Source organism: Aeromonas sp. QDB63 (assembly GCF_027707425.1).
In the GTDB taxonomy this organism is placed as follows: domain Bacteria; phylum Pseudomonadota; class Gammaproteobacteria; order Enterobacterales; family Aeromonadaceae; genus Aeromonas; species Aeromonas caviae.
The window spans coordinates 1-57,671 of sequence record NZ_JAPCIS010000024.1; the positions used below are offsets into that span (position 1 = coordinate 1).

The window sequence follows — 57,671 nt, forward strand, 5'->3', positions numbered from 1 at the left end:
GAAAAGATCGGCTCAAACTGAAAAAATGAAATGACTGAGTCAGCCGAGAAGAATTTCCCCGCTTATTCGCACCTTCCCTAGCCTGTAGAGATGTAACGCACCTCCATAACGGTGGCGCTTTATTTTTTCGTTCTCCTGAGATGTTCTAACCTATGTCGTAAGCGAGTCTGGATTGCGAGGTGTTTACAAAACCAGTGGCGATTCAATGTGTGTCATGATCAGCTTGGACATATGTAGAGTTGTTTTCGCTGATCATGACATTAAGGTGGCAATGAAAAATCAGAGGGAGCCAGCTCCTGCGGAGGGCTTACAGATATAGATACTCGGGGCCAGACCGCTCACTTGGGGATAACGAATATTAACCTGTTCGCACACTGCTGCTGTCAATGACTGTGGAACCAATGCAACCACACAGCCACCAAACCCGCCACCAGTCATCCTCACACCACCACGACTGCCGATGATCTCTTTGATCATGTCGACCAAGGCGTCGATAGCAGGCACTGTGATGGCAAAATCATCACGCATCGAGGCATGGGACAGCGCCATTAATTCGGCCATCATGACCATGTCTTCATTGGCAAGCGCATCGGCTGCTGCCAGCGTTCGTTCATTCTCGGAGATGACGTGGCGTGCACGGCTCGCGACGACAGGATCCAGTTCGTTGGCTCGCTCGGTGAACTGGGTCATCGTCAGGTCGCGCAGTGCCTTGACCCCAAAATGCCGTGCGGCCTCTTCACACTGTGCCCTGCGGGTATTGTATTCGCTATCCACCAGGCCCCGGCGTACGTTCGAGTTGATGATGACCACATCAATGTCGGCTGGCATGCTCACAGGACGGGTATCCAGACTGCGGCAATCGATCAGCAGAGCATGATCTTGCTGACCCAGAGCCGAGATGAACTGATCCATGATGCCGCAGTTGCAACCGACGAACCTGTTTTCCGCCAGTTGTCCATTCAGGGCGATATCTGCTTGGCTGATGTCGAGGTGATTCATCTCTTTGAAGATCTGTCCTACTGCCACTTCCAGAGAGGCGGAAGAGCTCAGGCCTGCTCCCTGAGGTACATTGCCACTGATTACCAGGTCTGCCCCTGTCAGTTGACAGCCTCGCAATAGCAAATATTTGACGACGCCTCGCACATAGTTGGCCCACAGGTATTCCGGGCGTGCCTCTATGGGGTGGCGTAAGTCAAATTCATCCAGTTGGTTGTGATAGTCGGCAGCGATAACCCTGATCAGACTGTCTTGGCGGGGGGCAGCACTGATCACGGTCTGATAATCGATGGCGCAGGGTAGCACGAAACCATCGTTATAGTCCGTGTGCTCCCCAATGAGGTTAACACGCCCAGGAGCCTGAATGGCGAGGGTCGGGCGATAACCATACTGGGTGTAAAAGGTATGTTCAGTCACGCTGTGTGGCGATTCAATACTCATATCTCAACCTCAAACCTGTTCACGAAAATGGATATCGCTGACGGAACGCAGGCGTTCTGCCGCCTGTTCTGCCGTCAGGTCACGTTGTGTTTCTGCCAGCATTTCATAGCCCACCATAAACTTGCGTACGCTCGCAGAGCGCAGCAGGGGCGGGTAGAAGTGGGCGTGCAACTGCCAGTGATCATTCTCTTCGCCATTGAATGGCGCACCATGCCATCCCATCGAATAGGGGAAGGAGCACTGAAACAGGTTGTCATAGCGGCTGGTCAGTTTTTTGAGCGCCAGTGCGAGGTCTGCACGCTGTTGCGGTGTCAGTGTCGGTAGACGTGTTACCGCAAACTTGGGAAGCAACAGGGTTTCGAAGGGCCAGGCAGCCCAATAAGGCACTACTGCCAGCCAGTGTTCCGTTTCCACTACGGTGCGGCTGCCGTCAGCCTGCTCGCGTTCCGCATAATCGAGCAACATGGCTCGACCATGTTTGGCAAAATACTCCCGTTGGGCGACATCTTCCCGCGCGGCTTCGTTGGGCAAGAAGTCGTTGGCCCATATCTGCCCATGGGGATGGGGATTGGAGCACCCCATCATGGTGCCCTTGTTTTCGAATACTTGGATCCAGCGGTATTCGCGCCCCAGCTCTGCGGTTTGTTCACACCAGGTGTTGACCACGGCAGTGAGGGAGGGGATAGACAACTCGGGCAAGGTCTTGCTGTGATCCGGTGAGAAGCAGATTACCCTGCTGGTGCCGCGTGCACTCTCTAGCCGGAAGAGGAGGTCCTCGCTGGTTGGGGCCATAGGTGTATCAACCATCAGTGCCGCAAAGTCGTTGGTAAAAACGAAGGTCGACGGATAATCCGGATTTTTGTCACCTGTGACGCGAGTATTGCCGGCGCAGAGGAAACAATCCGGATCGTGAGGGGAGCGCTGGGTACGATCGGGTTCATCCTGCTGGCCCTGCCAAGGGCGTTTCGCCCTGTGGGGAGAAACGAGAACCCACTGTTGGATCAATGGGTTGTAACGACGGTGAGGGTGGTCGGTCGGTTCGAATTGCATAGTAAGGTCTGTCTCGTTCTGTATATTCATGGAAGAGGGTAACCGTTTGGATTTTGGGATTGCCAGCGCCAGGTATCAGCCGTCATCTCATCAAGCGTGCGATAAGCCTTCCACCCCAGTTCGTTATAGGCCCGTGTTGGATCTGCCCAACACTGTGCTATGTCCCCGGCGCGGCGCGGCACGATCTCATAAGGCAGTTCGCGGCCACAGGCCTTGGAGAAGGCGGCATGAATGTCCAGGACACTGTAGCCATGCCCAGTGCCCAGGTTGTACATATGGACGCCAGCTTGCCCAAGCGCATGTTTCAAGGCTGCGACGTGGCCATCGGCTAGATCCATGACATGAATGTAATCCCGCACACCGGTACCATCTGGTGTCGGGTAGTCATCACCAAAGATGGCGAGTTTGGCACGGCGGCCCACTGCCACCTGGGCAATATAGGGCATCAGGTTATTGGGAATGCCCTGGGGATCCTCGCCCATCAGGCCGCTGGGATGGGCGCCCACCGGATTGAAATAGCGCAACAGGGTCAATGACCAGTCGGGGGCTGAGTGTGCAAAGTCCTTGATGAGGCGCTCCACCATCAGCTTGCTTTGACCATAAGGATTGGTGGCGTGAAAGGTGGGCGACTCCTCGGTGATGGGCATGATCTCCGGCTCGCCATAGACGGTGGCAGATGAGCTGAACAGCAGGGTCTTGACCCCGGCGCGTCGCATTGCCTGCAGCAACACCAGGGTGCCGCTGACATTGTTGTCATAGTACTCGAGAGGCTTTTGTACCGATTCCCCTACGGCCTTGAGGCCTGCGAAATGGATCACGGCATCTATCTGCTGGTCTGCAAACACACGATCCAGCAGGTCGGCATCCCGCACATCACCGTGATAGTGCTGGGGGCGCAGTCCGCTGAGGCTGTGGATACGTTCGAGGACGCTCTCTTTGCTGTTAACCAGATTGTCCAACAAGATGGGGGTCATCCCGGCAGCGATAAGCTGCAAGCAGGTATGACTACCTATGTAACCAGTTCCACCTGTCACGAGTATATTCAACATGAATCGCTCCTTGGTGCTCGTTTTTATTGGGTTTTATTTAGTGTAATCGCTTTCCCTTATTCTGCGCTTGTGAACAAGCTCCTGGAAGATGTATCTCCATTTGATGTGATTTTTGTCACATTTTTCACCGCGATGAGCATGAGAATGGATAAGGGTGTATGTAAATGGATTACACAGCGAGACGCTCGTATTGATAGAATGCTCTCGCTTTTGATATGAAAGCCGTGTCAGGTATTGGAAATGTCGGTAGTATCTTGACCCAGTACAGCACTGGTTTTTATTTATACCGTTCACCGGAAAAGCTAATTCATGGCAACCATCAAAGATGTAGCACTCCTGTCAGGCGTATCTGTCGCCACCGTCTCACGCGTCATCAATCACTCGCCAAAGGCGAGTCAGGCGTCACGAGACGCAGTCTTCAAGGCGATGCATGAACTCAACTACCATCCCAACGCGAACGCGAGAGCATTGGCCCATCAGAACAATGACACCTTGGGATTGATCGTTGCTGATGTGTCTGATCCCTTCTTTGGCACCATGGTTAAAGCTGTCGAGCAAGTGGCACAAGCTACGGGGAATTTTCTGCTTATAGGAAATGGCTACCACGACGCAGCCAAAGAGAAGCATGTAATAGAGCAGTTGATAGGGCATCGCTGCTCTGGCCTGGTGGTTCATGCTAAAATGCTGCCAGATGAAGAGCTGATCCAGATGATGAGCTATGTTCCTGGAATGGTGCTTATCAACCGTATTGTTCCTGGATTCGAGTCCCGTTGTGTTGCGCTGGATGATCGCTATGGTTCTTGGCTGGCAACGCGTCACCTGATCCAGGAAGGGCACAAGAAGATAGGGTTTCTGTGTTCCAACCATCAAATCTCTGATTCGCAGGATCGCCTGCAGGGGTATCTGGATGCGCTGCAAGAGCACAATATTCCGGTTGATGAACGTCTGATCTCCCGTGGTAGTCCTGATGAATTGGGGGGGGAGGCAGCAATGACGGAGTTGCTGAGTCGGGGGCAACAGATGACAGCCGTCGTTTGCTATAACGACTCAATGGCGGCGGGGGCCTTGTCAGTGCTTAGTGATAACGGGATTGATGTACCTCAAGACCTCTCTTTGGTGGGTTTTGATGATGTGTTGATATCTCGCTACCTGCGCCCTCGTCTGACAACGGTGCGCTATCCCATCATTGCTATGGCCACTCAGGCTGCAGAGCTGGCCATTGCTTTGGCAAAGGGGGGGCCTTTGCCCCAGACGACGCATATGTTTAGCCCGACACTGGTTCGCCGTCACTCGGTTCGCACCATTGATTAGTCCAAGTGCTGGGCTTGTGGGCCTATAGCGATTACGGCAAGGTTACCAGCTCGGGCCTTGCCTTTTTAAAGTCTCATCTTCCTCTTTAATGCCTCAATGTCCTCCTCTTCAAAACCTCTGAACTAGACGCTCTGGCGAAACAAATAGCCTACCTGGTGCCCAGGAGATGCTTCCGCAAGAGAGGCTTCATGTTCTGCACATCACTTTCATCACCCTTAACGTCAACCATGCTTGAGAACTACTGCTCACTCCTCATGTAATCGATAACACCCCATCTGCTTTATTTTATTTATTTAAAATCAATGGTTTATATCATGGCGTGTAATGGCGGTCAGAAGGTTATCTTATTTATTAGTGTAATTATTACAAATGTGTGAGTTTCGTCATGTCATTCAATACGATGTTGTTCTTATAATCCCTCTCGGATAGTGAAAGCGCTTTCCCTTTGGACTGGTAAGCGGTTTATCAGGATAACAATGCAACAGTGGAATAAAGGAATAACTATGAAAGTGAAGCTACTGACGACTTCCGTTGCCCTCGCTCTGTCAATGACAGCATTAAATGTCAATGCTGTTGATTTCACAGGGTATTTTCGCTCTGGCGTAGGTGTGTCCCAGGATGGTGATATGCAAACTGGTCGACAGAACGTTGTCGGCCGCCTGGGTAACGAAAACGATACCTATACCGAAATTGGTATTGGTCAGGAGGTTTACAACAAGGATGGCAAGACTTTCTACGTTGACAGCATGTTTAGCATGCAGAGCGATGGCTCTAATGACTATGAAAGTACCACCACAGTGTGTAACTTCGATCAAAAAGAGTGTAAGGACGATGCAACCTTTGCCCTGCGCCAATTCAATGTGAAGGCCAAGGGATTGCTCTCAGCCGCGCCCGATGCGGTGGTCTGGGCTGGCAAGCGCTTCTACCAGCGTCATGATCTCCACATCATCGATACCAAGTACTGGAATATCTCGGGAGCTGGCGCCGGTATTGAGAATCTCAAGGCCGGCCCAGGCGCCTTCTCACTGGCCTGGATCCGGTCCGATGGCAACGATATCGATAACTCGATTGTCAACAATGACCTCAACGTCAACTTCCTGGACCTGCGCTATGCCGGCTGGGCTCCCTGGGAAGGGGCTTGGACCGAAGCGGGCGTCAGCTATGCGATGCCTAATCCGACCGATGAACAGAAGAAGGTCGGTAATCTCTATGATCCCAAGAATGGTGTCATGCTGACGGCAGAGATGAGTCAATATTTTGCCGATAGCCGCATCTACGAGAAGTTGGTGCTGCAATATGCTGACAAAGGGTTGGCCCAGAACATGATCTCCCAGGGGGGTGGGTGGTATGATGTTTGGCATTTGACCGACGATGCCAAGGGATACCGTGTAATTTTGACGGGTGACATTCCCATGGGTGAGAAATTCAGTGTGAACCATGTCTTCACTTACGGTAAGGGTGAGGAACTTGAAGCATGGCATGACAACACCGAACTGTTCAGCGCCGTCGCGCGGGGTGGTTATGCGTGGACTGACATCATGAAGACGCTGGTTGAAGCCGGTACTTATGAAACTACCAAGACCTGGACAAGCGGTTCTGAAGAGAAATCGAGTGGCCAGAAATATACCTTGGCTCAAGCCTGGTCAGCTGGACCCAGCTTGTTTGCTCGCCCGGAGATCCGTGTGTTCGCCAGCTATTTGAAAGATGGCGAAGGCAAATCCTTCAACGGTGGTGAAGATGACCACACTTGGAACTTTGGTGTTCAGGCCGAAGCCTGGTGGTAAAAAAACGATTCATCAATATCATGGGAGCCCAACCGGGCTCCTTTTTTAATGTCGTCTCGAAATGATTAGTCCGGACCTGCGTGAAATGATGGGGGTTGGGGGGAGGTGAGCATTCCACTGAAGAACCATCAGGCAGTATGTTGAAGGGGAGATCTCCTTTGAAAAAAAGAGGCGCAGCATTGTGGCTGCGCCTTTGCTTTAACGGGTCAATTACTGCAACAGAAAAGCATCCAGTGCGTAGGTGGGTTTGCCACCATTGTCCATCAATCCCAGGCTGTAACCCTGCCAGTTCTTGTAACTCTGCGGTTCCCAATAAAGCACGCCGAGGCCCTTGTTGTTAGGGATCCACTTCATTTTGTTGAGTAGATCGGCGATGGTGTCATAGCTGTTTTTCGGGTCATCCCAAGGCATGCCAACCTCCACGATCATCACCTCTTTGTTATATCGACTCACCATATCGGATAGATTGTCATAGCAGAGGTTGTTGAGGGTAAACCAGTCACCGTTACCGCTCTGTGTTGGGTAGATGGAGGCACCAATTACATCCCACTTGGCGCCGTTGTTCTTGAGACCATCAAACATCCAGCGATAGAGAGTGTTGTTCTCACAGTTGGCCAAGTGGACGATCACCTTGGTACTACTGTTGACCGCCTTGACAGCGTCGTAGCCGCTGTTAATGAGCCAGGCAAAGTTCTTCATGTTGACCGAGGCGCGCCCCTCTTCCCAGAGCATGCCATTGTTGGTCTCGTTGCCCACTTGCACCCACTTGGGGGTAATTCCTGCGTTTTTCAGGGCAACGAGGGAGTTGTAGGTGTGCCACCATACGTTCGACATTAGCTGATCAAAGGTGTAGCTCTGCCAGGCTGCAGGTTTGGTTTGCTTGCCAGGATCAGCCCAGCTGTCGCTGTAGTGGAAGTCAATCAGCAGATCGAAACCGGCCGCCTTGGCCCGCTTGGCCTTGGCGATGACGTCACTGATGTTGTTCCAGCCATCGGCAGGATTGACCCATACCCTGAGCCGGATGGTGTTCATACCGTGCTCTTTCAGGGTCTTGAACAGATCTTGCTGCTGGCCGGCGTCGTTATAGAACTTGTACCCGGCTTTCTCCATCTGGGTCAGCCAGCTGACGTCAGCTCCCTTGACCATGGCCTCTCCCTGGCCATGAAACAGCAGGGCGCCGCCAAGCAGCAGGGTGGTAAGCAGATGTCTCTTCATTGTTGTTATCTCCTGTCTGGATGTGTGTAGGGTGGCGACAGGGAGGCAGTCCCGCGCCGGGATGGCGTCGCCGTGCGGCGCCATCCCGGCGGAGGCTGGGGCCGCCTTGCGGCGGCCCTGGGATCACCCGGCGGGGGAGACGGTGACCTGGATGTGTTGGGGATCGCGGCGATCCAGGGTGATGCGATACTGGCCGTCGCTGGGCGGGGTGAACTTCATGTCGCTCCACTGCCAGCCGGCCTTGACTACCACCGGCTTGTCCGACTCTACCTTGGCGGCGGGGTCGAACTGGCCATAGGTGGTGTCGGCCTTCCACTTCTCATCGGCAATCTTGAACTTGTAGGCGCCGTGACTGGCCTGCAAGGCCACCTGGACCGACAGCAAGTCCCCTTGCTGGGTAACCAGTTGCTGGTCTGCCGGGGCCTCCCAGTTGTTCATCTCGCCGCGCAGGAACAGCGGGCGGGCCAGGGGATCCTCCTCGTTGGCCAGCGCGGGCTGGAGGCAGGCGATCAGGGTAGTCAGCAACAGTGTCTTCTTGAACATGGATGGTCCTCTCTGTGGTGTGTGATCAGGCGCTCTGCAGGGTGAAGCGGCGGGTCAGCGACAGTTGCTGCTGCGATAGCTGCTGCAACTGGTCGCTGGTCTGTGCCACCTTGGCCAGGGCACCCTGGTTGTCGTCGGCAATCCGGGCGATGTTGGTAATGTTGCGGGCGATCTCGGCGCTGGTCTGCTGTTGCTGCAGGGTCGCGCTGGCGATACGGCTGCTCTGCTCGGCCACCTTCTGCAGCGCCTGGGATAGCTCGGCTAGGGTGGCGCAACCCGCGTCGCTGTCGGTGCGACTCTGGGCCATGGCGTCGTGGCAGCGCAGCATGGTGGCGACCGCACCGCGGGTGCTTTGCTGCAGATCGTCGATGATCCCCTGGATGCGGGTGGTGGAGTCTGCTGTGTGGTGCGCCAACTGACGCACCTCGTCGGCCACCACGGAAAAGCCACGCCCCTGTTCGCCGGCGCGGGCCGCCTCGATGGCGGCGTTGAGGGCCAGCAGATTGGTCTGCTCCGTGATGCGCTCGATCAGGGCGAGGATGTCACCGATGCTGACGCTCAATGTCTGCACCTGTTCCACGCTGCGGCGCGACTCCGCCAACTCGTCAGCCAGTTGCTGCAGCCGTTGACCGGTCGCCGCCCCACGCAGGCTGGCGGCGTGGGCCGCCGCGGCTATGTTGCCGAGGGTCTGCTCGGTCTGGCCTATGCTGCCGGCGACCTCGCGCACCGAGTAGTCCATCTCCTCCATGGCGCTGCAGACCCCTGTGGTTTCGTTGCGCTGCTCGCCGATGGCAAGTTGGGCGTGATGCTGGGCGTGCTGGTTCTGGCCGGCCATGCGGCCGAGGGCATCGGCGGCCTGAACTATCTGACCGAGCATGCCGCTCATCTCGTCGGCCAGGGCGTTGATGCCGGTCGCAAGCTGGCCGAACTCGTCGTGGCGCAGTAGCGGCACGCGTTGGCGCATGTCTCCCTGACTCAGGGCCTTGAGGGTGGTGAGGATGTGGTGCAGTGGCTGGCGGATGGCGCGCACCAGGTGCCACAGCACCAGGGCGCCGAGACCGAGGGAGAGCAACAGGCCGGCGCACAGCCCGAGGCGCAGCCAGAGCAGGATGGCGCCGCTGCCGGCGGTGCTGTGGCGAAGCTGAGCGTCGATCGCGGCGTCAAGCTCGCTCAGATCGCCTAGCAGGCTGTCGATAAGGCGGCTGGCCTGCACACTCTGGTTGCGCAACATGATGCTCTGTTCGACCAGCGCCAGGTGGCGTGCCGGCAGGCTCTCGGGGCCGGCCAGCAGGGTGGCGAGGGTATCGAACCTGGCACCCGTACCGCGTTCCAGGCTCAGGGGCACGCCGAAGGCATCCTCCTGGCCGGCGAGCTGGCGTGCCAGCTCCTGGCGCAGTGCCGCCGCCTGTTCGCTGGCGCGTGCATTGGCAGCCAGACGTGCGGCAACGGGGGCCGGATCCTGCTGCTTGAGGATCTCCTGTGTGGCGCTGACCTGCTGTTCCAGGTTTGCCAGCAGGCGGCTCTTGAGCAGCACGGCGGGGTGGCTGCCCAGAGGGGCGAGCAGCACATCGAGGGCGCTGGCAAGCTGGCGCGCCGTGTCGCCAAGGCGGGTGTCGGCCGCCAGCTTGCTCTGTTCGAGGCGGTTGTGGGCATAGTCATCGACCAACTGCTGGGCCAGTTGCCAGTAGGCGGCCTGTTGCTCGCGCAGGCTCTCGACGCGCGCACTCTGTTGCGGCTCCCCCGCTATCTGTCGAGCCAAGGTGGCCAGATCCTGGTCGAAACGGGCCTGCCATTGCTGCATCTGCTCGCGGGCGGCGCCCAGCTCCTCCTCTCCGGTCTGCAACAATGCGTTGCCCAGATGTCGGTCGAGGGTGAAGAGATCGCGGGTCACGGCGCGGCTCTGCACCAGGGTCGGCGCGGTATGGCTGGCGAGCAGCCCCACCTGGTCGGCCAGCCGTTGGCCGGCGTAGAGAGAGAGGGCCACCGAGAGCAGCAGCAGCAACAGGATGACGGCAAAGCCCAGCGCCAGGCGCTGGATGATGGAAAGGTGACGAGTGCGCAAGTTCATGGTATCGATTACATATGGTGTTGAGTCAACCCAGCCTGATGACACAAGTGATAAGTCATGTTTTATCAGTGCCTTACCTCGTTGAAAGATAAGGCCGCGATAAGGGAGGGCACCTGATTCTGATTTTTAGTGTAACGTTTTCATTGTTTTGTGAATCTTTTACACTCTTTCTCGGCACCCTTGTACGGGATTTGTCCAGGGTTGCGAGCCCGCTCTCATTTTGTGTCCCGCGCCCGGGGATAAAAAAAGCCCCCGACTGGCGGGGGCAAAATGGATCGGGGCATGCAGTAGCCGCGTTCAGCGGCTGATCCTGAGCCCTTCGGCATTGAACACAAGGCAATTTTGCGGGGCAAAGAAGACATCCATCTTCTGGTACGGATGAAACTCCCCATCCCCTGCCAGCAGCAGCTTGAAGCCGTCGGTGCCGCAGCACTGACCGAACAGGTAGGTGCTGTTGCCAAGACGTTCCACCACCTCGCAGGTAAAGGCGAGGTGGATCCCCTCTGCGCCCGGCACCACATGCTCGGGACGCAGGCCAAGGGAGATCTCGCTGCCCGGCTCGAGTCGCTCGGTGAGGATGGGCAGGGTGAGCTCCTGCTGGCCGGCTACCTTGACCCGGATCTGCTCCGGGCTCCAGGCCAGTACGCGGGCCGGCAGGAAGTTCATCTTGGGTGAGCCGATAAAACCGGCCACGAAGCGGTTGCAGGGTTTGTAGTAGAGCTCCATCGGCGAACCGACCTGTTCCACCTTGCCATAGTTCATCACCACTATCTTGTCGGCCAGGGTCATGGCCTCCACCTGATCGTGGGTCACGTAGATCATGGTGGTCTTGAGTTCCTGATGCAGCTTGGCGATGTGCAGGCGCATCTCGACACGCAGCTCGGCATCGAGGTTGGAGAGCGGCTCGTCAAACAGGAACACCTTGGGGTTGCGCACGATGGCACGGCCGATGGCTACCCGCTGGCGCTGGCCGCCGGAGAGCTGCTTGGGCTTGCGATCGAGCAGGTGGGAGAGCTGCAGCGTCTTGGCCACCATGCTGACCTGGTGGGTTATCTCCTCTTTCGGCACGCCATTGACCCGCAGGCCATAGCCCATGTTCTCGGCCACCGTCATGTGGGGATAGAGGGCATAGGACTGGAACACCATGGCCACCCCGCGATGAGCCGGGGCTACATCGTTGACCACCTGCTCATCAATCGCAATGTGGCCGTCCGAAATCTCTTCCAGACCGGCGATCATGCGCAGCAGAGTGGATTTACCACAACCGGAAGGACCGACAAAGACGGTGAACTCACCATCTTCTACATCCAGATTCACATTATGTAGGGTCACATTGCTGCCAAAACGCTTGATCACATTGTTCAGCCTGATACTCGCCATGAGCTTTAACTCCTTGATAATAAATGCCTTAGCTGCAAATGCTGGGGGCAGTCATGCCCCTGCTGCGGCTTCTTTGCCCTGGGAGGGAGAAGGCGTTTCACACCGTTTCACTCTGTGGCTTTGGGAGGACTATATCAGTCAGGTGTAAGCGGTTGCACAAAATGCTGTTTCTTTTGTGCATGAGATCACAGCCTTGGTACGTGCTACTGGCAGGCTGGGCAAGCACCGCTTACCGTAGAGCCATTCGGTGTAATCGTTACCTTTTTTGCTGTTCCAGTGCACTCGAAGAGCTGTGTAAAGCAAAAATCAAGTGATAGAGCGTATTGCTCCGGATCTGATGTATGGGATTAAACCATTTATTTTTCATTGCATTAGGTGGTAGTGAGGTTGTGTCATAGAGGCCAGACCAGTCCGGCGTGTAATGTGGTTGTGCTTTGTTTTACACCCGAATTGGTAACAAGCTTCAGAAGTTACACCGACTGGATGGAATCGTAACACTCACTTTGCCTACGTGGTCTGAGAAGACCTGCTTTTACCTGAGTTAGGGACAAGGAAATCATATGAAAATCAACAAATTGACTGCTGCAATGTTGTTGTCTTTGGGCGTTATGGGGTTGGGCCAGGTAGCCCGTGCCGCTGACGGTGAACTTCTGGTGTGGGAAGACATCAAGAAATCAAACGGCATTGAGGAGGCTGTCAAAGCGTTCGAAGCCAAGCACAACGTCAAGGTGAAGATCCTCGAAACTCCCTATGCCCAGCAGATCGAGAAGCTGCGCCTGGATGGCCCGGCCGGTATCGGTCCGGATGTGCTGGTACTGCCGCATGATCAGGTTGGTACTGCCGTGGTGCAGGGGCTGATCAGCGAGATCAAGCCGGGGGCCGACTATCTGGCTGGTTTCACCAAACCTGCGGTGGATGCCCAGACTTATGAAGGCAAGCTCTATGGCCTGCCCAAGGCGGTGGAGACCATCGTCATGGTTTACAACAAGGACCTGTTACCCAAGGCTCCCGAGAGCTTTGACGAGCTGATCAAGGCTTCACAGACCCTGCGCGGGGAGAACAAATACGGCCTGCTCGCCAAGTTTGACGAGATTTATTACTCCTACGGTGTAGTCGCAGCCATGGGGGGTTATATCTTCGGTCAGAACCCCAACGGTTCGCTCAACGTCAAGGATGTGGGCCTGGCCAACCAGGGCTCGGTCGATGCAGTGAGTTTCCTCAAGCGTTTCTACAGTGAAGGACTTTTCCCGGCCGGTATCGTGGGTGAGACCGGTGCCAACGCCATCGATTCCCTGTTCACCGAGAAGAAGGCTGCTGCCGTCATTACTGGACCCTGGTCGTTCCAGCCCTACAAGGATGCGGGGGTGAACTACGGTGTCGCACCGCTGCCGACATTGCCCAATGGCGAGCATATGCGCTCCTTCCTCGGCGTGAAAGGGTACAGCATCTCTACCTATTCCAAGCAGAAAGAGTTGGCGCAGCAGTTCATCGAGTTCATCAACCAGCCTGAGTACGCCAAAGTCCGCTTCGAGAAGACCGGCGAGATCCCGCCGCTCAAGGCGCTGATTGACGATCCGCTCATCAAAGATGACGAGAAATCCCGTGCCGTGGCCATTCAGGCCGGTTTCGCCACTCCGATGCCGAGCGTGCCCGAGATGCAAGAGGTGTGGACCCCTGCCAACAGTGCACTGCAGCTTGGCGTGACTGGCAAGCAGGATGTGAAGGCGGCACTGGAAGGTGCAGTCAAGAACATCAACATGCAGATCGAAGTCAACCACGCGCAGCAATAACACAAGTTGGGCGCAGGCCCAATTCGGGCCGGGCGGCATTCGTGGCCGCCCGGGCTCTTAATGGAAAGGAGGTACATTGTGGTTGTCGATTCCGGATCGCTTACCCAGATCGGTACAAGAACCCATCATGCCAAGGTGGCCGCCCTGCTCTCGCTGATCCCGGGACTCGGTCAGTGGTATAACCGGCAATGGGTCAAGGGCACCCTATTTTTCACCGTCATGGCCTGCTTCTTCGGCGTATTCCATGATTTTCTATCTCAAGGGTTCTGGGGGCTGTTTACCCTCGGCACCGAGTTGCCCCGGGACAACTCCGTCTTCCTCCTGGCCAAGGGGGTTATCAGCGTACTGGTGGCCATCTTTGGTTGCGCCATCTACTACTGGAGCGTCCGCGACGCCTATGTTAACGGCGATCGCCGGGATCGTGGCGTAGCGCTGACCAGTGTGCGCAAGCAATACCAGTTGCTGCTGAGCGAAGGGTTCCCGTATCTGATGATCACCCCGGGCTTCATCCTGCTGGTGTTCGTGGTGGTGTTCCCCATCATCTTTGGTTTCTCCATCGCCTTCACCAACTACGATCTCTACCACACGCCGCCGGCCAAGCTGGTGGACTGGGTGGGGATGAAGAACTTCATCAACATCTTCAAGCTCGATCTGTGGCGTTCGACCTTGCTCGACGTGCTGCAGTGGACCGTGATCTGGACGCTGATCGCCACCACGTTGCAATGCTCGGTCGGGGTGCTGCTGGCGATCCTGGTCAATCAGAAGGATCTGCGCTTCAAGCCGCTCATCCGCACCATCCTGATCCTGCCGTGGGCAGTGCCCGGTTTTGTCACCATTCTGGTGTTCGCCGGCATGTTCAACGAGACCTTTGGCGTCATCAACAACGGTATTCTGGCTTCTCTGGGTATCGACCCCAAGGCATGGATGACAGATCCCTTCTGGACCAAGACGGCCCTCATCCTGATGCAGACCTGGCTTGGCTTCCCGTTCGTCTTCGCCATGACCACTGGGGTGTTGCAGGCTATCCCGGATGATCTCTACGAGGCGGCCACCATCGACGGTGCCAGTACATGGCACAAGCTGACCACCATTACGCTGCCCCTGGTGCTGTATTCGATCGCTCCGATCCTCATCACCCAGTACACCTTCAACTTCAACAACTTCAACATCATTTACCTGTTCAACAACGGGGGACCTGCGGTGGCTGGTTCCAATGCCGGCGGCACCGACATCCTGGTCTCCTGGATCTACAAGCTGACCATGTCGTCATCCCAGTATGCGATTGCAGCGAGCATCACCATTCTGCTCTCCATCTTCGTGGTCGGCATTGCCCTGTGGCAGTTCCGTGCGACCAATTCGTTCAAGCAAGACGACATGGTGTAAGGAGATCCAGCCATGAGTGCCAAACACAGTCTGAAAAAGAGTAATGCCATCCGCCTGACCCTAAGCTATTTGCTGCTGGCTATGGTTGCGGTGATCATCATCTATCCCCTGATCTGGACGGTTGGAGCCTCTCTCAATCCGGGCAGCAGCCTGCTCAACACTTCGATCATCCCGGAAAACTTCTCCTTTATTCATTATCAGGAGCTGTTTGACGGGCGCATCGATTATGCCGCCTGGTACTGGAACTCGATGAAGATCAGTTTCCTGACCATGGTGTTGACCCTCATCAGCGTCAGCTTCACTGCCTATGCCTTCTCGCGCTTTCGTTTCCGTGGGCGGCAAAATGGCCTGATGTTGTTCCTGTTGTTGCAGATGGTGCCCCAGTTCTCGGCCCTCATCGCCATCTTCGTGCTGGCCCAGATGCTGGGTCTGGTCAACAGCCATCTGGCGCTGGTGCTGGTCTATGTGGGCGGCATGATCCCGATGAACACCTATCTGATGAAGGGTTACCTCGATGCCATCCCCAAGGATCTCGACGAGTCGGCGCGCATGGACGGGGCGGGCAACTTCCGCATCTTTATCGAGATCATCATGCCGCTCTCCAAGCCCATCATTGCGGTGGTTGCACTGTTCTCCTTCACCGGCCCGCTTGGCGACTTCATCCTGGCCAGCACCATATTGCGCACCCCGGATCAGTTCACCCTGCCCATTGGTCTCTACAACCTGGTCGCCCAGAAGATGGGGGCCAGCTACACCACCTATGCGGCGGGAGCTGTGCTCATCGCGGTGCCGGTGGCCATCTTGTACCTCTCCTTGCAGAAGTACTTCGTTTCCGGTCTTACCGCAGGTGGGACCAAAGGTTAATCCGTTAAACAGGACGTTCGACATGAAAATCAAGAAGACGCTGGTGATGGCGGCGCTGCTCGCCACCGGCATGTTGGGTATGCATGCCCCTGCCGTGGCTGCCGAAAATGTGGTGGTGCAACCAGTTGTTGTACCGCAGGAGTTCATCAAGGGGGCTGATGTCTCCATGTTGGCCGAAGTAGAGAAATTTGGTGGCAAGTTCTTTGATGCCAGTGGCAAGCAACAGGACGCCATGGCAATCCTCAAGGAGAACGGCTTTAACTACATTCGCCTGCGCCTGTGGGTAGACCCCAAGGATGCGGACGGCAAGCCTTACGGCGGTGGTAACAACGATCTGGCTGCAACGATAGCGCTTGCCAAGCGTGCCAAGGCCCTTGGTATGAAGTTCCTGCTCGATTTCCACTACAGTGATTTCTGGACGGATCCGGGCCGCCAGAACAAGCCCAAGGCGTGGCGTACGATGTCAGTCGAGCAGTTGGCGGATGCCGTTTACGCCCATACCAAGGAAAGCATGGATGCCCTGGCAAAGGCCGGTGTGATGCCTGACATGGTGCAGGTCGGCAACGAGATCAACGGTGGCATGTTATGGCCAGAGGGCAAGAGCTGGGGGCAAAACGGTGGGGAGTTTGATCGCCTGGCCACACTGCTCAAGGCTGGTGTACGTGCTGTGAAAGAGCACGGCAAAGATATCAAGGTGATGCTGCATCTGGCTGAGGGCACCAAAAACGACACCTTCGTCTGGTGGTTTGATGAAGTCGCCAAGCGCGAGGTGCCCTTCGATATCATCGGACTCTCCTTCTACACCTACTGGAATGGCCCCATCAGTGCCCTCAAGGCCAACATGGATGACATCAGCAAGCGCTATGGCAAGGATGTGATCGTGGTTGAGGCCGCCTACGGCTACACCACGGAGAACTGCGACAACGCCGAGAACAACTTCACTGCCAAGGAGGCGAGCGACGGTGGTTACCCGGCCAGCGTACAGGGGCAGGCCGACTTCCTGCGCGATCTGATCAAGAGCGTGGTGGCGGTACCGGACGGGCGTGGCAAGGGTGTCTTCTACTGGGAGCCTGCGTGGCTGCCAACCCCTGGTGCCACTTGGGCCACCAAGGCTGGGATGAAGTACAACAACGACGACTGGAAAGAGGGCAATGCCCGGGAGAACCAGGCGCTGTTTGACTGCTCCGGCCATGTGCTCCCCTCGATCAAGGTATTCAACTGACCCGGTTTCAACCGATAGGGCGACCGGCCATGGCCGGCGCCCCCTCGTTTTAGGAGATGTGTGATGTTCAAGTTTCCCCCGCTCAGTGAACGGGTGCCCGCTCTGCTGCATGGTGCTGATTACAACCCGGATCAGTGGCTGGATGATCCCCAGGTGTTCGAGCGCGATCTCGAGATGATGAAGCAGACCCGCTGCAATGTGATGTCGGTCGGCATCTTCAGTTGGTCTTCCCTGGAGCCACAAGAGGGGCGCTATGAATTCGGCTGGCTCGATACGGTGCTCGATCGCTTGCACGAAAACGGTGTGTCAGTTTTCCTCGCCACACCAAGTGGTGCTCGCCCGGCTTGGCTTTCCCTGCGTTATCCCGAGGTGCTGCGGGTCAGCAAGGAACGTGTGAAGGCACTGCACGGTGGCCGTCACAATCACTGTATGAGTTCGCCTGTCTATCGTGACAAGGTGCGCGCTATCAACGGTGCCCTGGCCGAACGCTACGGCCATCATCCAGGTGTCATCGCCTGGCACATCTCCAACGAGTATGGCGGCGAGTGCCACTGCGAGCTTTGTCAGGAGCGCTTTCGTGACTGGCTCAAGGCTCGTTATGGCAGCATAGAAGCGCTCAATCACGCCTGGTGGAGCAGCTTCTGGAGCCATACCTACACCGACTGGTCACAGATCGAATCCCCGTCTCCCATCGGCGAGAGCTCGATCCACGGCCTAAACCTCGATTGGAAGCGTTTCAATACCGCCCAGGTGAGCGATTTCTGTGCCGAGGAGATCAAGCCCTTGAAGGCGGCCAACCCGAGCCTGCCGGCCACCACCAACTTCATGGAGTACTTCTACGACTATGACTACTGGCAGTTGGCCAAGGAGATCGATTTCATCTCCTGGGACAGCTACCCCCTCTGGCACAACAGTGGCGATGACTCGACCCTGGCGGCGTACACCGCCATGTATCACGACCTGATGCGCACTCTCAAGGGAGGCAAACCTTTCTTCCTGATGGAGTCGACCCCGAGCCTGACCAACTGGCAGCCCATCAGCAAGCTCAAGAAGCCGGGAATGCATATCCTCTCCTCCTTGCAGGCGGTAGCCCACGGCTCCGACTCGGTGCAGTACTTCCAGTGGCGCAAGAGCCGTGGTTCGGTCGAGAAGTTCCACGGCGCCGTGGTCGATCACGTTGGTCACATCGATACCCGGGTGGGCCGCGAGGTGCAGGCGCTAGGCGAGATCCTGGCCAAGTTGCAAGAGGTCGCTGGCAGTCGCGTCGAGGCCAAAGTGGCCATCATTTTCGACTGGGAGAGCCGTTGGGCCATGGACAATGCCCAGGGGCCGCGCAATGCCGGCCTCTTCTACGAGAAGACGGTAGCCGAGCACTACCGCCCATTTTGGGAGGCAGGAGTTGCGGTGGATGTCATCAATGCCGACTGCGCGCTGGATGGTTATGACCTGGTTATCGCCCCGATGCTCTACATGGTGCGCGATGGCTTTGCCGAACGGGTTGACGCCTTTGTCAAACGAGGTGGGCAGTTTGTTACCACTTACTGGAGCGGCATCGTCAACGAGACCGATCTCTGTCACCTGGGGGGATTCCCAGGGCCGCTGCGCCCGGTCCTTGGGATCTGGGCAGAGGAGATAGACGGTCTCTATGACGAGGAACGTAACGCCGTCTCGGGTCTTGCTGGCAACGAAGCCGGACTCTGCGGCCCTTACGAAGTCACTCACCTTTGCGATCTCATCCACCTGGAAGGCGCGAGGGCCCTGGCCAGCTATGACGGTGACTTTTATGCCGGACGTCCGGCGGTGACGGTCAACGAGCACGGGACAGGTCGCGCCTATTATGTCGCCTCGCGAAATGATCTGGCGTTCCAACGCGACTTCTTTGGCCATCTCATCGAGACCCTGGCCCTGCCGCGTGCTTTGCCAGCCTTGCCGGAGGGGGTCACAGCTCAGTGTCGCAGCGATGGTGAGCAGGAGTTCGTGTTCGTGCAAAACTTCGCCAACGCCGAGCGCCTTGTCACTCTGCCGGGTGGTCACAGTGACATGGTGAGCGGTGAGGCGCTGAGCGATTCGCTGGTGCTGCCTCCATTCGGCTGCCGAGTGCTGCGTCGCGCCCGTTGATTGCGGGGCGGAGCCAGTGGCTTCGCCCTCTTTTTTATGTTTAGGAGATTCAAATGGTCAAGATGCAGGACTTCAAGCGGCTGTTCGCCGCCGCCCTCGGCCACAAGGAGGAAAAATCGACCGAGGCGCCGCTCTCCGGGCTGGACGAGGCGGCCATCACCGCGCTCATCGCTGCCTTTGGTGGGCACGACAACATAGTGAGCTTTGACGCCTGCCTGACCCGGCTGCGGGTCAAGGTCAATGCCTTGCAGCAGGTCGACAGCGAGGCGCTGCAAGGTCTCGGTGCCATCGGCGTCATCATCATCGGTGACGAGGTGCAGGCCATCTTCGGCAAGCGCTCGGACAACCTGCGCCGCGAGCTCGGTCAGTGGTTCGAGCTGCACGAGCCGGAGCAACACTAGCATGTACCTCCCGCTGAGCTGGCCACTGTTGGTCATGCTGGGAGCGATCAGTGCAGGGGCTGGAGCCGCTCCTCACAACCTGGCCATCCGAGGGGCGGATGTCTCCACCCTGGCCGAACTCGAGCACTTGGGCGTTCACTATCAGGACGAAACGCGACAGGGGGATTTGCTAACCCTGATGCGCGAGCGTGGCCTCAACCTGGTGCGCCTGAGGCTGTGGGTCGAGCCCCGCTCGGCCAAGGGGGAATCCTTTGGTGGTGGCAACAATGATCTGGAAAAGGTGATTGCACTGGCGCAGCGAAGCCGTGCTCTCAACTTGCCCTGGTTGCTCGATCTTCATTACAGCGACTTCTGGGCCGATCCGGGCAAGCAGTACACGCCACGGACCTGGCGAGGCAAGTCGGAAGCAGAACTGGCGGCGATGTTGCACGATTACAGCGCCGCCGTGATGCAGCGCCTGCGCGAGGCTGGGGTGCCGCCGCAAATGGTACAGGTCGGCAACGAACTCAATAACGGCATGCTGTGGCCGCTGGGGCAACTACACCGGCAGGAAGAAGAGGAGGGGTTCGATCGACTGGCCCAGCTGCTCAAGGCGGCCATCGCCGGGATCCGCGCTGGCAGCGAGGGGGGGATCACCCCACGACTGATGCTGCATCTTGCTGAAGGAGGGGATGAGGCTCAGTGCCTGCGCTGGTTCAAGGCGATGCAGGCGCGCGATGTGCCGTTCGATCTGGTGGGTCTCTCCTTCTACCCCTATTGGCACGGATCCTTGGGTGACCTCTCGCGCACCATGAACAGCCTTGCCACCCAAATCAGACTCCCGCTGCTGGTGGTTGAGACCGCCTATGGGCACGATACCGTCAACCAGGACGCGGTTCGCAATGCCTTCGGTGAGCAGGAGGCCGTGCGCGGCGGGTTTGCTGCGACGCCCGAGGGGCAACTGGCGTTTCTCGATGCCCTGCGTGCCGCTATTGCCGCAGTGCCGGATCGGCTCGGGCTCGGGTTTGTCTACTGGGAGCCGGGCTGGATCCGGGTCACCGGTGACAGCTGGGCCAGTCAGGCTGGCATGGCGTTCCTCGGGATAGACGAACCCCTCGGTAATGGTTGGGAGAACCAGGCCCTGTTTGATCGGGAGGGCAGAGGACTGCCGGCGTTGGCCGCCTTTGCCCCGACCCGCTGACTATTTCACATTGAAGAGATGACAACAGCACCATGAAGACTGACATGAAAAAGACCAAAATCGTCTGCACCATCGGTCCCAAGACCGAATCCAAAGAAATGCTGGCCAAGATGCTGGACGCCGGCATGAACGTCATGCGCCTGAACTTCTCCCACGGCGACTACGCCGAGCACGGTGGTCGCATCAGCAACCTGCGCGCTGTCATGGCCGAAACCGGCAAGCACGCAGCCATCCTGCTGGACACCAAGGGTCCGGAAATCCGCACCATCAAGCTCGAAGGCGGCAACGACGTCTCCCTGGTCGCCGGCCAGACCTTCACCTTCACCACCGACCAGACCGTGGTTGGCAACAAAGACAAAGTCGCCGTGACCTATGCCGGTTTCACCAACGACCTGCGCGTCGGCAACCGCATCCTGGTTGACGATGGCCTGATTGGCCTGGACGTCATCGAGATCACCGAGCGCGAAGTCATCTGTAAAGTACTGAACAACGGCGATCTGGGCGAGAACAAGGGCATCAACCTGCCGGGCGTCTCCATCAAGCTGCCGGCCCTGGCCGAGAAAGACAAGCGCGACCTGATCTTCGGTTGCGAGCAAGGCGTTGATTTCGTTGCAGCCTCCTTCATTCGCAAGAAAGAAGACGTGCTGGAAATCCGTGAGCACCTGAAAGCCCACGGTGGCGAGAACATCCAGATCATCTCCAAGATCGAAAATCAGGAAGGCCTGGACAACTTCGATGAGATCCTGGCTGTCTCCGACGGCATCATGGTTGCTCGTGGCGACATGGGTGTAGAAATTCCGGTTGAAGAAGTGATCTTCGCCCAGAAGATGATCATCGAGAAGTGCAACAAAGCCCGCAAAGTGGTCATCACCGCCACCCAGATGCTGGACTCCATGATCAAGAACCCGCGTCCGACCCGCGCCGAAGCCGGCGACGTGGCCAACGCCATCCTGGACGGTACCGACGCAGTGATGCTGTCCGGTGAGTCCGCCAAGGGCAAGTACCCGCTGGAAGCCGTGACCATCATGGCCACCATCTGCGAGCGTACCGATGCCGTGATGCCGTCCAACCTGTCCGCTGCCAACGACAGCAACAAGCTGCGCATCACCGAAGCAGTCTGCAAAGGCGCGGTAGAGACCTCCGAGAAGCTGGACGCCCCGCTGATCGTGGTTGCCACCGAAGGCGGCAAATCTGCCAAGGCCATCCGCAAGTACTTCCCGAAAGCCTGGATCCTGGCCATCACCACCAACAAGAAGACCGCTGCCCAGCTGGTACTGACCAAGGGTGTGGTTGCTCACGTAGTTGACAGCATCGCCTCCACCGACGATTTCTATCGCATCGGTAAAGAAGCGGCGCTGGCCAGCGGCATGGGTCTGAAGGGTGACGTGGTTGTCATGGTCTCCGGTGCCCTGGTACCGAGCGGTACCACCAACACCGCCTCCGTTCATATGCTCTGAGCATCTTCTAATCACCAAGAGCCTCCGATGTGGTACATCGGGGGTTCTGTATATCGGGGGTAATATGGTCTCCCTAGCTGTGATCTCTCTGCAGGTTGTTCACTCGGGGCATTACCGGAGAATTGGAGGCGCCAACCAAACTAATCGTCGGAGATGTGCGAGTGAACAACCATAAAAATGTCCACTTAACCGTCTTTGGTCGACAGCTTCTTGTCCGGCGCGTCCTTGAACAGGGCCTGCGTGTTGAAGAGGCGGATCACGCTGCCGAGTCACTATCCGAGCAACTGACAAGTGGCTCACTCGATATCGCAAGGAGGGACCTGATGGCTTGCTCGGTCACTCTTCTTGCCCCCATGCCATTGATGACCAGCGCCAACAGGGATTATCGAACTGCGCAAGCATCAACAAACCTATCGACCCATCAGTCATGGGCTGGTGGTGCTAGCCTGCGTGTAAATGTAAACCATCATGCCGCATCAATCGTGCCATCGGGCGTTTCCCACAGGTCTCACCCATCTCTCGCAGCTAAGCGTAAGAACTAGCTAGGCAGGATGTGGCGGAAGCGCCATTTGGTGTTTCTGGCATGGGGTCGACCCGGCAAGCGGCGAGATATTGTTCGGTCTATTGCTGGGCCGGGATGGCCGAATGCGGTTGGTCTATGGGCTGTTGATTGGTGCTTTCTACAGAGATGAGCATTGAGGACTCGTTTGGTTTTGTTTGAATTCTACTGCAATGCATTGAAATATAACTACAAATTGAACTTCTGCTGTTTATGGTCACGAACTTCTGCATGTTGTGTTTCACATATGAAACAGCGGACTGGCTTTACTGGTTTTTTTGCGGCCAAAGCGGATGAAGTCCTGACCCTTCAGTTACTCACACGAACAGCGTTGCTATCTGTAGCAATGCCCTCAAATTTCACCATGTCCCAATTGTGTACCAACCTCACCGGCATTAAAGCCATAAGCCCATGCAAATCAAAGCATTAAAAAAGAGGTATTGCAAAACGTGGAAGTAGAACGTGGGCCCGCTGGCCGGGTGCGCTGATGTGCTCATGTTGCTCGAAAGGAGTATCCGATGACGGCGGCGCCTGGCGCCTGGGTGGGGGTGCCATGCACCGCAATTGCCTGCATGGTAAACCATCGCGCTGGCAGAGCGAAGTCCGGGGCGTTCGCCTGGCGCTTTAATGGGCAGTGGGCGTTGTCCGTGAGCCTGGTCATCCCATCGGTCCGGCTCAGGGCAGGGGAAAGTGAGGAGTCAGGGTATTGAGGTCCAGCAGGGTGAAGTAGCCGCCCTCCTCGGGATACCAGCCGCCGGTGTCGATGTAGTGGACGTTGCCAAGGCGCACCGGCACCCTCACCGGGGTGTGGCCCACCACCAGGGCGGCGAGATCCGCGACCCCGCCCTCGTCCAGCCGTTCGATACGGCGCCTTGACCAGAGGCATACGTTCTTGATGGCCCGAAGCCGTCCGCCGCTCACCCCTGCATCGAGTTGGTCCAGCAGCCCCTGCCAGGTGGAGAAGGGGCAATCGGCGTGAAGCAGCCCGACCGGGCCGGCCGGGGTGGCCACCTCTATGGCCAGGGGCAGGCTGCGGTAGTGGACGGCGAACGCCGCCTGCTCGGCAGGGGTCAGCTGCTGAAACCAGCCGCCGCCGTTTCGGATCCAGTTCTCCCGATCGCAGCTCTCGTAACGGCAGACGTAGTCGTCGTGATTGCCGCAGACCGGGTGAAACCAGGGCCTGGCCAGCCAGTGGATCACCTCGCTGCACTCGGGCCCGCGATCCGCCAGATCCCCGACGCTGAAGAGACGGTCCCGGGCGGGATCAAAATTCAGGGTGTCGAGGGCCTGCTGCAACAGGGCGAAGTGGCCGTGGATGTCGCCGACGGCCAGATCGCGCCCCTGGGCGTTTTGGGGGAAGCGTCTTATCAGGGGGGAGGGTGTCATGGCGTCTCCTGCCTCTATCCCGGACGGGGATGTTTTGTCTGCCTGTACATAAGGTTACAGAAGAAAAGTGGCGAGCGGGCAGGGCCTGGTAAATCATAGGATTGCCCCCGTGAACGTGCGGCGTCACGCGCTGCCTGTGGGGGAGTCACTCCGGGAGGGCGCCTTGTCCGCCCGCTTTCGGAGGCTCTCTTTCTCCACGCTTTTTGACAGGAATCTTGAATGCGGCGTCAGCTGTTGATCTGGATAGGCCCCCTGTGCAGCCTGCTGCTGCTGGGGGCGGCCTTGACCGTCCTCTATCATTTGACCCACCTGTGGCACTGGCACGACATCCGCCAGGCCATCTGGTCACAACCCTTGCCGCAGTTGGGGGGCGCCCTGCTGCTCACCCTGCTCAGCTATGGCTGCCTCTGCTGCTATGATCTGCTGGCCCTGAAGGTGCTGGAAAAACGCCTGCCCTGGCAGCAGGTGGGGATGACCTCCTTCATCGCCTACACCTTCTCCAACACCCTGGGCTTTGCGCTGCTCACCGGCTCCTCGGTACGCTACCGGCTCTACTCCTCCCTGGGGCTTGGCACCGGGGAGGTGGCCAGGGTGATCCTCTTTTGCTCCATCACCTTCTTCCTCGGTCTGCTGGGCTGGGGGGGCAGTGCCCTGCTGCTGGGGCAGGGGGCGGCCCTGCTGATGGACTGGTCCCGCTGGGCGACCGGGTTGTTGCAACTGGCGGGGGGCCTGGCCCTGCTGACGGTGCTGGCATATCTGGTGTGGCCGGGGGCAGCCCTGGTCTGGCGCGGACACCCGCTGTTCCTGCCGCGCATCAGATACCGCCTGCTGCAACTGCTTATCGCCCTGCTTGACTGGATGGCCGCCGCCGCCGTGCTCTATGTGCTGCTGCCATCGGGCAGCGTGCCCTATCCGGTGCTGCTCAGTGCCTTCGTGCTCTCCAGTCTGCTCGGGGTGCTGGCCCATGTGCCGGGGGGCATCGGGGTCTTCGAGGCGAGCATGAGCCTGCTGCTCACCCACTATCTGCCGGTGGACAAGCTGCTCGCCTCCCTGCTTATCTACCGCTGCGTCTACTACTTCCTGCCCTTCCTCTGTGCCCTGCTGCTGTTCGCAGGTCAGGAGCTGCTGCAACAGCGGGCCCGCCTGCACCGGCTGCAGGGGGTGATGATGGCGACCCGGGAGTTTGTGCCCGCCCTGGTGAGCATGGGTACCTTCGCGGCGGGTACCCTGCTGCTCTGCTCCGGGATGATCCCCACCATGAGGGGGCGGATCGAAGCCTTCCTGGAGGTGTTGCCCCTGCACCTGCTGGAGCTCTCCCATGTGCTCGGCAGCGTCAGCGGCGTGTTGCTGCTGTTGCTGGCCCACAGCCTCTACCGCCGTCATGACGGGGCATTCAGGATCACCCAGTGGCTGCTGGGACTTGGCATGCTGTTCTCCCTGTTCAAGGGGTTTGACTGGGAGTCGGCCCTGCTGATCGGGGGCTTCTTGCTCATCATCACCCCCTGCCACTCCCTCTTTTATCGCAAGGGTTCCCTGCTTCACGCCCGGTTTACCCCTTCCTGGCTGATGTCGGTGGGAGCCGTGCTGCTGGGGGCCTTGTGGTTGCTGCTCTTCTCCTACCGCCATGTGGAGTACGACCCCTCCCTCTGGCTGCACGTCTCGGCCCACGGGCCCGGGGCCGCCTCCCGTGCCCTGCGCGCCATGGGGAGTGTCATCGGCGTGCTGGCGGTGGTCGGGGTGGCCCATCTGCTGGCGCCCTTGCGCCTCGCCGCCTGCAAGCCGGATGCCGAGGTGCTCTCCCGTGCCCATGGGCTGGTGATGCGGGCAGGGGGAGGCCACGGCTACCTGGCCCAGCTCGGGGACAAGTCCCTGCTGTTCCACCCCAGCGGCGAGGCCTTCCTCATGTACGGGGCCGAGGGCAGCAGCTGGATAGTGATGGGGGATCCCGTCGGTCAGCCCTCCCTGGTGGAGGAGCTGCTCTGGCAGTTTCGCGAGCGCTGTGACGAGCACGACGTCAGCCCTGTCTTCTACCAGGTGTCGGCCCGCTATCTGCCTGTCTATCTGGATCTCGGGCTCATCCCCTTCAAGCTCGGGGAGGAGGCCATCGTGGATCTGCCGAGCTTCGATCTTGCCGGCAGTCGCCTGCGCAACCTGCGCCAGAGCCACGCCAAGGGCAAGCGGGAAGGGCTGCGCTTCGAGGTGGTGGCCCCCGGTGAGATTGCCCCCCTGCTGCCCGAGTTGAAGGGGATCTCCGACAGCTGGCTGCACAGCAAGCAGGGCAGGGAGAAGGGCTTCTCCGTGGGCAGTTTCGATCCCGCCTACCTCACCCTCAACCCGATGGCGCTGGTACGGCGGGAGGGGCAGATCGTCGGGTTTGCCAACCTCTGGATCAGCGACAACAAGGAGAGCCTCTCCATCGATCTGATGCGCTACAGCCTCGACACAGGGGCGGCGCCGGTCATGGATTTCCTGTTTGTCGAGCTCCTGCTGTGGGGCAAGCAGGAGGGGTATGCCAGCTTCAACCTGGGGATGGCCCCCATGTCGGGCTTCAACGACAACCCCCTCGGCGGTTACTGGGCCCGCCTTGGCAACACCCTGTTCACCCGGGGCAGCCGTTTCTACAACTTCCAGGGATTGCGGCGTTACAAGGAGAAGTTCGGCCCAAGGTGGGAGCCCCGCTACCTGCTCTGTACCGGTCATCTGGTGCTGCCCCGCACCCTGACCCACCTCGTCTCCCTCATCAGTCGCGGCCCCTTCGGGCTCATGAAGAAATAGGAGTTGGCCCATGAGAGCCATGTTGTTGCTGTTGATTTGCTGTTTCGTCTCTTCGTTCACCTTGCCGGCAGTGGCCGCCCAGCCGGGCCGGATCGGCGCGGATCTGGGGCTGGTGGAGTTGCCGGTGGCGCAAGCCTCGTCTTCCCCCATGGTGGTCTTCATGAGCGGGGATGGCGGCTGGGCGGCGCTGGACAAGGGGCTCAGCGCCCAGTTGCAGGCCCACGGCATGCCGGTGGTGGGTTGGAGCTCGCTCTCCTATTACTGGAAGAAGAAGACGCCGGAGCAGGCGACGGCGGATCTGGTGCGCATCCTCACCGAGTACCAGTCCCGTTGGGGGCGCCAGCGCTGGTTGCTGGTGGGTTTCTCCTTTGGTGCCGAGATAGTGCCCTTCGTCATCAATCGTCTGCCGCCAGCCTATCGCGACAGCCTAGCGGGGGCCGTGATGCTCTCCCCCTCGACGGCGTCGGATTTCGAGATCCACGTCAGCGACATGGTGGTGCACGACAAGGGGGGCCGCTATCCCACCCTGCCGGAGGTGACACGGATCCAGACTCTGCCGCTGCTCTGCGTGCAGGGCGCGGAGGACGACTCCCCGGTCAAACTCTGTCCGCGCTTGCAGCAGCCGAACGTGACGACGGTGACCCTGCCGGGCTCCCACCACTTCGACGACAACTACCAGACCCAGTATCAGGAGATTGCCGGGCACCTGGGCCTGGCCCAATAACGGCGAGAGGCCGGGAAAACGACACAGGGCGGCCAATGGCCGCCCTGTTGCCGTGGCCCCTTGCAACTGTCCAGGGGGCTGGCATGCCGGGATCAGAGCAGATCTTCGAGCTGGTACTTCTTGAGCAGGGTGTTGAAGGTGCCGTCGGCCTTGACGCTCTCGATGGCGGCATCGAAGCGGGCCTTGAGCTTGTCATCGTGTTTGCGAAGGGCCACCGCCACCCCTTCTCCCAGGATCTTGTCCTGGGTGCCGTTGAACTGGGGACCGACGAAGGCGAACTGCTTGCCCATCTCCTTGTCGAGGAAGCCCACCTTCAACTGCACCATGTTGCCGAAGGTGTAGTCGGCGCGGCCGGACTGCAGATCCAGCATGGGGGACTGGGCGTTGACGTAGCGCTTGATCTTGGCCACCTCGCCATAGCGGGCGGTGATGAAGTTGTCCTGGGGGGTGCCCTCCTGCACCGCGATCACCTTGCCCTTGAAGTGGGCCGGATCGTCTGCAAAGTCGGCTGCCTTGTCGCTGCGCCCCACGAAGCGGTTCTGCATCATGTAGTAGACCTGGCTGAAGTCCACTTTCTGGCGCCGTTCGTCCGTGATGTTCATGGAGGACATGATGGCGTCGTACTTGCGCACCTGCAGGCCGGGCAGCAGGGCATCCCAGGGCTGGTTGATCACCTCGCACTCGGTCTTCATGGCCGCGCACAGGGCATAGGCGAGATCGACCTCGAAGCCGCCGAGCTTGCCGTTGCTGTCGACCATCTCGAAGGGGGGATAGGTGGCATCGGTGGCGATCACCAGGGGTTTGGCGGCGGCCTGGCCGGCGGTGGCCAGGGCCATCAGCATCATCAGTGTGTTGAGTTTCATGGTCAGTCCCTTGAAGTGTGGTGTCATTCCTAGCGTGCTAAAGGGTGCCGGCCTCAAGGGCCGACGGCTATCTTGCGATGGGTGAGGGCCGGCAACTGGCTGCGCACCGTGCGCTGTGCCGCCAGATCCAGGGTGGCGATGGCCATGCCCTGACCCTCCTCTACCTGGGCCAGTATCCGGCCCCAGGGATCGATGATCATGCTGTGGCCGAAGGTGCGCCGCCCACCGGGGTGGTGTCCCCCCTGGGCACTGGCAAACACGAAGGCCAGGTTCTCCACTGCACGTGCCCGCAGCAGCAGCGCCCAGTGCGCGAGCCCGGTGGTGTGGGTGAAGGCCGCGGGCAGGGCGATGAAATCGGGGGCTGGCCCCAGGCGAAACAGCTCCGGGAAGCGCAGGTCGTAGCAGATCCCGAGGCGCAGCACGCCCCAGGGCAGGGGATGGCTCACCACCTCCCGGCCCGGGGTCATGGTCGCGGCCTCGTCATACTGCTCCTGCCCGGTGCAAAAGCCAAACAGGTGCAGCTTGTCGTAGCGGCTTGCGAGCTGCCCTTGCGGGTCGATGAGCAGGCTGCTGTTGTGCATCTTGCCGGGCTCGTGGCTGGCAAGCGGCAATGTGCCGGCCAGGATCCAGAGCCCGAGCTCCCGGGCCAGCCCCTGTACCCAGGCAAGCAGGGGGTGATCGTCAACGGGGGCTGCCAGGGCCACTCGCGCCCGCTCATCGACCGGCATCAGGTAGAAGTATTCGGGCAGCAGGGCCAGCTCGGCCCCCTCGGCCGCGGCCTGACGCAGCAACGCTTCGGCCTGGGCCAGGTTGTGGTCAAGGTCATCCCCGGAGACCATCTGGAGGACGGCAACGCGCAGTGAATCCATGGTGCCCCCTAGACGGCGCACAGGCGCTCGGCGCCCGCCAGCAGGGTGTCGTCATCCTTGGAGAAGGAGAGACGGATGACTCTTTGATCCGTGCCGTCGTGATAGAAGGCGGAGACCGGAATGGTGGCGACCCCGTGATCGCGGATGAGCCGTTGCACGAAGAGGCTGTCGGGCTCGTCGCTTACCCGCTCGTAGCTCGCCAGCATGAAGAAGCTGCCCGCCGAGGGGAGCAGGGTCAGGCGCGAATCCGCCAGGGCCGAGGCGAGCAGGTCACGCTTGCGCTGGTAGAAGGCTGCCAGCCCCTGATAGTGGGCCGGTTGCTGCAACAGGTGGGCGAAGCCGTACTGCATGGGGGTGTCGGCGGCGAACATGGCGAACTGGTGCACCTTGCGGATCTCCTCCATCAGGGGACGGGGAGCCACGCAGTAGCCCACCCGCCAGCCGGTGACGTGGAAGGTCTTGCCGAAGGAGAAGACGGCGACGGAGCGCTCCACCAGCTCCGGATAGCGGATGACGCTCTGGTGCAGGGCGCCGTCGAACACCACGTGCTCGTACACCTCGTCCGAGAGGATCAGGATGTCGGTGCCGCGCACCAGGCGGGCGAGGCGCTCCTGATCCCCTGCCTGCCAGACGGTGCCGGTGGGGTTGTGGGGGGTGTTGAGCACTATCATGCGGGTGCGGGGGGTGATGCGGGCGGCCACCTCGTCCCAGGGAATGGCGAAATCCGGCGCCTTGAGGGCGATCACCACAGGGGTGGCTCCCTGCAACTGGATCATGGGGCGGTAGCTGTCGAAGGCCGGCTCGAACATGATCACCTCGTCGCCGGGGTGAACCAGGGCGGTGATGGCGCAGAACAGGGCTTCGCTGGCGCTGGCGGTGATGGTGATCTCGTCGCCCGCGTCATAGTGATGGCCGTAGCTGGCTGCAATCTTGGCCACCAGTTGTTCGCGCAGGGCAGGCAGCCCCGTCATGGGGGCGTACTGGTTTTCACCGGCCAGCATGGCCTCGTGGGTCACCCGGATGAGCTCGGGATCGCAGGGGAAGCTCGGCGCCCCCTGGGAGAGGTTGATGCTGGGGTGGCGGGCGGCCAGATCCCCGATCACGGTGAAGATGGTGGTGCCCACCTGGGGCAGTTTGCTGGAAACCTGGGGGATGGACATGGGGCCGTCACCTGCGTGTGTGAAAGAGGTCCCTTTTTAGCCCCCCCAAGGCTTGCCGGACAACGGATTATTCGGCATGGTACGCATGAGTTTTTCTCAAGCATGGAGGCTTGTCATGTTGTCTACCCAGCCGCGTACTCAGTTGCCTCTCTATGGCCTGCAGGTCTTCGAGTGTTCTGCCCGCCACCTGAGTTTTACCCTGGCCGCCGACGAGCTGTGCGTGAGCCAGGGGGCGGTGAGCAAGCAGATCGCCCAGCTGGAGGCGCGCCTGGGCCACCTGTTGTTCGTGCGCGGCACCCGTTGCCTCACCTTGACCCCCGCCGCCGAGCGGCTGCTGCCTTTCGTTCGTGAAGGGCTGGCCCGCATGGGGGAGGGGCTCAGCGCCTTGCAGGCCCTGCCCCACGAGCAGGCGATCAGCATCAAGGTGCCCTCCTGCGCCAGCCGCTGGCTGCTGCGGCGGTTGCAGGCGTTCGAGGGGGAGGCGGTGGAGGTGCGTGGCAGCCACAGCCATGGCATCGACTTCTCCCGGGAGCCCTTCGATCTCGCCATCGTCTACCAGCCCTGCCTGGGGCGCTATCCCCACAGCCAGCCCCTGTTTCGGGAACGGCTGACCCCGGTCTGCGCCCCGGCGTTTGCTGCCAAGCATCGTCTGTTCGAGCGCGACCTGAACGAGCTGCCCCTGCTGCCCCTCATCCATGCCAGCGCCGATAGGCGGGACTGGCGCAACTGGTTTGCCGCCTTCCTCGACATCCCCTGGCAGCCCCAGGGGGGGCAGCTGTTCGATACCCTGGACTTGGCGATGAATGCCGCCTTGCAGGGGTTTGGCCTCTCTCTAGGGGATCCCACCATAGTGGCCGAGGAGCTGGAGAGCGGCGCCCTGGTCGCTCCCTTCGCCCCCGTGCTGGAGACGGATCACGAATACGCCCTGATCGCCCGGCCCGACAGCCAGCGCCACGGGGTGCAGCGGGTCTGTCACTGGCTGCTGGAGGGGGAGGGTCATCCCTGAGGGGACGCGAAATGAAACAGCCCCGCGGGCGGGGCTGTTGTCATGGTGATGGCCGCTGGCCGATTAAAGGGTCACTGGCAGATCTTGTAGTAGACCTCGTTCCAGCGCAGTTGCTCCTTGAGCGCGGGGATGCGGGTGTGCTCGTCGATGACCACAAACTCGATACCCATGATGTCGGCGAAGGTGCGCAGCTGCTCGATGTCCACCGCCTGGGTGAACACCGAGTGGTGGGCGGCGCCCGCCAGGATCCAGGCCTCGGCGCTGGTCTGCAGGTCCGGCAGGGGTTTCCACAGGGCGCTGGCCACCGGGAGTTTCGGCATGGCCTCTGGCAGGTCCACCACTTCCAGCTGATTGACCACCAGGCGGAAACGGTTGCCGAGATCGATGAGGCTGGCGTTGACCGCCTTGCCCGCCGGGGCCGCGAACAGCAGGCGGGCCGGATCGGCCTTCTTGCCTATGCCTAAGTGCTGGGCGTCCAGCACGGGTTTGCCTGCGGCGATGGAGGGGCAGACTTCCAGCATGTGGGCTCCCAGCACCAGGTTGTTGCCCGCTTCCAGATGGTAGGTGTAGTCCTCCATGAAGGAGGCGCCTCCCGGCAGGCCTGCGCCCATCACTTTCAGGGTGCGCAAGAGGGCCGCGGTCTTCCAGTCCCCTTCAGCCCCAAAACCGAAGCCTTGTTCCATCAGGCGCTGGCAGGCGAGGCCCGGCAGCTGGTGCAGACCATAGAGATCTTCGAAGGTGGTGGTGAAAGCGCCAAAACCACCGTCGGTGAGGAACTTCTTCATCCCCAGCTCCTGGCGCGCCGCCTCATACAGGGAGGCACGAAGCCCCCCGCCCGCCTGCACCGCCTCGGTCAGGGTGTAGGTCGCCTCATACTCGGCCAGCAGCGCCTCGATGTCGCTCTCGGGCACGGCGTCGATCACCTTGACCAGATCGCCGACCGGGTGGTAGTTCACCTGATAGCCGAACTGGATCTGGGCCTCAATCTTGTCGCCCTCGGTGACCGCCACGTTGCGCATGTTGTCGCCAAAACGGGCGATTTTGAGGTGGCGGCTGTCGTGGATGGCGGCGGCAACCCGCATCCAGTTGCCAATCTTCTGTCTGGCCTCTTCATCTTGCCAGTGACCCACCACCACGGTGCGGGGCAGCCGCAGGCGGGCCCCCATGAAGCCGAACTCGCGCCCGCCGTGGGCGGTCTGGTTCAGGTTCATGAAGTCCATGTCGATCTCGCTCCAGGGGAGATCCCGGTTGAACTGGGTGTGGAACTGCAACAGGGGCTTTTGCAACTGGCTCAGCGCCGGGATCCACATCTTGGCGGGGGAGAAGGTGTGCATCCACACCATGAGCCCGGCGCAGCGCTCGTCGTGGTTGGCATCCCGGGCCACCGCGCTGATTTCATCCAGGGTGGTACCGGTGGGTTTGAGCACTATCTTGAGGGGCAGGTTCGCCCCCTCGTTGAGCTGGCTGGCGATGGTGTGGGCGTGATCGGCCACCTGCTTCAATGTGGTGGCGCCATACAGGTGCTGACTGCCGACCAGGAACCACACTTCCAGCTGTTTCATCAATTCCATGAGTTTGTCCTCTTTTAGGCTTTTGTCTGGCCGTAATAGGCGTGTTTGCCATGCTTGCGCTGGTAGTGCTTCTCCAGCAGGTAATCGGGCAGGGGGCGGGCCCCCGGGTTGATCTGGCCGGTGAGCCAGGCCATGCGGGCCACCTCTTCCAGCACCACGGCGTTGTGTACCGCATCCTCGGCGCTCTTGCCCCAGCTGAAGGGGCCGTGGTTGGCCACCAGCACCCCCGGCATGGTGAGGATGGGGGTCTGCTTGAGGGTTTCGACGATGAGATGACCGGTCAGCCCCTCGTAGTCCTCCTCCACTTCGCCCGGGGTGAGCAGGCGGGAGCAGGGGATCTCGCCGTGAAAGTAGTCGGCCTGTGTGGTGCCGAAAATGGGGATGGGGCGCCCCGCCTGGGCCCAGGCGGTGGCGTGGGTGGAGTGGGTGTGCACCACGCCGCCAAGCTCCGGATAGGCGCGATAGAGCACCAGGTGGGTGGCGGTGTCGGAGGAGGGGCGAAGGTCCCCCTCCACCTGCTTGCCCGCCAGATCCAGCACCACCATGTCCTCGACCCGCATCCGCTCATAGCTGACGCCGCTTGGCTTTATCACCACCAGATTGCGCTCTCGGTCGATGCCGCTCACGTTGCCCCAGGTGAAGGTCACCAGGCCATGGCGCGGCAGATCCAGATTGGCGGCGAGCACCTGCTCCTTGAGGGTCTTGAGGTTCATGCCGGTACCCCCCGGTTGTAGAGGGGTTCGGCGGCAGCGCCCCAGGCGAGGTAGCGCTGGTAGAGGCGCTCGTATTCGGCGACCCGCTCGGGGTGTGGCTGGTGGGTGCGCTCCACGGCGCTTGCCATGTGGTGCTGGGCCTTGGCCACATCGGGATGGATCCCGGCCGCCACGGCGGCAAAAATGGCCGCCCCCAGGGCGCAGCACTGATCCGAGGCCACCACCTGGATAGGCCTGTTCATCACGTCGGCGCAGGTCTGCATCACGGTGGTGGACTTGCGGGCGATGCCGCCAAGGGCGATCACCTGCTCCACCGGCACCTGCTGACTGGTCATGCACTCCATGATGCTGCGGGCACCGAAGGCGGTGGAGGCCACCAGGGCGCCGAAAAGATCGGGGGCATCGGTGCCGAGGTTGATCCCCGTGAGGGTGCCCTGCAGGCGCTGGTTGGCATAGGGGGTGCGCCGGCCGTTGAACCAGTCGAGCACCACCGGAAGGTGCGCCAGGTCGCGCTGCTGATCCCAGGCGGCGGCGAGGCTGGGTAACAGGGCCTGCTTGTGGCGCTCGATGGCGGTGCGAAGCTCCGGATACTGGGCGGCGAGGCTGTCCAGGGGCCAGCCGAGCTGGCGCTGATACCAGGCATAGATGTCACCGAACGCGGACTGTCCCGCCTCCAGCCCCACCATGCCCGGCACCACGCTGCCATCCACCTGGCCGCAGATCCCGGCAATGGCCCGATCACCAATGGTGGCTTCGTCGGCGATCAGGATGTCGCAGGTGGAGGTGCCGATCACCTTCACCAGCGCATTGTTGCCGGCCCCGGCTCCCACCGCCCCCATGTGGCAGTCAAAGGCGCCGCCGGCAATCACCACTTCGCAGGAGAGGTGCAGCCGCTCCGCCCACTCCGGGGTCAGGGTGCCGACCGGGAGATCGGCGGTCCAGCTGTCGGTAAAGAGGGGGAAGTCGAGATCCTCCGTCAGCAGGGGATCCAGGGCATTGAGGAAGTCGGCGGGGGGCAGGCCGCCCCAGCTCGGGTGCCAGAGGGACTTGTGGCCGGCGGCACAGCGCCCGCGCTTGAGGGTGGCCGGGGCCTGGGTGCCGCTCAGGACGGCGGGGACCCAGTCACACAGCTCGACCCAGTTGCAGGCGGCGGCGCGCACGGCGGCATCGGCTCGGGAGACGTGCAGGATCTTGGCCCAGAACCACTCGGAGGAGTAAATGCCGCCGATGTAGCGGCTGTAGTCGGGGAACTGGCCGCCGTGGCACAGGGCGGTGATGGCCTCCGCCTCCTCGATGGCGGTGTGATCCTTCCACAGCACGAACATGGCATTGGGGTTGTCGGCAAACTCCGGACGCAGGGCCAGCACGCGCCCCTCTCTGTCGATGGGGGCGGGGGTGGATCCGGTGCTGTCCACCCCGATGCCGCGCACGGCGGTACGCTGACTCGGCGTGAGCTGGCTCACCACCGCCACCACTGCCTGCTCCATGGACTCCAGATAGTCGAGGGGGTGGTGGCGGAACTGGTTGTTGACCGGTTGGCAGTAGTGGCCTGCCTGCCAGCGCGGGTAATAGACGACATGGGTCGCCAGCTCGGCGCCGTCCTGGCAGCGCACGGCGAGTGCCCTGACCGAGTCGCTGCCGAAATCGAGTCCGATGACGATGTGCTCAGACATAAGTGCTCCTGACCATCAATGAGGGGTGACTGGGGGGAACCATAGGAGATGGGCAGGAGGGGCGGTTAGCCATTGGCTGCTGGAAATATGGATTTTAACGCTGTCAGTGCGACAGGGTGACGGCTCTCTAAAATTCAATATGTGACGAAATTGCTAATTATATAGACGAAATGGCTGCAATCTCATTGCGTGATCCTGCTCTCCATTTTTAATTGTGAAAACGATTACAACTTGGTTCGCTCAACCAGCAACAACAATAACGTCCTGTTTAAGCATGTTTTTATATGGCTGCGACTTGATTGACTCAACGAGCAGCACTGCGTGGATACATGGATTGATAGAACCGTTGGAGACATTCGCATGAACAAAATCGTTAAAGGCATGATCGCGATGGGGTTCGCCCTTGGTATGGCAAATTCTGCTTTCTCGGCCGAAGCGCTGAAGCTGGGCTACCTGGTCAAGCAGCCCGAGGAGCCCTGGTTCCAGACCGAGTGGAACTTCGCCGACAAGGCGGGCAAGGATCTGGGCTTCGAGGTAATCAAGATAGCCGTCCCCGATGGCGAGAAGACCCTCAATGCCATCGACAGTCTGGCGGCGAATGGCGCCAAGGGCTTCGTCATCTGTACCCCGGATCCCAAACTCGGTGCCGCCATCATGGCCAAGGCCAACAGCATGGATCTGAAGGTCATCACGGTGGATGACCAGTTCGTCAATGCCAAGGGCCAGCCCATGGAGCAAGTGCCGCTGGTGATGATGGCCGCCACTAAGATTGGTGAACGCCAAGGCCAGGAGCTCTACAAGGAGATGGAAAAACGCCAGTGGGACCTGAAGAGCACCGCCGTGCTCGCCATCACCGCCGACGAGCTCGACACCGCCCGCCGCCGGGTCGAGGGCTCCCTGGGCGCGCTCAAGGCCGCCGGTTTCCCCGAGGGCCAGATCTTCCGCGCGCCCACCAAGAGCAACGACATTCCGGGGGCGCTGGATGCCGCCAACTCCATGCTGGTGCAACACCCCGAGGTCAAGAACTGGCTCATCGTCGGCATGAATGACAACACCGTGCTCGGCGGCGTGCGCGCCACCGAAGGACAGGGCTTCAAAGCGGAGAACGTCATCGGCATCGGCATCAACGGGGTGGATGCGGTGAACGAGCTCTCCAAGTCCAGCGCCACCGGCTTCCTCGGCTCCCTGCTGCCAAGCCCGGACGTACACGGCTACAAGAGCATCCAGATGCTCCATGACTGGGTCGTCAACGGCGCCGAGCCTGCCAAGTTCACCGAGGTGACCGACGTGGTGCTCATCACCCGCGACAACTTCAAGGCCGAGCTGCAAAAGAAAGGGCTGTGATCCCCATCCCTTGATACCCATGCCGGCATGGCGGAGTGCGCCGTGCCGGCTGGCTGGAGTCATCTCATGAATCAAGTTCCATATCTGGAGTTTTGCGGCATCAGCAAGGAGTTTCCCGGCGTCAAGGCGCTGCAGAACGTCTCCTTCGCCTGCCAGCAGGGCACGGTACACGCGCTGATGGGAGAGAACGGGGCCGGCAAGTCCACCCTGCTCAAGATCCTGAGCGGTTTTCAGGCGCCCACCCGCGGGGTGGTGAAGCTGGCGGGTCAGGAGAAAGTGTTCCAAAACACGGTCGATGCCCTTGAGAGCGGGATTGCCATCATCTATCAGGAGCTGCACCTGGTCCCTGAAATGAGCGTTGCGGAGAACATCTACCTGGGGCAGTTGCCGACCCGGCGCGGCGTCATCGATCGGGAGAAGCTCTATCAGGATGCAGCCAGGCAGTTGGCGCGCCTCGGGATGGATGTCTCCCCCGAGACGCCGCTCAAGTACCTGTCCCTGGGTCAGTGGCAGATGGTGGAGATCGCCAAGGCCCTGACCCGGGACGCCAGCGTCATCGCCTTCGACGAGCCGACCAGCAGCCTGTCGTCCCGCGAGATTGAGCAGCTGTTCCGGGTCATCCGCCAGTTGCGGGACGAGGGCAAGGTCATTCTCTACGTCTCCCACCGCATGGACGAGATCTTCGCCCTGTGCGATGCCATCACGGTGTTCAAGGATGGCCAGTTCGTGCGCACCTTCGCCTCCATGGCCGAGGTGGACCGGGATCTGCTGGTCAAGACCATGGTGGGGCGCGAACTGACCGACATCTATGGTTACAGCCCAAGGCCGCTTGGCGAGGCGGGCCTCAAGGTGGAGCACCTGATGGGACCCGGCCTCAAGGCGCCGGTGTCGCTCGAGGTGAAACGCGGGGAGATCCTCGGCATCTTCGGGCTGGTGGGGGCCGGGCGCAGCGAGCTGATGAAGCTTATCTTCGGCGCCGAGACACCTCGAGGGGGCGAGATATCGGTGTTTGGCAAACAGGTGGTCATTCAGAGTCCCATCGACGCCATTCGCAGCGGCATCATGCTCTGCACCGAAGACAGGAAGGCCCTTGGCATCATCCCCATCCATTCGGTGCAGGAGAACATCAACATCAGCGCCCGCCGCCACCACGCGTGGGGAGGCTTCTGGATCAACCAGAAGTGGGAGGACGAGAACGCGAGGCTGCGGATCCGCGACATGCGGGTCAAGACCCCGTCTCCCCAGCAGGCCATCATGAACCTCTCCGGCGGCAACCAGCAGAAGGCCATTCTGGGGCGCTGGCTGTCGGAAGACATGAAAGTGATCCTGCTCGACGAGCCGACCCGAGGCATCGACGTCGGGGCAAAGAACGAGATTTACAACGTGATTTACGATCTGGCCAAGGTGGGCATCGCCGTGGTGGTGGTCTCGAGCGAGCTGCCGGAGGTGCTGGGCATCGCGGATCGGATCCTGGTCATGCGGGAGGGGGAGATCGCCGGCGAGCTTTCCCACGACGAGGCCAACGAGGTCAAGGCGCTCAATCTGGCCATGCCGGCCCGTTGATCTGCTGACCGCAACGAGATAGCACCCGGAATTTTCAGGAGAAATACCATGACAACAACGACCTCGGTCGGCCAAGCCGCCAACGACACCGCGGCGAGCGGTACCCGCCTGCAACTGACCCGCATCTGGGATCAGTACGGCATGCTGGTGATCTTCGCCATCCTGTTCCTGCTCGCCTGCGTGCTGGTCCCCAACTTCGCCAGCCTGATCAACATGCGGGGGCTCGGGCTTGCCGTCTCCATGTCGGGCATGGTGGCCTGCGGCATGCTGTTCTGCCTCGCCTCCGGCGAGTTCGACATGTCGGTGGGCTCCGTGGTGGCCTGCTCCGGGGTTGCCTGCGCGGTGGGCATCAACGCCACCGAGAGCATCCCCCTCGGCATTCTGGCCGGTCTCTCGGTGGGCCTTGTCTTTGGCCTCATCAACGGCATCGTCGTGGCCAAATTCAAGATCAACGCCCTCATCACCACCCTTGCCACCATGCAGATGGCGCGCGGGGTGGGCTACATCATCTCCGACGGCAAGGCGGTGGGCATCGTGGAGGAGGGCTTCTTCGAGCTTGGCAACTCCGCCCTGCTTGGCATCCCGACGCCCATCTGGCTGACGGCTGTCTGCTTCGTGTTGTTCGGTCTGCTGCTCAACAAGACCACCTTCGGGCGCAATACCCTGGCCATGGGGGGCAACGAGGAGGCGGCGCGTCTGGCCGGGGTCAACGTGGTGCGCACCAAGATCATCATCTTCACCATGACCGGGCTCATCGCCTCGCTCGCCGGCATCATCCTCGCATCCCGCATGACCTCGGGTCAGCCCATGACCTCCATCGGCTTCGAGCTGGTGGTGATCTCCGCCTGCGTGCTGGGTGGGGTCTCCATGAAGGGGGGGATCGGCAAGATATCCTATATCATCGCCGGGGTGCTGATCCTGGGGCTGATGGAGAACGCCATGAACCTGCTCAACATCTCCCCGTTTGCCCAGTACGTGGTGCGTGGCCTCATCCTGCTCGCCGCCGTGCTGTTCGACCGCTACAAGCAGGTGCGCAAAGCCCGTATCTGAGCGATGTCTTTCCTCGTCACCGGGCCGGCCTCGCGCCGGCCCGGTGTTTTCCCCGGCAAGCTGTGAGCCAGTTCAACAATTTCACAACGAACAGCTTGCGAACATAGGGGGTTCCTACGCCGGATCTCTACAATGGCCCATGTCGACTTTTTTACCGAAACCCTGTTTTCCGCCATGTCCTCGATGCAAAAAGAGAAGCCGAAACAACTCAATCCCCTGCTGCCTGGCTACGCCTTCGACGTCTTCCTGGTCTCGGGGATGACTCCCATCGAGCAGGGGAGCGCGCTGGATTTCACCATCGACAGGCCCCACGGCATGAAGGGGTTCATCGTCAATCTGACCATCAAGGGCAAGGGGCAGATCTTTCAGGGGGACAAGGCCTTCACCGTGGAACCCGGGGACCTGCTGCTCTTTCCACCCGCGGCGGTGCACCATTACGGCCGGGCGCCGGATGCCCGGGAGTGGTATCACCGCTGGGTCTATTTCCGGCCGCGGGCCTATTGGACTGACTGGCTCAAGTGGCCCCAGGTGACGGAGCAGGTGGGGCGACTGCAACTGGCGGACAACCAGCTGCTCACCGAATTCGACGCCCTCTTCCTCGACATCGAGGAGACCCACAAGCAGCTGCGGCCCATGTCGGAGCAACTGGCCATGAACCTCTTGGAGCGGTTGCTCATCCGCTGCTACGAGGCATCGTCCCAGAATGCCTATCCCGCCATCGATCACCGGGTCCACGAGGCGTGCCAGATCCTGAGCGAGTCCCTCTCGGCCGAGATCTCGGTGGAAGCGCTGGCGGAGCAGGTATTCTTGTCTCCCTCGCGCCTCGCGCACCTGTTTCGCGAGCAGGTGGGGGTGAGCATAGTGCGCTGGCGCGAGGATCAGCGCATCATGCGGGCCAAGCTGCTGCTGCAGACCACGCCGCTGTCGGTCGCCACCATAGGCCAGCAGGTGGGCTATGACGATCAGCTCTACTTCTCGCGGGTGTTCCGAAAGCGGGTAGGGGTCAGCCCCACCGAGTACCGCAAGTGCGCCACCCCGCTGTGAGCAGAGCCCAGAGATGACAAAGCCCTCATGACGAGGGCTTTTGTTATCCATGAGGGGCGGATGCGCAATCAGCCCTGACGAGCCTTGAACCTGGGATTGCTCTTGCAGATGACGAACAACTTGCCGCGCCGACGCACGATCTGGCAGTCCGGGTGACGCGACTTGGCGGATTTCAGGGAGGCGAGGACTTTCATTGTTTCTCTTTTCCTTTGCTGAAGAACTGACCGAATCGCTGGCCGAAGCGAGCGACCTGACCTTCCTTGCCGACCTGCTTCTGTTTGCCGGTATAGAAGGGGTGGGACGCGCTGGAGACATCCAGCGTCACATAGGGGTAGGTGTTGCCATCTTCCCACTCTCTGGTGCGATCGGTGGCCAGCGTGGAGCCGATCAGAAAGTAGGTATTGCTGGCGAGATCGTGGAACAGAACCTTACGGTATTCAGGGTGAATATGGGGGCGCATGATTGCCTCTTTTGTTATGTTATAACATTAGGTGGATGATGCGATGGATGAGAATCAATATCAACTGTTTTTTCCATGATGACAGCGATGGGGGAAAATCGGGGTCGTTCGGCTGCACATCGTCAGCGAGCAGGCATGGACGGTGAGGGCCTATGTGCAGCCACCATCTTTACTTTTCAAGATTACTGTATAAAAATACAGTTAATTATCATGGAGACGTACCCTATGCGCCTGGAAATCATCATCGACAGAAAACACCAGATCCCCACCTCGACCATGGAGGCCTTGCGCCAGGAGCTGCTCAAGCAACTGGGTGAGCGCTTTCCCGATCTGCATGTGCGGGTGGCACCGGGTAGTGCCATGGCTCTGACGGTCAGTCGCGCCAGCAAGGAAGACAAGGAGCTGGCCGAAGCCATGGTGCAGGAGGTGTGGGAAAACGCTGATAGCTGGATGCCGGAAGAAGAGGCTCTGGAGGCCTGAAGATAAGCTCTCAGCGGCAAACATCGTCGTGATCCGCCAGGGCGCGAGGAGGAACCTCCAGCCGGATGATGATCCCTGTACCGGCTTTGCCGAACCGCTCTTCAAAACACGCAGCCATGGGCTGCGTGTTGCGTTGATGGGGTAAGCGCATGACCATGAAGGCGAAAGGCGAAAGGCGAAAGGCGAAAGGCGAAAGGCGAAAGGCGAAAGGCGAAAGGCGAAAGGCGCAAGAGTAATGTCTCTGGCTGCGCTCAGAGTCCCGCCCAGCGCTTGAGGCTGTCGACCTGCACCCGTTGGGTGGCCTGTGCGATGTCGCCATTGACGCGCAGTGCCTTGAGGGCCACGGGGAGCGCCGCGCGCACCTCGTCCGCCGTCATCCCCGGTTGCAATGCCGGGTGGTAGGCAAGCCTGAGCAACACGTAGTCGAGCCCGGTCAGAAAGCTGTCGATGCTGTTGTCATTGAAGATGGAGGGGAACACCTTGTCCGAGTCGTTGGGCAGTCCCATCACCTGGCTCAACTCTTCCACTACGCAATCCAGAAAACGGCCCTTTGCCCGGCTGTAATCCACCGGAATGATGATGGTGGCACGGGTGATCTCGTAGCGAGCGTTGGTGGCGAAATTGGCCAGGCAAATCCCCTCCTTGAGGGCGATGCGCACCGATTCGTCCTGGCGCATGGTGCGCGCAGCCCAGCTCGCCATCTGTTTGTGCCGGGTCATGATGAGGGTGAGATTGGGGTTATCGCTGACAATCTCGATGGGGTGACCGGTGATCCTGCTCAGGTGACGGGTCTGTACCTTGACGACCTCGGCCTGCAGCGGCTTGTCGCCGAATTCGTTGACGAGCTTGAGACGCACGGGGCCCGGCCAGCGGGAGAAGTGCTCCTGTTGTTCATGGCCATACTCCCGTTTCATGGCGATTTCCATGAAGCTCTGGACAAGGTAGTCATCACGCTGCCAGCGTTCGGTGGCCGACAGCGGCAGTGAGAAGAGCCAGAGCATCAGCCCCGGGAGCAACCAGTGCCCATGGCGAACGGACTGGAGAGGTGTGTGCCATGGGCGCATCTTGCCTCCTTGCAAGGGGATCAGCGGGTGGTACGCTCGATATCACGCCAGGTGAGCCAGAGCCTGAGATCGAACTCCAGTTGATGATAGTCCGGTTCCATGTGCTGGCAGAGCTGGTAGAAAGCCTTGTTGTGATCCTTCTCCTTCAGGTGGGCCAGCTCGTGCACCACTATCATCTTGAGAAAGGCGGGATGGGCCTCCTTGAACAGGGCGGCGATGCGGATCTCGTTCTTGGCCTTGAGCTTGCTGCCTTGCACCCGGCTGACATAGGTGTGCAGTCCCAGGGCATCCTTGATCACGTTGATCTTGCCGTCGAAGATCACCTTGGAAAGTGGCGCCGAGCTTTTCAGGTAGCGGTTCTTCAACTCCATGGTATAGGCGAGCAGCGCCTTGTCACTCTGGACGAGGTGGGTTTGCGGGTAGCGTTTGGCCAGCATCTCGCCGAGTTTGCCCGTCGCAATCAACTGCTGCACCTGAGCCTTGAGTGGCTCCGGATAGCCCCCCAGATAAGTCAGCTCCGCCATGATTCTTCCCTCTGCCGCAAAAAAGAGCGCCATTGTAGTCAGGATGGGGCGCCTTGAACATGGTCGGCCCCCTCTTTATGACGACAACGAAAAGGGGCCATCACCAGGATGGCCCCTTCTGTGTGCCTGATTAGCGGCGCCGGTACAGGCCCGGGTCCACCTCTTCATACTGACCTGCCAGATACTGGTAGAAGGCAAGGTGGGAGGGGGAGGTCGGAGTCTTGAGCTCCTGTGCCACCCGTTCCGGTTTGGCGATGATGAATTTGGGTTGTTGGCGCTGGATGTCAGCCAGCACCCGCTCGCGCACATCGTAGGGCGGGTTGACGTTGGCAAAAAACAGATAGGCGGAGGCCGGCTGGCGATCGGTCCAGAGGTAGTATTGCGGCTGGATGCCATCGACCCAGATCTTGTCGGTAGGCGCCGTCTCGGCGAGGATACGGTCAACCCTGACCTGGGCGGGGGGATTGAACGGCCTGCCCTTGAGATTGCCTTCCCAGGCGTTGTTGACCAGCAGCGCCAGCATGGCCAGCGAGGCGAGCCAGGGGGTGGCGCTTCGCACGTCCCAGGCGCGCCAGAGCGGGACCAGAATGAGCACGGGCAAGGCCCACAGCAGGCTGTTGCCGAGCACCTCGCGCACCCGCTCCAGAGACCACTCCTTGGTGCTCCACCCGTAACCAAGCTGCTGGGCCAGCAGCCAGCTGGCGGTCAGCACCACCAGGGAGATGCAGAGCAGCCCCAGTGCATCGGATCGCTGCTCGCTTCTGTCCAGCAGGCAGGCGAGCGGCAGCAGGCCAAGTTGCAGATAGAGCACGTCATAGTGATCGAACACATGGCCGGAGACCGAGTTGGCGATCAGGGTGAACAGCACCCCCAGGAGGGTGGCGCACAGCGCGGGGAGATACCACTCCTGGCGGCGCCCGAGCATCAGGACGAGGAAGGCGGGCAGCAGCATGATGAGGCCGGTGCGCAGCAGACCGACGGCGCCTACCTCAGGAGAGAAACCGTTGCCGTAGCTCCCTTCAAAGAAGATGCCGAAGGCGTAGTATTTGAACTCGGCCAGCACGTCGTGGTGCTGGAAGTAGGCATAGAGCGGACCGCCGACGAGAGCCAGTCCAAGCAGGCTGGAAAAGAGCAGGGCAAAGGCGCAGCGCCACTGCTCGCGCAGGCACCAGTGACAGAAGAGCACCAGATACCAGGCCCCCCAGAAGGCGCCGTTGTTGGTGCGCATCCAGGCCACGATGGCGAAGGTGAGTGCGGCGACCAGGGCCGGTCCCCAGCTGAATCGCTTGTCCAGCAGCATGGTGATGAAAGCCCACTGGGCGATGAGGGCCAGATGGAATGTCCAGTCCTCTGTCATGTTGCCGTAGTAGTAGCGAGTGCTGTAGAGCGCCAGCAGGGCCAGCATGCTGCCAAGTCGCGCCCGCACCGAGAGCCCGAGCTGCGAAAAAGCCTGCCAGCTCGCCATGAGGCCCAGCCAGCAGAGCACCCACTCCAGCAGCCAGATCCCGAAGAAGCCACCAAGGCCATAGCCCAGTGCATCGAGGGCGAAGATCATGGGACCCTTGATGTCGATCATGTCCCGATAGAGTACGCCCCCCTCGCTCCACATCTTGCCCATCACCGCAAACAGGGAGGCATCAAATCCCGGGGCCATGCCGTGGAACAGCGGATTGCGCAGACAGAACAGCAGAGCCATCAGGGCGGTGAGCAAGATGACCGACGGCCTGATCCCGGGATTGTGGCGGTGCGGGGTAAAGCGGATGGCATGATTCATGGGTGACCTGTTCCTGCGGGAAAGACTGAAAAAGCGGGCTTATCTTGCCGAGCCGGGCTGCACGATGCAATGGAAGAAGTGTAGGCACCTGAAATAATTCGTAAAAGTATCGTTTTCACGCCTCTGGCTGCAGTTGCAGGCCCCATCACAAGACAGGGCTGGCGCAGTCGGGCGTCATAGCCTGAGGTTGCATGGTAGGGGGCCTGCGCCTGGGAGCGGATCAGGATTCCCCTATGCGGTGGAAAGGCGGCACCGACCCGGGATGGGCCGGTGTCAGATTCACTGGCCGTGATACTCCACCAGGGCCGGCAGAGGGCTGAGTTCCGGCAGGTGGCGTGCCCAGCGCAGGAAGGCATCCGCCAGGGTGATGCCGAGCTCCTGATTGTGCTGGGTCAGGGTGCGGGCAAGGGCCGTGTAGCCCTCCTTGCCGGAGGCGGTATAGGCACTGGAGACCCCGCGATAGATGGCATCCGGCTCGACGTGCTGCCACTGACCCGGGCTGGCTTCCCATTCCAGGCGAGTGATCCTCTTCCCTTTGGACCTGTCGGCCTGATAGCAGAAGCGCACCCCGGCGGTATAGGGGAAGCTGCCGCTGCCATTGCCCGTCCCCCCGTTGTTGGTGGCGTTGTCGATGGCCCCCTCCAGCGCCTCGGCCAGTTCATGGCCGTGCACCCGGTAGAGGGTGAGGGGAATGGCAAAGGGCAGCAGGCGTCCGGCAACGTCTGCTTCGGTCAGGGGGCCGGGCTCGAGGGAGCAGCGCACGCCCCCGGCATTGTGCAGGGCAAAGTCCACCTGACCCACCTGTTCGCGGGCACTGGCCAGCATGGCACTCGCTACCAGGGGGGCGACCTGGCTGCCGGCGGGCAGGCTGGCATCGGGCAGGCGCTGGTGATGGAGCGGGTCGGCGAGCCGGGTCACCACGCGCCGGGCCATGGTTTCGAGCTCGGGGCGATAGCGTCTGGCCAGATGCTGCTCGAGCTCGGGGGCCGGTTCGCAGAAGTGCAGCCCCGCAGGAGGCGGGGAAGCAAAGGGCCAGGGATCCCAGGGTAACCACTCCAGCTGGCCGCGGCTTTGGCACACGCGTCCCTGCTCGTCGAAGGTGAGTTCGCACACCCCGAGACAGAGGGCGCTGTGGGCGGCGTGCAGGATGGCCACCCCGTTCACCATGAGGGGATAGCTGCCTTCGCTGTCGAGCCCGAGCGGCGCCAGATCCCCCAGCAGGCTGTGGGTGTGTCCGCCGACGATGAGGCTGAGCTCGGGGAAGCGGGTCGCCAGTCGCTTGTCCTGCGCCAGACCCAGGTGGCTGAGCAGGATAATGTGCTGGATGCCGGCGGCCTTGATCTCGCCGAGGGCACGGCTTAAGGTCTCTTCGATACCGTGGAAACGGGTGTGGGGATCGGGGCTCGCGATGGCGGCCATCTGCGGCAGCGTGATGCCGAGCAGGGCGAAGGGCACGTCGTCGATGACGCGCTTGTGCCAGGGGCGGCTTGCGTCAAACAGCTGCGGCAGTCCCTGCAGCCGCAGCGGGGCATCGGCGGGCTCCTGACGGTTGTCGATGTTGGCGGCGAGCACCGGGAAATCGAGCTGGCGCAAAAACTCCACCAGCGGCCCGTTGCCCAGATCGAATTCGTGGTTGCCGATCACCATGGCATCCGGTCGCAAGAGGGCCAGCAGGTCCGCATTGGCCCGCCCTTTGAAGCGATTGAAGTAAAGTGACCCCTGGAAGGTATCGCCGCCATGCAGCAGCAGGCAGGTCTGGCCGGCTGCCTCGGCCTGTTGGCGCAGGGCGGTGAGCCGGGTCAGGATGCGGCCATAGCCGCCGCACTGGGTGCGCCATTCGGACTCGCCATCGGGGGAGAAGCGCATGGGGGCGCCATCGAAATGGGAGTGGCAGTCGCTGAAGTGGGCAAGTTGAACCGTCATACTCAAGGCTCGGTCCTCCTTAGGAAAAAAGAGCACCGAGTCTACTGCATGGGGTGGGGGGGATACCAGCCCGGCGGCAGCCGGGCCGGTAAAGAGTCAGGCGGGAACCATGATCTGGGTGGCGAGGATCACTACCAGCAGGCCGACGGCCACCGGCAGCGAGGTACGTTTGACCACCTCGAACGGAGAGAGATTGCCCATCCCCGCACAGGCGACCACCACCCCGGAGACCGGCGAGATGGTGCGGCCGAGGTTGGATGCCTGCAGCATGGGGATCACCAGATAGGCCGGGTTGACGCCGAGGCTGGTGGCCAAATGGGGGATGAGCTCAACGAAGGCGTAGAAGGGGGCGTTGCCGGAACCCGTGGTGAAGGCCGCCAGGGTGGTGATGACCACCAGCACCAGCATGATGACGATGCCGCCGGTACCGAAGCTCTGGGCCAGATCAAGGAGGTTGGCGATGAAACCAAGCCCCATCAGACCCTGGGCAAAGACCCCGGCACCCACCAGCAGCATCACCACGCCGGCGAAGGCGTCGGCCATGTTGCGCCAGCACACCTGCAGTCCGTCCAGCAGCTCGCGGCCGTTGCGCTTGCGCACCAGCTCCAGCAGGGCGGCCAGCACCAGGCAGATGACGATGATGGTGACGATGTCGAGCTTGGGCCCCAGTTTGCCGTCAAACAGCAGCACACCGATGATGGGGGTGAAGGGCAGGATGGCGTAGAAGCCGGGGGCGTCGGTGACGAGATCGCTCGGGGCGACCGCGGCGTTGTGCTCCCCGGCCTTCTGATCCAGATAACGCTGCCAGAAGAAGTGGGTCACCGCCATGGCGGCGATGGCCACCAGGGAAATGGGCAGGGTCAGCTTGAAGGCAAACTCGATGAGCTCCATGTTCGCGGCCTGGGCGGCCATCACCACGTCCCCCGAGGTGGGGGAGAGGATGATGGCGGCCGGCGAGGCGCACACCGCCGCTGCCGCGCCACGGGAGATCCCCATGTTGACCATCAGCGGGAAGAGGGTGGCCATCAGCAGAACCCCGAGGCCAGTCGCGGAGCTCACCGCCAGCGACATGGCGCAGGCGACCAGATAGGCGGCCACCAGCAGGATGTAGGGGGACTTGATGACACCGAGGGGCTTGCTCGCGAGCTTCACCAGTATGGTGTTGGCGCCGATGTGGCTCATGTAGCCAGCAAAGCCGCACAGCACCATGATGAGCATGCCGAGGCCACCCCCCCTGTCGACCAGCAGGAAGCGCACGTATTCGAAGATGTCGGTGGCCATGTGGCCGGTGGAGGGGACGCTCGCCGGCAGCACCGCCTTGCCCATCAGGGCGGTGATCGCCAGCAGCAGCAGGCCGCCGCTGAGCAGTACCCCGGTGGCGGAGTAGCCCTTGAAGATGTAGCGACCCACGGCCAGGGTGACCAGGGTACCGATCAGGAGTTCTATCATAAAACCTTCCCAAGAGTTGAAGTGAGGGGGTGGCCTGCCAGGGCTCACCAGAGGGTTGCGCTGGACTATCCGGTATCGGCCAACAAAAACACTGCGGATATTACCCACTAAGGAGTATTTCACCATCCATTCGATGGCAGTTTGTGATCTCGACTGCAAATCCCCGCCTGAGCCGGGGTGATGACTCGCACGTTTGCAGCAACCGGGTGCCAAGAGCGGATGACAGGGGGCTGGATCAGGGGTAATCTCCCTATCGGGTTATTAATTCATTGATTATTAATTGAAATTAAGCCGGGACTCACAAGGAGCAAAGCCGCGGACAGATGGGACTCTTCAGCAAGACAGGGGTGACGGTGGCCCTCATTTATGCCGCCTCAATCGGTGCTGTACCTTCCCACTATGCCGGTGTGAAGGTCGCCCCCGATATCAAGGTCGACTTCCAGTTCTATCGGGTCTCCGGGGCCGATGTGGGGGCCGTGATGCGCCAGATCACCGCCTTGTCGCCCACCCAGGCGGACGGGCACATCGGCAAGGCCAGCTATCAGCTCTCCTGGCAGTTGCAGACGAAGGCGACGGCGGCGCGCTGCGAGCTGGAGCAGGCCAGCGTCCGTGCCCGCATCCAGGTCAGGGTGCCCAACTGGATGGACAAGGCCCGTGCGCCCGCGAAGGAGCGCCAGAAGTGGGACAAGCTGGTGGCCGCCATGTTTGACTACGAGAGCCGTCACAAGGACATCCTGCTGGAGAGCGTGAGCCAGCTTGGCACGCGCCTCGCCCAGTTGCCGGTGACCCGGGATTGCCCAACCCTGGAGCATCAGGGCTGGCAGGCAGGGCAGGCGGTGCTGGAGGCCACCCGGGCGCGGTTCGACACCCTGGCCAGCCAGACCGATCAGGGGCGCAAGCTGGGGGTCGTCTGGCCCAGGGCTGGCTGATAACACGTGTACAGGCCCATGGCCACTCATGGGAAACACAAAAAACGGGCTGATTGAGCCCGTTTTTTTGTTGGTGCGCCAATGGGGTGGAGGCGGGCAGCCCCGGCTCCTGGGTGGCTAGTCGCGCAGTGGCTTGCCCCTGCGCAGTCTTCGCACCCAGTAGCGGGCGGGGTGGAGCGCCTCCAGCAGATCGGCGGCCAGCGGCAGGGGATCGCCGCAGATCTCGCTGGCGACCAGCTCGCCGCACAGGGGCGCCGAGCAGAGCCCCCGGGAGCCGAGCGCCCCCAGCACGTAGAGGCCGGCGTGCAGGGGCAGCGCGCTCTGCTGATCCGCGGGGGCGTTGACGTCATGATCCGCCAGCGCCGCCAACCGGGCGACGGGCCCGGCGACCGGCAGGTGATCCCGGCTGGCGCAGCGCACCCCCACCCGCGCCTGGTTGCCGCTCACATCCACCTCGGCCGGCCAGGTTTGATCCGGCAGGCAGGCTTGCAGCCGCGCCCTGTTCTGCTCCTGCTCGTCGGTGCGGTAAGCTAGATCGGTCTGGTTGCGGCCATAGCTGGCCCCGATGCAGTGCGCGCCGTTGTGGGCCGGGGTGAGGTAGCCATCGTAGCAGAGCACGGTCTTGAGCTCGCTCAAGCCAGCCGTGGTCGGCACATGGCTCACCTGGCCGCGCACCGGATAGAGCGGCAGCTCGGCAAAGGGGAGAAGGGCTGGCAACTGATGCCCGGCTGCTACCACCAGATTGGGGGCACGCCACTGGCGGCCATCCCGGCTCTCCAGGTGCCAGCCATCGGCCTCTTCGGCAATGCGGGTTACAGCGGCATTGAACACCACTTCCAGCCGCCCGCTGGCCTGCGCCTCCCTGATGGCGGCGCGGGTGAGATCCGCCGGACAGAGCCAGCCCCCCAGGGGATAGCTCACGCCATCCGCATCGCAGGGCAGGCCGACCACCTGCTCAACCTCCACAGCCGAGAGTGGGTGCATCAGCTCGGGGGGGAAGGGGCCCTGGCTCATCTTGGCAAGCTTGGCGGCGGATTTGTCGTCGTAGCCGAGTTGCGTGACGCCACACAGGGAAAAGGCGACGGGGTGGTGCTTTGCCAGGGCCAGCAGCCGGTTTCTGGCAAAGCCAAAGGCCAGCGAATAGAAGCGCGACAGGGCATCGTGCTCGCCGTTGAGCAGGGGGTAGAGGGCTCCTTGTCGATTGCCGGAGGCGCCGCTGGCCGGTTCGCCATCTTCGCACAGCAAGGTGACGTGCCGACCCCGCTCCACCAGAGAGAGCGCCGTCATGGCGGAAGCGATGCCGCCACCGATGATGAGCACCTCTCCCTCCCGCCCTGCGGGGCGGGCATACCAGGGTGCGATGCTCTGCTGCGGCACTTTGCCTTCCCGAACACCCGCCAGCATCTCCCGCTTGCTGCCGTGGCCCTTCACCTTCTTCATGGCAAAGCCGGCGGCAATCAGCCCTCGTCGCACGAAACCGGCGCAGGTAAAGGTCGAGAGGGTGGCATCGGGGCGGGCGAGGCGAGCGAGATCGTCGAAGAGATCCTGGGTCCACATCTCTGGGTTCTTGGCAGGGGAGAAACCGTCCAGATACCAGGCGTCCACCAGACCGGTTGCCGGGTGGGGCACCTGGGGCAGCATCTCCTTGATGTCGCCAAACCAGAGATCGAGGCGGATGCGGCCATCGGCAAAGAGCAGGCGATGGCAGCCGGAGACCGGCAGCGGCCACTGGTCAATCAGGTCCTGGCTCAAGGGGGCAAGCTCGGGCCAGGCGGCCAGGGCCTTGCGCAGATCGGCCTGGGTAAGGGGGTATTTCTCGACGCTGATGAAGTGCAGCCGGGATCCGTTGCCGGACAGGGGGGCCTGTTCCAGAAAGGCGGCCATTGTGGCCAGAAAGTTAAGTCCTGTACCGAAACCTGTTTCACCAATCACGAAACTGTCACTATCGTGGTGCGAAAATCGCTCTGGCAGTCGATTTTGCTGCAAAAAGACGTAGCGGGTTTCACTTAGACCGTTATCATTGGAAAAGTACACATCCCCGAACTCACTGGAGACTGGAGTTCCCGCTTCGTTCCAGTCCAATCGGGCATGATGTAAGGATGTTTGACTCACGTTTTCCTCGGCTCGCGTCACAAAATCGCGGGCATTCTACGTGAAAGCAGACCAGTTTGGCAGCCGAAAGCGGGTAGACTCGGTGCCAGTTTTTCCAGACGAGATGAATTAATGAGAAGAGCAGTGATCACCGGTATCGGCGTCATCTCCAGTATCGGCAACAACAAGGAAGAGGTGCTGGCCTCCCTGAAAGCAGGTAAATCCGGCATCACCTATTCCGAGCAGTTCGAGCAGTACAACCTGCGCAGCCGTGTCTGGGGTAACATCAAACTCGATCCGTCTGAACTGATCGACCGTAAAGTCATGCGTTTCATGGGTGACGCCGCGGCCTACGCCTACCTCTCCATGCAGCAGGCCATCGAAGATGCCGGCCTGCCGGAAGAGATGGTCTCCAACGAGCGTACCGGCATCGTGACCGGTTCCGGCGGCGCCTCCGGCAAGAACACCTCCGAATCTGCCGATATCGCCCGTGAAAAGGGCGTCAAGCGGGTGGGTCCCTACATGGTGCCGCGTACTATGTCCTCCACCACCTCCGCCTGTCTTGCCACCCCGTTCAAGATAAAAGGTGTCAACTACACCATCAGCTCCGCCTGTGCGACCTCTGCCCACTGCATCGGTCACGCCTTGGAACTGATCCAGCTTGGCAAGCAGGACATCATCTTTGCCGGTGGCGGCGAGGAGCTGGACTGGTCTTCCACCATCCAGTTCGACGCCATGGGCGCGCTCTCCACCAAGTACAACGACAACCCGGAAAAAGCGTCCCGCACCTATGATGCGGACCGCGACGGCTTCGTCATCTCCGGTGGCGGCGGCATCCTGGTGGTCGAGGAGCTGGAACACGCCCTGGCCCGTGGTGCCCACATCTACGCCGAAATCACCGGTTACGGTGCGACCTCCGACGGCTACGACATGGTGGCCCCGAGCGGTGAAGGCGCCGTGCGTTGCATGAAGATGGCGATGCAGGGGGTCGGCAAGGTGGATTACATCAACACCCACGGTACCTCCACTCCGGTCGGTGACACCAAGGAGCTGGAAGCCATTCAGACCCTGTTTGGCAGCAATGCACCCAAGCTCTCCGCCACCAAGGCGATGACCGGCCATGCTCTGGGCGCCGCCGGCGTGCACGAGGCCGTCTACTCCCTGCTGATGATGGAACACGGCTTCATCGCCCCCAGCATCAACATCGAGAATCTGGACGAGAAAGCCGTGGGCCTGCCCATCGTGCGTGAATACGAAGCGGCCGACCTCAATACCGTCATGTCCAACAGCTTCGGCTTTGGCGGTACCAACGCCTCTCTGGTGTTCAGCAAGTTCAAGGCTTGATGCTCACCGGATTGACGACATAGAAAAAGGCGCCGAAAGGCGCCTTTTTTATTGAACTCTTTTTATTGAACTCTTTTTATTGAACTCTTTTTATTGAACTCTGCTGATGGTTCTCGGTTCTGGACCGTTGTCTGCCAGGGGCAACCGCATATAGACCGCCCCGTCACCATACTCCACCAGCGATTTGCCGGTGTCGGCGGGCACAAACCCCTGCTTGCGCCAGAAGGCGGGGGCATCCTGAACCGCCACCAGGCCTGCATGGCGATATCCAGCATGGCTCGCGAAAGCGAGCGCCCTTGCCAGCAGCCGCTGTCCGACACCCAGGCCGCGTGCCTTGCTCGAGACAGCGAGATCGTGCAGATAGAACTCGTCGTGACCGGCCAGCGCCTTCATCGGCACCGAGAGGGGCGGGGGCTGGTGGGCACGCCAGGGGTGGCAGAGCAGGTAACCCAGCACTTTGCCCTGACGCTCGGCCACCCAGCAGGAGGCGGGGGCCAGCTCGGTTTTGTTCTGCATCACTTCGAGGGGCTCGGGTTGGAACTGGTGATAACACTCGTGCTGGATGGCCATGATGGCGGGCCAGTCTGGCGTGCGGATGGTGCGGATCGTGATCATGATGCGGGTCGGGTCCGTACTCAAACCGTGGCAAAAAGGGGTGACAGCATACCCCAGAGAACACACAAACGAAACCGGGTCACCTGTCAGCGACTCGTCAGCGAACCGGCTCCTTGCTCACGACCTTGATCAGCTGGTAGCGCAAGGAAGGGGCATCGGCCGGCACATCGGTAAGTTGCTCCTTGGTCACTTCCAGCTGGTAGCGGTAGCCCGGCTCGAAGGTGAAGCCCTCGATCTGCTGATAGAAGAGGCTCCAGTTCTCGCCCGGCTGACTGCGTACCTGCATGCACTTCATGGGGGCGACACCGACGCAGTCTGCCAACTTGTCCTGGATATAGAGGGTTTCGGTAGTCGGGGCGCTCTGGCAGGCGCTGAGCAGGAGGGCGGAGCTGAGGAGCAGGGGAGATTTCATGATGAGTGTCCTTGGCGTAAAAGGGCGCGATTAAACCTGCAAAAGAAAAGGCGGTCAATGACCGCCTTTGTAACAAACCATGACAGATCGGGCTCAGCGCTGATCGAGGGGCACGAACTCGCGCAGGGGCTGACCGGTGTAGAGCTGACGGGGACGGCCGATCTTCTGATCCGGGTCCGAGTGCATCTCGTTCCAGTGGGCAATCCAGCCGATGGTACGGGAAATGGCGAAGATCACGGTGAACATGGACATGGGGATGCCGATGGCCTTCATGATGATGCCGGAGTAGAAGTCCACGTTCGGGTAGAGCTTCTTCTCGATGAAGTAGGGGTCGGACAGCGCGATGCGCTCCAGCTCCATGGCCACGTCCAGCAGCGGATCTTTGATCTGCAGCTCGGTAAGCACCTCGTGGCAGGTTTCGCGCATCACGGTGGCACGGGGATCGTGGTTCTTGTAGACCCGGTGGCCGAAGCCCATCAGACGGAACGGATCGTTCTTGTCCTTGGCGCGGCCGATGTACTCGGGAATGCGATCCACGGAGCCAATCTCTTCGAGCATCTTGAGGCAGGCTTCGTTGGCACCGCCGTGGGCCGGGCCCCACAGTGAGGCGATCCCCGCGGCGATACAGGCAAACGGGTTGGCACCGGAAGAACCGGCCAGACGCACGGTGGAGGTGGAGGCGTTTTGCTCATGATCCGCATGCAGGGTGAAGATGCGGTCCATGGCGCGCTCGACGATGGGGTTGACCTTGTACTCTTCGGTCGGCACGCCAAACATCATGTGCAGGAAGTTGCCTGCATAGGAGAGGGCGTTGCGCGGTTGCATGAAGGGCTGGCCGATGGAGTACTTGTAACACATGGCGGCCAGGGTCGGCATCTTGGAGAGCAGACGGAAGGCACAGATCTCGCGATGCTCCTCGTTGTTGATGTCGAGGGCGTCGTGATAGAAGGCGGACAGCGCGCTGACCACGCCGCACATGACGGCCATGGGGTGGGCGTCGCGGCGGAAGCCGCGGAAGAAGAAGGCGATCTGCTCGTGCACCATGGTGTGGCGGGTGACCAGACGTTCAAATTCCGCATATTGGGTCTTGGTGGGGGCCTCGCCGTACAGCAGGATGTAGCAGACTTCGAGGTAGCTGGCCTGGGTGGCCAACTGGGCGATGGGGTAACCGCGGTGCAGCAAGACACCCTGGTCGCCATCGATGTAGGTGATGGAAGATTTGCAAGAACCGGTGGCCATGAAGCCGGGGTCGAAGGTGAAATATCCTTGCGTGCCCAGCTTTCTGACATCGATCACATCGGGTCCAACGGTACCGGAGAGGATCGGCAGTTCAACCGGCTCTTTTCCGGGCAGATGTAGGGTGGCTATCTTATCAGCCATAGCACGTCTCCTTTGCTCTTTTATAATTTGGTTCCAGCCCTACTTTATTACGACTGTTATGACGCTGGCAAAGGTTCTTACCCGTACCACGGCGGCTGGAGCGCCTTATTTGAACCAGAGAACCATGTCTTTGTCAATTTTGCTGGATGTTCATTAATGACTTGTTAAAGCTGTTGTGAGATCTGGTTTACGGTTTTGGATTTTCTGTGTAGCTATTTGATTGTCATTGGTTAAGGCCGCCGATATACTGCGCCACGTGGGTGATGGTCGTCGGTGTTTGAAACGCTTTCGCAAAGCCAGATGTGATATCGAAAATGTTATTTTTGGCTTTCCTGAGTTGTTTTGGTAACAAAAACCTAACAAATGCCACTCCTCGCCCTCAAAGCGTGTGAAAACAATAACTAACGTGCTCAATGGAGCTGAGTGGGCAAAGCCGTGAAAAACAAACAGAGACCTGTAAACCTCGACCTACAGACGATCAGCTTTCCTGTCACCGCCATCGCTTCCATCTTGCATCGTGTCTCAGGGGTCATCACCTTTGTGGCATTGGCCATCTTGCTGTGGATGCTTGGTACTTCACTCGCCTCTCCCGAAGGATTTGAATCGGTCGTTGCCATCATGGACAACTTCCTGGTCAAGTTCGTGCTGTGGGGGATCCTGACCGCGCTGGCTTACCACATCGTGGGCGGTCTGCGGCACCTGGTCATGGACATGGGCTATTGGGAAGAGCTGGAATCCGGTAATCAGAGTGCCCGTGTGGCCTTCGTGATCACCGCGGTTTTGGCGGTATTGGCGGGGGTACTGTTATGGTAACCAATTCTGCAACTTTCGGGCGCAGCGGTGTTCATGATTACATCCTGATCCGCGCCACCGCCCTCATCATGACGTGCTACGTCCTCTATCTGGTTGGCTTTGTCGCGTTCAACGACATCACCTACGAGGTGTGGACCGGCTTCTTCTCCAACACCTTCACCAAGGTCTTCACCCTGCTGACGCTCGTATGCGTCTTGATCCACGCCTGGATCGGTCTGTGGCAGGTGCTGACCGACTATATCAAGCCGGTCGGACTGCGCGGTGCGCTGCAGTTTGTGCTGGTGGTGGTGCTGTTTGTCTATGTGATGACTGGTTTCGTCGTGCTGTGGGGTGTGTAAGGTGACTATTCCAACTCGTGAATTTGATGCGGTCGTGATCGGTGCCGGTGGTGCCGGCATGCGCGCCGCGCTGCAGATTGCCCAGTCCGGCAAGAGCTGCGCCCTGTTATCCAAGGTTTTCCCGACCCGTTCCCACACGGTCTCCGCCCAGGGCGGGATCACGGTCGCCCTGGGCAATGCCCACGACGACAACTGGCAGTGGCACATGTATGACACCGTCAAGGGCTCCGATTATATCGGTGATCAGGAAGCCATCGAATACATGTGCAAGACCGGCCCCGAGGCCATCTATGAGCTGGAGAACATGGGCTTGCCTTTCTCCCGCTTTGACAACGGTACCGTCTACCAGCGTCCGTTCGGCGGTCAGTCCAAGAACTTCGGCGGCGAGCAGGCTGCCCGCACTGCGGCGGCAGCCGACCGTACCGGTCACGCCCTGCTGCACACCCTGTATCAACAAAACGTCAAGAACAAGACCACCGTCTTCTCCGAGTGGTATGCCCTGGATCTGGTGAAGAACCAGGATGGCCATATCGTCGGCTGTACCGCCATCGACATGGAGAGCGGCGAAGTCGTCTACTTCAAGGCCAAGGCCACCGTGCTCGCCACCGGCGGCGCTGGTCGCATCTATCAGTCCACCACCAACGCCCACATCAACACCGGTGACGGCGTCGGCATGGCGCTGCGCGCCGGGGTCGGCGTGCAGGACATGGAGTTCTGGCAGTTCCACCCCACCGGTATTGCCGGGGCAGGGGTACTGGTGACCGAGGGTTGCCGTGGTGAAGGCGGCTACCTGCTGAACAAGGACGGCGAGCGCTTCATGGAGCGTTATGCGCCAAACGCCAAGGATCTGGCCGGTCGCGACGTGGTGGCCCGTTCCATCATGATCGAGATCCGCGAAGGCCGTGGCTGTGACGGTCCCTGGGGCCCGCACATCAAGCTCAAGCTGGATCATCTGGGCAAAGAGGTGTTGGAATCCCGCCTGCCGGGCATCTGCGAGCTCTCTCGCACCTTCGCCCACGTGGATCCGGTCAAAGAGCCCATCCCCATCATCCCGACCTGCCACTACATGATGGGCGGCGTGCCGACCAGCGTGAACGGCCAGTGCCTGACCCAGGACAAGGATGGCAATGACGTGCCGGTGGTCGGTCTGTTCGCGGTGGGCGAGATCGCCTGCGTCTCCGTGCACGGTGCCAACCGTCTGGGCGGCAACTCCCTGCTGGATCTGGTGGTGTTCGGTCGTGCTGCCGGCATGCACCTGGTGGAGACCCTTGGCTCGATGGAGCACGGCGTGGAAGCCACCGACGCCGACATCGCCAAGGCACTGGAGCGCTTCAACCGCTGGGAAAACAACCGTGACGGGGAAGACCCGGCCCAGATCCGCAAGGACCTGCAGCGCTGCATGCAGAACAACTTCTCCGTGTTCCGGGAAGGGGATGCCATGGCAGAAGGGCTGGCCGAGCTGAAACTCATCCGCGAGCGTCTCAAGAACGCCCGTCTGGACGACACCTCCAAGGAGTTCAATA

Annotated in this window: 48 protein-coding genes and 1 pseudogene (1 of these 49 running past the window's edge); 24 read left to right on the forward strand and 25 right to left on the reverse strand. The window is 60.6% G+C overall.

Translation table 11 applies throughout. From position 1 onward, the window contains the following. Positions 1–279 precede the first annotated feature (279 nt). From galK to galE, 3 genes are read right to left on the reverse strand one after another with little or no spacing between them, the layout of a single operon-like run. Positions 280–1,437: a galactokinase gene (gene galK / locus PG879_RS14470; protein WP_238427525.1), complete on the reverse strand. Its 1,158-nt coding sequence runs from the start codon at positions 1,435–1,437 to the stop codon at positions 280–282. A gap of 9 nt (positions 1,438–1,446) precedes the next feature. After that, complete coding sequence (gene galT / locus PG879_RS14475) at positions 1,447–2,487, reverse strand: galactose-1-phosphate uridylyltransferase (protein WP_203133437.1); 1,041 nt, start codon at positions 2,485–2,487, stop codon at positions 1,447–1,449. 26 nt (positions 2,488–2,513) lie between these two features. Beyond that, positions 2,514–3,533 (reverse strand): UDP-glucose 4-epimerase GalE, encoded by a 1,020-nt coding sequence (gene galE / locus PG879_RS14480; protein WP_203133542.1) that lies wholly within the window; start codon positions 3,531–3,533, stop codon positions 2,514–2,516. 312 nt (positions 3,534–3,845) lie between these two features. Between galE and galR the strand changes: the two genes are divergently transcribed. Both galR and PG879_RS14490 read left to right on the forward strand, forming a co-directional pair. Next, positions 3,846–4,847 (forward strand): HTH-type transcriptional regulator GalR, encoded by a 1,002-nt coding sequence (gene galR / locus PG879_RS14485; RefSeq protein WP_041212951.1) that lies wholly within the window; start codon positions 3,846–3,848, stop codon positions 4,845–4,847. A 497-nt stretch (positions 4,848–5,344) separates the two neighbouring features. Beyond that, positions 5,345–6,631 carry a maltoporin gene (locus PG879_RS14490; protein WP_270830357.1) on the forward strand — a complete coding sequence of 429 codons (1,287 nt, stop codon included), beginning with the start codon at positions 5,345–5,347 and terminating at the stop codon, positions 6,629–6,631. A gap of 210 nt (positions 6,632–6,841) precedes the next feature. Here PG879_RS14490 and PG879_RS14495 read toward each other — a convergent pair whose 3' ends face one another. The 4 genes from PG879_RS14495 to PG879_RS14510 form a co-directional block, all read right to left on the reverse strand. Then, a complete protein-coding gene (locus PG879_RS14495; protein ID WP_203133436.1) occupies positions 6,842–7,846 on the reverse strand; it encodes a glycoside hydrolase family 53 protein in 1,005 nt (334 codons plus the stop codon). A gap of 123 nt (positions 7,847–7,969) precedes the next feature. Continuing rightward, positions 7,970–8,389 (reverse strand): hypothetical protein, encoded by a 420-nt coding sequence (locus PG879_RS14500; RefSeq protein WP_041212954.1) that lies wholly within the window; start codon positions 8,387–8,389, stop codon positions 7,970–7,972. A gap of 25 nt (positions 8,390–8,414) precedes the next feature. Next, a complete protein-coding gene (locus tag PG879_RS14505) occupies positions 8,415–10,457 on the reverse strand; it encodes a methyl-accepting chemotaxis protein (protein ID WP_041212955.1) in 2,043 nt (680 codons plus the stop codon). 297 nt (positions 10,458–10,754) lie between these two features. After that, entirely contained in the window at positions 10,755–11,837 is a 1,083-nt protein-coding gene (locus PG879_RS14510; RefSeq protein ID WP_041212956.1) for an ABC transporter ATP-binding protein, read from the reverse strand. Positions 11,838–12,397: 560 nt separating this feature from the next. Between PG879_RS14510 and PG879_RS14515 the strand changes: the two genes are divergently transcribed. The 9 genes and pseudogenes from PG879_RS14515 to PG879_RS14555 all read left to right on the forward strand — a co-directional run. Next, positions 12,398–13,627: an extracellular solute-binding protein gene (locus PG879_RS14515; protein WP_041212957.1), complete on the forward strand. Its 1,230-nt coding sequence runs from the start codon at positions 12,398–12,400 to the stop codon at positions 13,625–13,627. 78 nt (positions 13,628–13,705) lie between these two features. Next, positions 13,706–15,010 carry a carbohydrate ABC transporter permease gene (locus PG879_RS14520; protein WP_041212958.1) on the forward strand — a complete coding sequence of 435 codons (1,305 nt, stop codon included), beginning with the start codon at positions 13,706–13,708 and terminating at the stop codon, positions 15,008–15,010. A gap of 12 nt (positions 15,011–15,022) precedes the next feature. Beyond that, the gene (locus PG879_RS14525; RefSeq protein WP_041212959.1) at positions 15,023–15,874 is read left to right on the forward strand and encodes a sugar ABC transporter permease; all 852 of its coding nucleotides are present in this window, start codon (positions 15,023–15,025) and stop codon (positions 15,872–15,874) included. Positions 15,875–15,896: 22 nt separating this feature from the next. Next, complete coding sequence (locus PG879_RS14530; RefSeq protein ID WP_041212960.1) at positions 15,897–17,096, forward strand: glycoside hydrolase family 53 protein; 1,200 nt, start codon at positions 15,897–15,899, stop codon at positions 17,094–17,096. Positions 17,097–17,159: 63 nt separating this feature from the next. Continuing rightward, positions 17,160–19,214: a beta-galactosidase gene (locus tag PG879_RS14535; RefSeq protein ID WP_041212961.1), complete on the forward strand. Its 2,055-nt coding sequence runs from the start codon at positions 17,160–17,162 to the stop codon at positions 19,212–19,214. A 53-nt stretch (positions 19,215–19,267) separates the two neighbouring features. Further along, entirely contained in the window at positions 19,268–19,615 is a 348-nt protein-coding gene (locus PG879_RS14540) for a glucose PTS transporter subunit EIIB (protein WP_041211339.1), read from the forward strand. 1 nt (position 19,616) lies between these two features. After that, positions 19,617–20,795: a glycoside hydrolase family 53 protein gene (locus tag PG879_RS14545; RefSeq protein WP_223952944.1), complete on the forward strand. Its 1,179-nt coding sequence runs from the start codon at positions 19,617–19,619 to the stop codon at positions 20,793–20,795. Between the two features lie 44 nt (positions 20,796–20,839). Then, positions 20,840–22,252, forward strand: a complete 1,413-nt coding sequence (gene pykF, locus PG879_RS14550) for a pyruvate kinase PykF (RefSeq protein WP_041211341.1) — start codon at positions 20,840–20,842, stop codon at positions 22,250–22,252. Positions 22,253–22,413: 161 nt separating this feature from the next. Continuing rightward, positions 22,414–22,687, forward strand: a pseudogene (locus tag PG879_RS14555) (leucine zipper domain-containing protein); the annotation flags it as partial. 799 nt (positions 22,688–23,486) lie between these two features. On the opposite strand, the gene PG879_RS14560 reads toward PG879_RS14555, so the two are convergent. Beyond that, positions 23,487–24,197 (reverse strand): metallophosphoesterase, encoded by a 711-nt coding sequence (locus tag PG879_RS14560; protein WP_270830351.1) that lies wholly within the window; start codon positions 24,195–24,197, stop codon positions 23,487–23,489. Between the two features lie 219 nt (positions 24,198–24,416). Here PG879_RS14560 and mprF point away from each other — a divergent pair, with 219 nt between their 5' ends. Both mprF and PG879_RS14570 read left to right on the forward strand, forming a co-directional pair. Beyond that, complete coding sequence (gene mprF / locus PG879_RS14565) at positions 24,417–26,972, forward strand: bifunctional lysylphosphatidylglycerol flippase/synthetase MprF (protein ID WP_270830353.1); 2,556 nt, start codon at positions 24,417–24,419, stop codon at positions 26,970–26,972. 10 nt (positions 26,973–26,982) lie between these two features. Next, positions 26,983–27,696 carry an AcvB/VirJ family lysyl-phosphatidylglycerol hydrolase gene (locus PG879_RS14570; RefSeq protein ID WP_103859128.1) on the forward strand — a complete coding sequence of 238 codons (714 nt, stop codon included), beginning with the start codon at positions 26,983–26,985 and terminating at the stop codon, positions 27,694–27,696. Between the two features lie 92 nt (positions 27,697–27,788). Here PG879_RS14570 and PG879_RS14575 read toward each other — a convergent pair whose 3' ends face one another. The 3 genes from PG879_RS14575 to PG879_RS14585 are packed head-to-tail and all read right to left on the reverse strand — an operon-like array spanning position 27,789 to position 30,588. After that, a complete protein-coding gene (locus PG879_RS14575) occupies positions 27,789–28,559 on the reverse strand; it encodes an ABC transporter substrate-binding protein (protein ID WP_045524696.1) in 771 nt (256 codons plus the stop codon). A 53-nt stretch (positions 28,560–28,612) separates the two neighbouring features. After that, positions 28,613–29,428 (reverse strand): carbon-nitrogen hydrolase family protein, encoded by an 816-nt coding sequence (locus PG879_RS14580; RefSeq protein WP_103859130.1) that lies wholly within the window; start codon positions 29,426–29,428, stop codon positions 28,613–28,615. 8 nt (positions 29,429–29,436) lie between these two features. After that, positions 29,437–30,588 (reverse strand): methionine aminotransferase, encoded by a 1,152-nt coding sequence (locus PG879_RS14585; RefSeq protein WP_270825233.1) that lies wholly within the window; start codon positions 30,586–30,588, stop codon positions 29,437–29,439. A 115-nt stretch (positions 30,589–30,703) separates the two neighbouring features. Here PG879_RS14585 and PG879_RS14590 point away from each other — a divergent pair, with 115 nt between their 5' ends. Further along, entirely contained in the window at positions 30,704–31,594 is an 891-nt protein-coding gene (locus PG879_RS14590; protein WP_103254854.1) for a LysR family transcriptional regulator, read from the forward strand. A 71-nt stretch (positions 31,595–31,665) separates the two neighbouring features. On the opposite strand, the gene araA is transcribed toward PG879_RS14590, so the two are convergent. From araA to PG879_RS14605, 3 genes are read right to left on the reverse strand one after another with little or no spacing between them, the layout of a single operon-like run. Continuing rightward, positions 31,666–33,165: an L-arabinose isomerase gene (araA, locus tag PG879_RS14595; RefSeq protein WP_270830354.1), complete on the reverse strand. Its 1,500-nt coding sequence runs from the start codon at positions 33,163–33,165 to the stop codon at positions 31,666–31,668. A gap of 14 nt (positions 33,166–33,179) precedes the next feature. After that, positions 33,180–33,878: an L-ribulose-5-phosphate 4-epimerase gene (locus tag PG879_RS14600; RefSeq protein ID WP_039040096.1), complete on the reverse strand. Its 699-nt coding sequence runs from the start codon at positions 33,876–33,878 to the stop codon at positions 33,180–33,182. Then, positions 33,875–35,551, reverse strand: coding sequence for a ribulokinase (locus PG879_RS14605; protein ID WP_103858737.1), 1,677 nt, complete (start codon positions 35,549–35,551; stop codon positions 33,875–33,877). The genes PG879_RS14600 and PG879_RS14605 overlap by 4 nt, the downstream gene beginning before the upstream one ends. 360 nt (positions 35,552–35,911) lie before the next feature. On the opposite strand from PG879_RS14605, the gene PG879_RS14610 reads away from it, so the two are divergent. From PG879_RS14610 to araC, 4 genes are all read left to right on the forward strand, one after another. After that, on the forward strand, positions 35,912–36,895 hold the full coding sequence (locus tag PG879_RS14610) for an arabinose ABC transporter substrate-binding protein (RefSeq protein ID WP_042863754.1): 984 nt from the start codon (positions 35,912–35,914) through the stop codon (positions 36,893–36,895). Positions 36,896–36,961: 66 nt separating this feature from the next. Further along, the gene (gene araG / locus PG879_RS14615) at positions 36,962–38,458 is read left to right on the forward strand and encodes an L-arabinose ABC transporter ATP-binding protein AraG (RefSeq protein WP_010674476.1); all 1,497 of its coding nucleotides are present in this window, start codon (positions 36,962–36,964) and stop codon (positions 38,456–38,458) included. Positions 38,459–38,506: 48 nt separating this feature from the next. Next, positions 38,507–39,508: an L-arabinose ABC transporter permease AraH gene (araH, locus tag PG879_RS14620; RefSeq protein ID WP_010674477.1), complete on the forward strand. Its 1,002-nt coding sequence runs from the start codon at positions 38,507–38,509 to the stop codon at positions 39,506–39,508. A gap of 132 nt (positions 39,509–39,640) precedes the next feature. Further along, positions 39,641–40,552, forward strand: a complete 912-nt coding sequence (gene araC, locus PG879_RS14625; protein WP_010674478.1) for an arabinose operon transcriptional regulator AraC — start codon at positions 39,641–39,643, stop codon at positions 40,550–40,552. A 68-nt stretch (positions 40,553–40,620) separates the two neighbouring features. On the opposite strand, the gene ykgO is transcribed toward araC, so the two are convergent. Both ykgO and PG879_RS14635 read right to left on the reverse strand, forming a co-directional pair. Beyond that, entirely contained in the window at positions 40,621–40,746 is a 126-nt protein-coding gene (gene ykgO, locus PG879_RS14630; protein WP_010674479.1) for a type B 50S ribosomal protein L36, read from the reverse strand. After that, positions 40,743–41,012, reverse strand: a complete 270-nt coding sequence (locus tag PG879_RS14635; protein ID WP_039040091.1) for a type B 50S ribosomal protein L31 — start codon at positions 41,010–41,012, stop codon at positions 40,743–40,745. Before PG879_RS14635 ends, ykgO begins: the two co-directional genes overlap by 4 nt. A 225-nt stretch (positions 41,013–41,237) precedes the next feature. Between PG879_RS14635 and PG879_RS14640 the strand changes: the two genes are divergently transcribed. After that, the gene (locus PG879_RS14640) at positions 41,238–41,492 is read left to right on the forward strand and encodes a DinI family protein (protein WP_010674481.1); all 255 of its coding nucleotides are present in this window, start codon (positions 41,238–41,240) and stop codon (positions 41,490–41,492) included. Between the two features lie 251 nt (positions 41,493–41,743). Here the strand turns inward: PG879_RS14640 and PG879_RS14645 are convergent, their stop codons facing one another. The 5 genes from PG879_RS14645 to dcuC form a co-directional block, all read right to left on the reverse strand. Beyond that, positions 41,744–42,556: a DUF2927 domain-containing protein gene (locus PG879_RS14645; protein WP_050498226.1), complete on the reverse strand. Its 813-nt coding sequence runs from the start codon at positions 42,554–42,556 to the stop codon at positions 41,744–41,746. A 20-nt stretch (positions 42,557–42,576) separates the two neighbouring features. Further along, a complete protein-coding gene (locus tag PG879_RS14650) occupies positions 42,577–43,080 on the reverse strand; it encodes a M48 family metallopeptidase (RefSeq protein WP_041211354.1) in 504 nt (167 codons plus the stop codon). Positions 43,081–43,210: 130 nt separating this feature from the next. Beyond that, positions 43,211–44,854 carry a hypothetical protein gene (locus PG879_RS14655; protein WP_143237441.1) on the reverse strand — a complete coding sequence of 548 codons (1,644 nt, stop codon included), beginning with the start codon at positions 44,852–44,854 and terminating at the stop codon, positions 43,211–43,213. Positions 44,855–45,133: 279 nt separating this feature from the next. Continuing rightward, complete coding sequence (locus PG879_RS14660) at positions 45,134–46,783, reverse strand: bifunctional metallophosphatase/5'-nucleotidase (RefSeq protein WP_143237442.1); 1,650 nt, start codon at positions 46,781–46,783, stop codon at positions 45,134–45,136. A 90-nt stretch (positions 46,784–46,873) separates the two neighbouring features. Further along, positions 46,874–48,226, reverse strand: a complete 1,353-nt coding sequence (gene dcuC / locus PG879_RS14665; protein ID WP_010674486.1) for an anaerobic C4-dicarboxylate transporter DcuC — start codon at positions 48,224–48,226, stop codon at positions 46,874–46,876. A gap of 323 nt (positions 48,227–48,549) precedes the next feature. Between dcuC and PG879_RS14670 the strand changes: the two genes are divergently transcribed. Beyond that, the gene (locus PG879_RS14670; protein WP_010674487.1) at positions 48,550–49,155 is read left to right on the forward strand and encodes a DUF922 domain-containing protein; all 606 of its coding nucleotides are present in this window, start codon (positions 48,550–48,552) and stop codon (positions 49,153–49,155) included. A 117-nt stretch (positions 49,156–49,272) separates the two neighbouring features. Here the strand turns inward: PG879_RS14670 and mnmC are convergent, their stop codons facing one another. Continuing rightward, positions 49,273–51,288, reverse strand: coding sequence for a bifunctional tRNA (5-methylaminomethyl-2-thiouridine)(34)-methyltransferase MnmD/FAD-dependent 5-carboxymethylaminomethyl-2-thiouridine(34) oxidoreductase MnmC (gene mnmC / locus PG879_RS14675; RefSeq protein WP_270830355.1), 2,016 nt, complete (start codon positions 51,286–51,288; stop codon positions 49,273–49,275). A gap of 90 nt (positions 51,289–51,378) precedes the next feature. On the opposite strand from mnmC, the gene fabB reads away from it, so the two are divergent. Beyond that, on the forward strand, positions 51,379–52,590 hold the full coding sequence (fabB, locus tag PG879_RS14680; protein WP_029314417.1) for a beta-ketoacyl-ACP synthase I: 1,212 nt from the start codon (positions 51,379–51,381) through the stop codon (positions 52,588–52,590). 90 nt (positions 52,591–52,680) lie between these two features. Here the strand turns inward: fabB and PG879_RS14685 are convergent, their stop codons facing one another. The 3 genes from PG879_RS14685 to PG879_RS14695 all read right to left on the reverse strand — a co-directional run bounded on the left by PG879_RS14685 (position 52,681) and on the right by PG879_RS14695 (position 54,997). Beyond that, positions 52,681–53,205, reverse strand: a complete 525-nt coding sequence (locus PG879_RS14685) for a GNAT family N-acetyltransferase (protein ID WP_201997502.1) — start codon at positions 53,203–53,205, stop codon at positions 52,681–52,683. A 97-nt stretch (positions 53,206–53,302) separates the two neighbouring features. Beyond that, positions 53,303–53,617 (reverse strand): DUF4377 domain-containing protein, encoded by a 315-nt coding sequence (locus PG879_RS14690; RefSeq protein ID WP_201997503.1) that lies wholly within the window; start codon positions 53,615–53,617, stop codon positions 53,303–53,305. A 93-nt stretch (positions 53,618–53,710) separates the two neighbouring features. Beyond that, entirely contained in the window at positions 53,711–54,997 is a 1,287-nt protein-coding gene (locus PG879_RS14695; protein WP_010674492.1) for a citrate synthase, read from the reverse strand. 423 nt (positions 54,998–55,420) lie between these two features. On the opposite strand from PG879_RS14695, the gene sdhC reads away from it, so the two are divergent. The 3 genes in view from sdhC to sdhA are tightly spaced (at most 1 nt apart) and all read left to right on the forward strand, a layout consistent with a single transcriptional unit that may run on beyond the window. Then, the gene (gene sdhC / locus PG879_RS14700) at positions 55,421–55,810 is read left to right on the forward strand and encodes a succinate dehydrogenase cytochrome b556 subunit (protein WP_210600548.1); all 390 of its coding nucleotides are present in this window, start codon (positions 55,421–55,423) and stop codon (positions 55,808–55,810) included. Next, a complete protein-coding gene (gene sdhD, locus PG879_RS14705; protein ID WP_010674495.1) occupies positions 55,804–56,148 on the forward strand; it encodes a succinate dehydrogenase, hydrophobic membrane anchor protein in 345 nt (114 codons plus the stop codon). Before sdhC ends, sdhD begins: the two co-directional genes overlap by 7 nt. Position 56,149: 1 nt before the next feature. Further along, on the forward strand, positions 56,150–57,671 hold the 5' portion of the coding sequence (gene sdhA / locus PG879_RS14710) for a succinate dehydrogenase flavoprotein subunit (protein ID WP_029314421.1). The gene runs 245 nt beyond the window's last position; 1,522 of the gene's 1,767 nt are visible here — the first part of the coding sequence; its start codon is at positions 56,150–56,152; its stop codon lies beyond the right edge, outside the window.

Coding starts and splice junctions, on each gene's coding strand:
- galK (WP_238427525.1), bottom strand. CDS start 1,437: ATGAGTATTGAATCGCCACACAGCGTGACTGAACATACCTTTTACACC.
- galT (WP_203133437.1), bottom strand. CDS start 2,487: ATGCAATTCGAACCGACCGACCACCCTCACCGTCGTTACAACCCATTG.
- galR (WP_041212951.1), top strand. CDS start 3,846: ATGGCAACCATCAAAGATGTAGCACTCCTGTCAGGCGTATCTGTCGCC.
- PG879_RS14495 (WP_203133436.1), bottom strand. CDS start 7,846: ATGAAGAGACATCTGCTTACCACCCTGCTGCTTGGCGGCGCCCTGCTG.
- PG879_RS14500 (WP_041212954.1), bottom strand. CDS start 8,389: ATGTTCAAGAAGACACTGTTGCTGACTACCCTGATCGCCTGCCTCCAG.
- PG879_RS14505 (WP_041212955.1), bottom strand. CDS start 10,457: ATGAACTTGCGCACTCGTCACCTTTCCATCATCCAGCGCCTGGCGCTG.
- PG879_RS14510 (WP_041212956.1), bottom strand. CDS start 11,837: ATGGCGAGTATCAGGCTGAACAATGTGATCAAGCGTTTTGGCAGCAAT.
- PG879_RS14515 (WP_041212957.1), top strand. CDS start 12,398: ATGAAAATCAACAAATTGACTGCTGCAATGTTGTTGTCTTTGGGCGTT.
- PG879_RS14525 (WP_041212959.1), top strand. CDS start 15,023: ATGAGTGCCAAACACAGTCTGAAAAAGAGTAATGCCATCCGCCTGACC.
- PG879_RS14530 (WP_041212960.1), top strand. CDS start 15,897: ATGAAAATCAAGAAGACGCTGGTGATGGCGGCGCTGCTCGCCACCGGC.
- PG879_RS14535 (WP_041212961.1), top strand. CDS start 17,160: ATGTTCAAGTTTCCCCCGCTCAGTGAACGGGTGCCCGCTCTGCTGCAT.
- PG879_RS14540 (WP_041211339.1), top strand. CDS start 19,268: ATGGTCAAGATGCAGGACTTCAAGCGGCTGTTCGCCGCCGCCCTCGGC.
- PG879_RS14545 (WP_223952944.1), top strand. CDS start 19,617: ATGTACCTCCCGCTGAGCTGGCCACTGTTGGTCATGCTGGGAGCGATC.
- pykF (WP_041211341.1), top strand. CDS start 20,840: ATGAAAAAGACCAAAATCGTCTGCACCATCGGTCCCAAGACCGAATCC.
- PG879_RS14560 (WP_270830351.1), bottom strand. CDS start 24,197: ATGACACCCTCCCCCCTGATAAGACGCTTCCCCCAAAACGCCCAGGGG.
- mprF (WP_270830353.1), top strand. CDS start 24,417: ATGCGGCGTCAGCTGTTGATCTGGATAGGCCCCCTGTGCAGCCTGCTG.
- PG879_RS14570 (WP_103859128.1), top strand. CDS start 26,983: ATGAGAGCCATGTTGTTGCTGTTGATTTGCTGTTTCGTCTCTTCGTTC.
- PG879_RS14575 (WP_045524696.1), bottom strand. CDS start 28,559: ATGAAACTCAACACACTGATGATGCTGATGGCCCTGGCCACCGCCGGC.
- PG879_RS14580 (WP_103859130.1), bottom strand. CDS start 29,428: ATGGATTCACTGCGCGTTGCCGTCCTCCAGATGGTCTCCGGGGATGAC.
- PG879_RS14585 (WP_270825233.1), bottom strand. CDS start 30,588: ATGTCCATCCCCCAGGTTTCCAGCAAACTGCCCCAGGTGGGCACCACC.
- PG879_RS14590 (WP_103254854.1), top strand. CDS start 30,704: ATGTTGTCTACCCAGCCGCGTACTCAGTTGCCTCTCTATGGCCTGCAG.
- araA (WP_270830354.1), bottom strand. CDS start 33,165: ATGGAATTGATGAAACAGCTGGAAGTGTGGTTCCTGGTCGGCAGTCAG.
- PG879_RS14600 (WP_039040096.1), bottom strand. CDS start 33,878: ATGAACCTCAAGACCCTCAAGGAGCAGGTGCTCGCCGCCAATCTGGAT.
- PG879_RS14605 (WP_103858737.1), bottom strand. CDS start 35,551: ATGTCTGAGCACATCGTCATCGGACTCGATTTCGGCAGCGACTCGGTC.
- PG879_RS14610 (WP_042863754.1), top strand. CDS start 35,912: ATGAACAAAATCGTTAAAGGCATGATCGCGATGGGGTTCGCCCTTGGT.
- araG (WP_010674476.1), top strand. CDS start 36,962: ATGAATCAAGTTCCATATCTGGAGTTTTGCGGCATCAGCAAGGAGTTT.
- araH (WP_010674477.1), top strand. CDS start 38,507: ATGACAACAACGACCTCGGTCGGCCAAGCCGCCAACGACACCGCGGCG.
- araC (WP_010674478.1), top strand. CDS start 39,641: ATGGCCCATGTCGACTTTTTTACCGAAACCCTGTTTTCCGCCATGTCC.
- ykgO (WP_010674479.1), bottom strand. CDS start 40,746: ATGAAAGTCCTCGCCTCCCTGAAATCCGCCAAGTCGCGTCACCCGGAC.
- PG879_RS14635 (WP_039040091.1), bottom strand. CDS start 41,012: ATGCGCCCCCATATTCACCCTGAATACCGTAAGGTTCTGTTCCACGAT.
- PG879_RS14640 (WP_010674481.1), top strand. CDS start 41,238: ATGCGCCTGGAAATCATCATCGACAGAAAACACCAGATCCCCACCTCG.
- PG879_RS14645 (WP_050498226.1), bottom strand. CDS start 42,556: ATGCGCCCATGGCACACACCTCTCCAGTCCGTTCGCCATGGGCACTGG.
- PG879_RS14650 (WP_041211354.1), bottom strand. CDS start 43,080: ATGGCGGAGCTGACTTATCTGGGGGGCTATCCGGAGCCACTCAAGGCT.
- PG879_RS14655 (WP_143237441.1), bottom strand. CDS start 44,854: ATGAATCATGCCATCCGCTTTACCCCGCACCGCCACAATCCCGGGATC.
- dcuC (WP_010674486.1), bottom strand. CDS start 48,226: ATGATAGAACTCCTGATCGGTACCCTGGTCACCCTGGCCGTGGGTCGC.
- PG879_RS14670 (WP_010674487.1), top strand. CDS start 48,550: ATGGGACTCTTCAGCAAGACAGGGGTGACGGTGGCCCTCATTTATGCC.
- fabB (WP_029314417.1), top strand. CDS start 51,379: ATGAGAAGAGCAGTGATCACCGGTATCGGCGTCATCTCCAGTATCGGC.
- PG879_RS14685 (WP_201997502.1), bottom strand. CDS start 53,205: ATGATCACGATCCGCACCATCCGCACGCCAGACTGGCCCGCCATCATG.
- PG879_RS14690 (WP_201997503.1), bottom strand. CDS start 53,617: ATGAAATCTCCCCTGCTCCTCAGCTCCGCCCTCCTGCTCAGCGCCTGC.
- PG879_RS14695 (WP_010674492.1), bottom strand. CDS start 54,997: ATGGCTGATAAGATAGCCACCCTACATCTGCCCGGAAAAGAGCCGGTT.
- sdhD (WP_010674495.1), top strand. CDS start 55,804: ATGGTAACCAATTCTGCAACTTTCGGGCGCAGCGGTGTTCATGATTAC.